Origin of the sequence: Pseudomonas sivasensis (genome assembly GCF_013778505.1) — a bacterium.
GTDB lineage: Bacteria > Pseudomonadota > Gammaproteobacteria > Pseudomonadales > Pseudomonadaceae > Aquipseudomonas > Aquipseudomonas sivasensis.
In genome coordinates this window covers 1-57671 of sequence record NZ_JAAOWU010000004.1, presented here as the reverse complement: position 1 = coordinate 57671, position 57671 = coordinate 1, and the positions used below count along the sequence as shown (strand labels likewise).

The window sequence follows — 57671 nt, the reverse complement described above, 5'->3', positions numbered from 1 at the left end:
CGGATGGCCTGGGCGTTGAAGCAGAAGAATCCGCAATTGCTCTACGACGAAATGACTACCATGGCCGACAAGATGCGCGCCAAAGCACAGGCTGTTAAAGGCTAATCAGGTGTTGGTCTGTCAGGCAAATTACCTACTGGTGTAGGTGTTGCCTGATTTAGCTGCGTGCCATTGCTGCATCAACCTTCAGCGCGCATGGTCGAGGTCCTGTCACTCCAAAAGGACAAACGCCATGCTGGTCTTAAGCCGCGCTGTAGGCGAAATCATCTCCATCGGTGATGAGATCACCGTGCGCATCCTGGAACTGAACGGCGACCAAGTGAAATTCGGCATCGCCGCACCAGCGGGGATCAATGTGCACCGCGCCGAAGTGCATCAGAAAATGCTCGAACGCCAAGCCACTCAACCCCAACCCGCCACCAACCCCTAGAACACCCTCAGTCGAACAGATGCTTGGGCACATCGTGCTTGAGCATCAACTGGCATTGCTCGCTTTCCGGGTCGAACACGATCAGGGCCTGGCCCTTGGTCAGCGCTTGGCGCACGCGCAGCACGCGGGTCTCCAGGGGTGTGTCGTCGCCATTGTCGGTGCCGTCGCGGGTCACGAAGTCTTCGATCAGGCGGGTCAGGGTGTCGACTTCAAGAGCGTCGTAGGGAATCAGCATACAAGCCTCAGATAGAGAATCCCGGCGATGCTACTGTGCCGGGACCCGGGTTGCCAGCAGTGGCTGTTACTCGCCTGAGGACTTGTTGCCCACCAGACTGTCCACCGACGGCACGCGCGTGTCGCTCTCCATCTGCGTTTCATGCTCGATTTGATGACTGAAGCGGTCCAGTGAACCCTGGGCCGGCTGGGCGTCGCTGGCAAAGACCGGCGGGCTGAGGATGTACGCGCCGAGCAAGCGGCTCAGCGCCGCCAGGCTGTCGATATGGGTGCGCTCGTAGCCGTGGGTCGCGTCGCAACCAAACGCCAGCAGCGCTGTACGGATATCGTGCCCGGCCGTCACCGCCGAGTGTGCATCGCTGAAGTAATAACGGAACAGATCGCGGCGCACTGGCAGGTCATTTTCCGATGCAAGGCGCAGCAGGTGACGGGACAGGTGGTAGTCGTACGGCCCGCCGGAATCCTGCATCGCCACACTCACCGCATGTTCGCTGGAGTGCTGGCCGGGGGCGACCGGGGCGATGTCGATGCCGACAAACTCACTCACATCCCACGGCAGGGCTGCCGCCGCACCGCTGCCGGTTTCTTCGGTGATGGTGAACAGCGGATGGCAGTCGATCAGCAACGGCTCGCCGCTGTCGACGATGGCCTTGAGCGCGGCGAGCAGGGCGGCGACGCCCGCCTTATCGTCCAGGTGGCGTGCGCTGATATGCCCGCTCTCGGTGAACTCGGGCAGCGGGTCAAAGGCCACGTAGTCACCGACGCTGATCCCCAGGGAGTCGCAGTCGGCGCGGGTTGCGCAGTAAGCATCCAGGCGCAGCTCTACGTGGTCCCAGCTCACCGGCATTTCATCCACGGCGGTGTTGAACGCATGCCCGGAGGCCATCAGCGGCAACACGCTGCCGCGAATCACACCGTTGTCGGTGAACAGGCTGACGCGGCTGCCTTCGGCAAAACGGCTGGACCAGCAGCCTACTGGCGCCAGGGTCAGGCGGCCGTTGTCCTTGATCGCACGCACGGCGGCGCCAATGGTGTCCAAGTGCGCCGACACAGCACGGTCGGGGCTGTTTTTCTGGCCCTTGAGGGTTGCGCGGATGGTGCCGCGGCGGGTCATTTCAAATGGGATACCCAGCTCTTCGAGGCGCTCGGCGACGTAGCGCACGATGGTGTCGGTAAAGCCGGTAGGGCTGGGAATGGCGAGCATTTCCAACAGCACTTTTTGCAGGTAGTTGAGATCCGGTTCGGGGATGGTTCGGCTCATAAAGACTCCTGATGAAATAAGGGCAACCCGTGGGGCTGTAGTGGCGAGCGGGCTTTTTGTGGTGAGCGGGCTTGACCCGCGCTGGGCTGCGAAGCAGCCCCTAGTCCAGGCAACGCGCGCTTCGAGTCAACACTCATTGGCAGGTTTTGGGGCTGGTTCGCAGCCCCGCGCGGCAAGCCCGCTCACCACAGGGTTATTGAGCCGTCGGCTGGCTATGGGGAAATAACAGGTCCACAAACTTCTCTGCCGTCGGTTGCGGTTCATGGTTGGCCAAGCCGGCCCGCTCGTTGGCTTCGATAAACACGTACTCAGGTTGATCGGCAGCGGGCACCATCAGGTCCAGACCGACCATGGGAATGTCGAGGGCACGGGCGGCGCGCACGGCGGCGTCGACCAGGGTCGGGTGCAGGATTGCGGTGACGTCTTCCAGGCAACCGCCGGTGTGCAGGTTGGCGGTGCGACGCACGGCGAGGGTCTGGCCACGGGGCAGGACACTGCTGTAGTCATAACCGGCGGCGTGCAGGGTGCGTTCGGTTTCCGCGTCCAGCGGGATTTTGCTCTCGCCGTCGGTCGCCGCTTGACGTCGTCGGCTCTGCGCTTCAATCAGCGCGCCGATGGAGTGCTGGCCGTCACCGGTGACTTCAGCAGGGCGGCGGATAGCGGCGGCGACCACCTCGAAACCGATCACCAGGATGCGCAAATCCAGCCCTTCATGAAAACTTTCCAGCAGCACGCGGCTGTCAAATTGGCGCGCAGCCTCGATGGCCTGCTGCACTTCTTCGATACTGTGCAGATCCACCGCCACGCCCTGGCCTTGCTCGCCATCCAGGGGCTTGACGACGATGCGCTGGTGTTCATCCAGGAATTCCAGATTGTCATCAGCACTGCCCGCTAATTGTTGCGACGGCAGCTTCAAACCGGCGGCTTTAAGCGCCTTGTGGGTCAGGCTCTTGTCCTGGCACAACGTCATGCTGATCGCGCTGGTCAGGTCGCTCAAAGACTCACGACAACGCACGCGCCGCCCGCCGTGGCTGAGGGTGAACAAACCGGCGTCGGCGTCATCCACCTGCACATCAATACCGCGCCGGTGTGCTTCTTCAACAATGATCCGCGCATAGGGATTGAACCCCGCCTGCGGGCCAGGGCCGAGGAACAGCGGCTGGTTGATGCCGTTCTTGCGTTTGATCGCAAAGGTGGTCAGCGCGCGGAACCCGAGCTTGGCATAGAGGCTCTTGGCCTGGCGGTTGTTGTGCAGCACCGACAGGTCGAGGTAGCTCAGGCCCCGGCTCATAAAGTGTTCCACCAAGTGGCGTACCAACACCTCGCCCACACCGGGGCGCGTGCACTGCGGGTCGACCGCCAGGCACCACAGGCTGCAGCCGTTTTCCGGGTCGTGAAAAGCCTTTTGATGGTTAAGGCCCATCACGCTGCCGATCACTGCGCCGCTGTCTTCGTCCTCGGCCAGCCAGTACACCGGGCCGCCTTGATGGCGCGGCGTCAGGCGCTCGGCGTCAACCGGCAACATGCCACGGCACTGGTACAACTGGTTGACCGCCAACCAGTCGGCCTCGGTCTGCACGCGGCGAATACGAAAGCCGCGAAACACCCGGGCGGCGGGGCGGTAGTCAGTGAACCACAGGCGCAAAGTGTCCGAGGGATCGAGGAACAACTGCTGCGGATCAATCCCGAGGATCTGCTGCGGCGCGGCCACATACAGCGCGATGTCGCGTTCGCCGGGTTGTTCGTTGAGCAGTTCCCCCGCCAGGCTCGCCGGGTCCGGAAACGTATGGCCGATCAATAGCCGGCCCCAGCCGCAATGCACGGCAATGGGCTCGGCGGCCAGCGGGCTGCCATCTTCGGCGAGTCGGGCTTGCAGGCGCTCGTAGGTTGGCGCCTGGCCCTTCAGCAAGCGTTGGCTGTAAGCCGCTGCGTGGGGTTTCATCAATCAGATTCCTTGTTCGCTGAGCCACAGGTTCAGCGCTGCCAATTGCCACAGCTTGGAGCCGCGCAACGGGGTCAATTGGCCTTGGGGGTCGGTCAGCAAGCGGTCAAGCATGGCCGGGTTGAACAGGCCGCGATCCTGGCTCGGGTCCAGCAGCAATTCACGCACCCAGTTGAGGGTGTCGCCTTGCAAATGCTTGAGGCCGGGCACCGGGAAGTAACCTTTCTTGCGGTCGATGACTTCGCTCGGAATCACCCGGCGTGCCGCCTCTTTGAGCACTTGCTTGCCGCCGTCGGGCAACTTGAACTTGCCCGGCACGCGTGCCGACAGTTCCACCAGTCGGTAATCCAGGAACGGCGTGCGAGCTTCGAGGCCCCAGGCCATGGTCATGTTGTCGACGCGTTTGACCGGGTCGTCCACCAGCATCACCGTGCTGTCCAGGCGCAAAGCCTTGTCCACTGCCGCATCGGCGCCGGGCATGGCGAAATGTTCGCGTACGAAGTCGCCGGCGGCGTCGTTGGCGGTCAGCCATTTGGGCGCGACGGTGGCTGCATAGTCGTCGTAGCTGCGGTCGAAGAACGCCTCGCGGTAGGCGGCATACGGGTCGCTGGCGCCGTCGACGTGCGGGTACCAGTGGTAACCGGCGAACAGTTCGTCGGCGCCCTGGCCGCTCTGCACCACTTTGCAATGCTTGGCCACTTCCCGCGATAGCAGGTAGAAGGCGATACAGTCGTGGCTGACCATCGGTTCACTCATGGCGCGGAAGGCGGCTGGGAGTTGATCGATGATCTCGCTTTCGGCGATGCGCAATTGGTGATGACGGGTGCCGTAGTGCTTGGCGATCAGGTCGGAGTATTGGAACTCGTTGCCTGCCTCGCCACCGGCGTCTTCAAAACCGATGGAGAAGGTGGACAGATCCTGCACGCCGACTTCGCGCAGCAGGCCAACGAGCATGCTTGAATCCACACCGCCGGAGAGCAATACGCCGACATCCACGGCAGCACGTTGACGGATCGCCACGGCTTCGCGGGTGCTGTCGAGTACGCGGTTGGTCCAGTCTTCCAGCGTGAGGTTTTTCTCGTCCTCATGGGGACCGTATGGCAGCGTCCACCAGGTTTTCTGTTCGGTGTTGCCATTGGCGTCGATGCGCATCCAGCTCGCTGGCGGCAGTTTTTCGATGCCTGCCAGCAAGGTGCGCGGCGCCGGCACCACGGCGTGGAAGTTCAGGTAGTGATTGAGCGCTACCGGATCGAGGATCGGGTTGATATCGCCGCCCTTGAGCAGCGCCGGCAATGCCGAGGCAAAGCGCAGGCGCTGACCGGTGCGCGACAGGTACAGGGGTTTTACGCCGAGACGGTCACGGGCGATGAACAGGCGCTGGGCGTCGCGTTCCCAGATGGCGAAGGCGAACATGCCATTGAGCTTGGGCAACAGCGCTTCGCCCCAGGCGTGGTAACCCTTGAGCAGCACTTCGGTGTCACCACCGGAATAGAAGGCGTAGCCAAGGGCTTCCAGCTCTTCACGCAATTCCGGAAAGTTATAAATCGCGCCGTTGAACGCCAGGGACAGGCCCAATTGGGCGTCGACCATCGGTTGGGCGGAGCCGTCCGACAGGTCCATGATTTTCAGGCGTCGATGGCCCAGGGCAATCGGCCCTTGGGCATGGAAGCCCCACGCGTCAGGGCCGCGTGGCGCCAAGTGATGGGTGATTCGCTCCACCGCTGCCAGGTCGGCAGGTTGGTGATCGAAACGTAACTCGCCAGCTAATCCGCACATAAATTCCTTACCGGTTTTTCCGTTGGGGAGAGAAAAGGTCACCGCGCACAAATGGCGGGTACCCAGAAACTGACCGGGGTGCATCGGCGGAGTTTTAGATCAATCTGTTATAAGGCAAAAGGCCGTAGGTCGCGCATCAGCCAGGCGCCTACGCAAAACCGCAGCGCAGCAAGCGGGGTTTTTATACCGCTTTTGTCCGACATCGCCGGTTTAGTGTCGGCAGTCCTCATTCGCTAACTCAAGGACGCTTGCCGATGACACACCCCCAAACCCTGGCTCAAGCCACCGAGCCTTTGACCCAGGATCAATTGCTGGGCGCACTCCTGGATCTGAGCGGCGACCTGGACAAGGCCCAGGTGCTGCACGACACCCTGCCGACCTGGATGCTCAAGACCTCGCCGGAATTGCTCAGCGCCATCGACGAAAGCTACAGCCAAGGCCGCCGTGCCCGTGAACGCGCGGCCCGGCTACTGAAGAAACTGACGCCGCTCGATGCCTTTTGCAGGGAGCGGCTCAAGACCTTTCTGGCCGGCGAGGGCTTCAGCTATCTGGACGTCGAGTACGACCTGCTGGAAATCCCCCGGCGCACGATCAGCGGCGTCAGCCCTGATCTGGGCGGTTTGGTGATCAGCACCGCGCACGTTGAGCAACACAGTCTGTTGCAGGCGGCGATGCAGAATTTCCCGCAGGAACGCGCCGAACCCGATGGGCTGCCACGCACTGCGCAGATTCGGTTCGGGCCCCGGCGCCAGGTGCTGAAGGGCCTCAAGGCCCATGAGTTTGCCGGTTACTGCCGCGAACTCGACCTGGGCGGGGCCTATCAGGCTTACCTGCGCAATGTGTTCAATCTGCCGCAGCCGGGTGAGGGCGTGGTGGCGCTTGGACGCGGCTACAACCCGGCGGTCGAGGACATCGGCCAATCCCGTTGCAGTGACATGAACGTCGACCTGCACATCGCCTGTGCCAAAGGTGACATCAGCGAGTCGACCTACCGCCTGCTGTTGCAGGTGATCAGCAGCGCCAGGCCGGCCAGCGAGCTCAGCCATTTATTGTTCGATGGGCGCCCGCTGGTATGGCACGGCCTGAACATTCGCAATGCGTGCATCTGGAACGCGCTGGTGTTTCGCGGCGATTCGCCCGGCAACGCACTCGTGGGTCCGGTGGTGGTGTATATGCCCAACGAACCGGTGCGGCCCGTGTTCGAATACCCGACGTGGCAGGACTTCACCACCTACCTGACCCTGAAACTGCAAGTGACGAGCTATCGCAACAGCTTTACGCGCTACTTGGACGAGTCGGAGCGCTTCAGTTTTTTCGAGCAGTTTGATCGCAATAAATCCCTGGAGCCGATGGCGCTCTTGCCAGCCACCGGCAACCTGACCGAGTTCTTTTTCAACAGCTGCGTCGGCAAGCTGCAACTGGATGCAGTCGTACTGGCGGTGCCGGTCGCGCAGGTCGACGAGGACGCGCGCCAACAGCGTCTACAGAATTATCTGGATGCCGGTTTGACCTTGCTTAACCTCGCCGGGCTGGTGGTGCCGGTGCTGGGGCAACTGATGATGGGGGTGGCGGTGGGGCAGTTGCTGGGCGAGGTGTTCGAGGGCGTCGAGGACTGGTCGCACCATGACAACGCCCAGGCCCTTGAGCACCTGATCAACGTCGCGCAGAACATTGCCTCCATGGCGCTGTTTGCCGCGGGAGCCAAGGTGGTGGGCGCGGCTCGGCGCGCACTGAAAAACTCCCCGGAGTTTTTTGACCAGATGGAAGCCGTCAAGCTCGCGGACGACCGCGTGCGCCTGTGGCGCAACAACAAGACGCCATACCGTCAGTCGCTGGAGCTCAAAGGCGTTCCGGCGAATGCCAAAGGTGTGTATCAGGCCTATGGCCAATCCTTTGTGAAGGTCGACGGCGGGTTCTATTCCGTTGCCTACGATGACCAGTTTGGTGCCTGGCGCGCCCGGCATCCGAAGCGTGCCGATGCCTATCGACCCTTGCTGCGGCATAACCACCAAGGCGGTTGGCAGTTCACGTTTGAGCACGCGCAGCCGTGGGACGATCCCGACTATATTTTGCAGCGCCTCGACCCAAGTCTTGAGGCGCTGCCGACTGGGCACTTGCAAGACATCACGGCCATCACTGACACCCGGCTTGCGCACTTGCAGCAACTGGTTCGGCAAAACCGCACACTGTCGGAGCGTTTTCGTGACTGCGTGGTGCGCTTCCGGCAGAACCAGAAAGTCCGCGATCTGCGCTGGCAGATGGAGCACGATGCGCCGCTCGACCGCGCTACCGCCCAAGCGCAGTTACTGGCTCTACCGCTCATGAAGGGCTGGCCCCAGGGGCGGTTTTTCGAGGTGCTGGACAAGGACGGCAACCTGATCGAGCGCTACCCCGACACGGCGCCGTTCGACTACGAAGACATGAGTATTCACATTACCGAGCAACAGATGAGGGCCGGCGAAATAATGTCGACGGCGCTGGCCGCGTTCGACAAGGACGACAAGGCGTTTCTGTTGGGTGGCGCGGTAGAGGCTGGCGCAGAGCAGGACGTGATGAAGCAGCGCTTGTTGGCGGCCCTCGCTTACAGCCACCGCCACATTTACGAAGCGCTGTACCAGTATGGCGAGGTCATCGATCAGACCGATCATGGTTTGCTCAAGGGCCATTTCCCCCAGCTGCCACGGCGCTTGGCGTGGGAAATCATGGACCAGGCCTCGGCGGCCGATCGCTTGCATCTGCGCCAGACCGGGCGGGTGCCGCTGCGAGTGGCCCAGCAGGCGCGCCAGACACTGGACACGCTGACCGAAGATCAGGCGTTGTTGGGCTTGTATCTGCCCGAGCTCGCCAACGAAGCGACGCTGCGCGTGGTCTTCGGCCTGGTCCCGAGCCTGGAACGCTGGCCGGCGACGCTGCGCCTGCAACTGCGCGACGCCAGCCTGGTGGGGCGGCCGCTGGCCGAGGCGGGAAGTGATGCCGCCGAGACTCGGCGCACGCTGGTCAAGGTCGGTGAAAACTACCGCGCATTTGATGCTCAGGGTGCGCCGCTGGGTCCCATGAGTCAGGGCCGCGAAGGTCTTTACCACGCCATTTGCGATGCCGTGCCTGCCCGCGACTTGTTGGATATGGATGTGCAGACCCCCAGCCAGTTGCGTTTTCGCGTGATTGCCCAAGCGCAGAAGGCGCGCAAGCCGGTCACGCGGCTTGTCTGGCCCGAGCGGGCAGTGCCCAGCGAGCTGCCGGCGTCCTGCGTCCAGGCCCTAGGGACGGAGCCGCCTGAATTTCCCTCCGCTCTAGTGCGCCGGGTCCGCAGGCTCTACCCGTTGTTCGACGATTCGCGCATCGCGACATTCCTGCAAGGGCTGGGCACTGATCACCTGTCCCGCGCCCAGGCGGTCAAAGCCTTGGAAGTGCAATTTGAACACCTGCATCGCACCTTGAAAGTCTGGGCCAGTGAGCGGGTCGAATCGACTTCGGCGTACACCTCGGCGGACTATCGTCTCAGTCGTCTGCAAGCCTTGCAGGCGATTGAGCGCAGCTGGCAGTACGCTTCAATGTTGCCCGAAGGCGTCATTGGCGTGCGGGTGCCCGGCCTGATGCTCGATGGCATGGCATTGGGCACGTTGCCTACCTTGCCGCCCGGGGCCAACTTTGATCATGTCCAGTGGGTGTCGTTGAACCACATGGAGCTGGGCGACGAGGTGGCGTATTTCCTCAAGCACTTCAAGCAGGCTCGAACTGTGGAACTCACCGGCAACCAAATCACGCGCTTGCCCGAAGTGCTGTCGCACATGCCCCAACTCCAGGTGTTGTACCTGGATAACAACCGCCTGCAATTGACCGAACATACCCACGCCAAACTCGGCAACCTCAAGAACCTCAGGCTGCTCAATCTGAACAACAACCCTCTGGTGGACCCGCCGCCGATTAACCGGATGTTAGAGCTGCGCACCCTCGCGCTGCGCAATTGCCGGTTGAAGGAGATGCCGGGCGGGCTGCTGGGGATTCCCTACCTGGAACATGTCGATCTGCGTGAGAACGATATCGTGGCGTTGCCCGACTGGCTGTTCACTGCCCCTCGGAGGGTGGGCGAAGTCATTAACCTGCGACACAACCCCCTGGGCCAGCGCAGCCGTGAACTGCTGCTCAAGTATCGCAACAGTGTCGGCGTGGGCATGGGCTACCTGGAAGACGACATCACCCGCCTCAACGAGCAGAAAGCCCGCGAATTGTGGCTGAACGAGCGCTTGCCGCGCGATTCGCGCAGCATCTCCACCTGGCAGGGCCTCAGGGATGAACCGCGTTCGGATGGCCTGTTCAAGCTGCTCTCGGAGCTGGGTGGCACGGCGGACTCCATGAATGTGCGTGAAGACATGACGCGCAGGGTCTGGCGCGTGCTGCAGGCCGCCGGTGACGACACGCGCTTGCGCGCGGAGATCTTCGAGCGCGCCGCCACCCCATTGAATTGCGACGACGCCGCCGCGGTGAGTTTCAGCGACCTGGAAGTGATCGTGGAAATCCACGAGGCCTCGCAACAGGTGGAAAACGGCATCCTCGATTCCAAATGGCTGTTGCGCCTGGGCCGTGGCCTGTTTCGGTTGGACCGCCTTGAACGCATGGCCCGCGTGCACAGTGCGCAGCACCCCGGCACGGACCCGCTGGAAGTCAGCCTCGCGTACCGGACCGGGCTGGTTGATCGGTTTTATTTGCCGGGGCAACCGCGCCATATGCGGTTTTCGCGCCTGGCCGGGGTCACGCCACAGGCATTGAACTCGGCGGAGGTGCAGGTCAAGGCCGACGAACTGTCGCCTGAACTGCTGAGCTTTCTGATGGATCTGCCGTTCTGGGTGCGTTACCTCAAACGCTCTTTCGAGCACGCGTTCGAAAGCATGAACGAGCCGTTCGACCAGCGCATGCTCGACGTGTTTGAGCGCAGCACCAGCCTGGCCGACGGCGAGTACCGCGACCGCATGGACGAAATCCTGCGCGAGCAGCAACAAGCCGAAAGGACCGAACTGGAGCGCCTGACCCGCGAGGCGCTGCAATCGGAGGACGCGAGCCCGGTGTGCACGCTGGCGCCGCTGTAGCGGCGGCGATCAGCGCGCGGGCGTGTTCACGTTGCTGCGCACCAGCGCGCGCACCGCGAAGCGATTGGGGTGACACGCCTCGGCCACGCTGCGCGGCAGTGGCAGCGGTTCGTCGTGCAGCCAGGCGGCGAGCAGCTCGCCGCATAGCGGTGCGGTAATCAACCCGCGCGAACCGTGGCCGCTGTTGACGTACAGGCCGTCGAGCCACGGGCACGGCGCCTGCGGCACGTGGCGGGCGTCCTTGCGCAGCGCGGCGTAGGTGTCGGCGAACGTCGCGCTGTCTGCCAGCGGGCCGACAATCGGCAGGTAGTCGGGGCTGGTGCAGCGGAAGGCGGCGCGACCCTCAAGGTCCTCGGCCGGGAGGGCGTCGGCGTGCAGGCGCTGAACCAGGTCTGGGGAGATCTCGTGCAGCAGCGCCAGGTTGCCCGCGTGCTCGGCGGCGGTGGGCGTGAGGTCCTGGCTTTTGAAATCAAAGCTGGCGCCCAGGGTATGTTCGCCCAGGCGAGCCGGTGCCACGTAGCCTTCGGCGCACACCACGCTGCTCAGCGCTGCGCTGGCGGCGGTTTGCGGCAGGCGTGTGATCTGCCCGCGGATGCGTTTGAGTGGCAGCTCCGCACAGGCGGCAAACCGCGTGACGTCGGCGGCGCCCGCCAGCACCACCACCGGCGCGCTGGCCAGCAGGGTTTCACCGTCCCAGGCCTGCCAGTGGTCGTCGACTTTGCGCAGTTGCAGTACGTCACGATGGGCCAGCAACTCAACACCCGGTTGTGTGGCTTGCCACTGGCACAGTGCGGGCGGATGCACCCAGCCACCTTCAGGGAAAAACAGCCCGCCGGTTTGCAACGCGATGCCGGCCCGGACCTGGGCCTGATCCTTGTCCAGCAGATGCAGCAGGTCCGGAGCAAACGCCTGCGCCAATTGCGCCTGGCGTTCGGCTTCCTTGGCATTGAAGGCCAGTTGCAGCACGCCGCAGCCGTCCCAATCCACCCCGCGTTGCAACTGCTCCAACAGGCGCCGGGTGTGGCCGAAGCCACTGACGATCATCTGCGACAACGCTGTGCCGTGGGCCGATAGCTTGAGGTACAGCACGCCTTGCGGGTTGCCCGATGCCTCTTCGGCCAAGCCGGCGTGGCGTTCCAGCAGGCTGACCTGCCAGCCGCGCGCCGCCAGGCTGGCCGCGCTGGCGCAACCGGCGAGGCCGCCGCCGATCACCAGGGCGCGGCGCTCGCCGTTAAATGCAGGTGGTCGCGCGAACCAGGGTTTGATGGCAGCCGGCGCGGGTGTCTCCGCCGGCCAGCCAAGGAACTCGCCGCGCAGGATTTCCCACTTGTGGCCAATCCCCGGCGTGCGCTTCATCTTGAACCCGGCGGCGTTGATCAGGCGCCGCACCCAGCCGGTGCTGGTGAAGGTGCTGATGGTCGAACCCGGCGCGGCCAGGCGTGCCAGCTCGGCAAACAGCTCGGCGGTCCACATGTCGGGGTTTTTCGCCGGGGCGAAACCGTCGAGAAACCACGCGTCGATCTGCGCATCCAGTTGCGGTAGCTGCTCCAGAGCATCACCGATCAACAGGGTCAGGGTGACGCGGCCATTGTCCAGCACCAGACGCTGGAAGCCCTGGTGGATGGCGACATACTGCGCCAGCAACTGCTCGGCCCAGGGCTTGAGTTCTGGCCACAGGGCCAGAGCACGTTGCAGGTCGGCGTGGCTCAGGGGGTACTTCTCCACGCTGACAAAGTGCAGGCGGGCGCCGGACACGGCGTGCTGATCAAACAACTGCCAGGCACACAGGAAATTCAACCCGGTACCAAAGCCGGTCTCGCCAATCACCAATCGTCCGCCCACGGGAAGCGCGGCAAAGCGCTGTTGCAGGTGGTTCTGTTCAAGGAACACATAACGGGTTTCGTCCAGGCCCGACTGATCGGAGAAGTACACGTCGTCGAAGACCCGCGAACGCGGGCGTCCCTGGTCGTCCCAGTCAAGTTGGGCATGTGGCGATACGGGGTTCATGGGCAACTCGGCAAAGGCAAGGCGGCCATTCTAGCCGATCGTGGCGGTGGCGACCGATCCGCGCTGGGCGGGGGTGGTAGCCCGCTGATACTTGCATGCAAAAAATGCCCGAATTGGTCCGGGTAACGATCAACTATCTGCGTAAATTCAAAGGCTTGCGTCGGGGTATGGTGAATGACTGATTAATGGGCAATAAGGGATATTGCAGATGCCGGACCAGGATGATTTGACCAAGACATGCACCCAATTGACGCAGCGCCAGTTGCAAGCCGCGCTACTGGAAATCACCAGCGACCTGCCCAAGGCCGAGGTCCTGCAAAAGCGCCTGCCGGGCTGGATGATAAACGCCCCCAAAGGTGTACTGGAGGCACTGGAACGGGACGCGGCGCAGATTGATGAGGCCAGGGCCGCAGTCGCCGGACGCTTGCTCCCATTACGCTCCCTGGATGAGTTTTGCAGTGCGCAATTGAAGGCTTACTGCCAGAAGCACTGGCAGGTCACGATTGAACCGCAGAAGGACCTGTTCGTGCGGGCCTTCTATGAATACCAGAAAGAAGTCCTGCCGCTGGATTATGTCAGGACCATCAAGCTGGAACAGCAGACCCTGCTGCACATGGCCCTGCAGAACTTTACCGAGGACGAGACGCAAGAGGCGCATTTTCCACAGCAGTCGCGGCTGCAATTCGGCTCAGCCTCACGTGGGGTGATCCCCGTCTCCGTGCAGGCATTTGCCAAGGGCTGTCGCGACCTTGATGTAGGCGGCTTGTATCAGCAGCACATCAGTGACGTGTTCAACCTTGACGCTGGCGCGCCGGGCGATGACGCCTACCTCAATGGTGTAGCGCTCGACATCGGTTGGATGAAAACCCTGGATGTGAAAATCGACGCGCACATTGCCTGCATGCGTGGCGATATCACCCGCGAGACCTATGACCTGTTATGCACACTGCTGGATCGGAAGATGGATCCTGAGCAGGCCAGGGGCCTGTTGTTTCAAGGGCGCCAGGTTATCTGGCAGGGCTTGAATGCGCTGGATTGCTGCCTGTGGAGCGTGCTGGTGTTTTCCGGCTGGCCAATTGCCGATTACCCGCAGGAGCCCTGTGTGGTGTACATGCCCAATGAGCCGGGGCGACCGTTTTTTGAGTACCCATCGCTCAACGATTTCAAGGTCTACCTGGACTTGAAGCTGGAAGTCAGCACCTACCGCACGTTCTTCGCGCGTTACCTGGGCGAAATAGACCGAGTCGGTTTTTTCAGCCGTTTTGACCAGCACCGTACCTTGGGCGTGTTGGAGGCCAGGGCCATCACCACTAGCCTGGCGCAGCACTTTTTTGCGACCTATGCGGGCAAACTGCAAATCGACGCCCGCACCCTGGCGGTCCCGGTGGTGGATGTCGACGAGCAGGTGCGCAAACAGCGTCTGCAAGAGTATCTGGACGCCGGGCTGACGTTGCTCAACCTTGCTGGTTTTATAGTCCCGGCATTGGGCCTGTTGATGACCAGCGTGGCGGTGGGACAGATGCTCGGCGAGGTGTACGACGGTATCGAGGACTGGCGCCGTGGCGACAAGGAGGAGGCGCTCGGACAGTTGGTGGCCGTGGCGCAGGACATCACGTCAATGGTGTTGTTCGCCGCGGGGGCCAAGGTGGTGGGCAAGGTCTTCAAGCGCACCCGACAAAGCTATGCCGGTTACTTTAAAACGTTGGAAGCGGTGCGTTCGAGGGATGGGCAGCCACGGTTGTGGCGGCCTGACATCGGACAGTATTCCCACGATCATCACCTGATCGACGACGTGGCTGCCGACGCGCAAGGCCTCTACCAGGTGGGCGCTCGCTCATACGTCAAAGTCGGCGACAACCTGCATCAGGTGACCTATGAGCCGCAGCAGGGACTGTGGCGGGCCAGCCACCGTACGCGGCAAACGGCCTATCGTCCGGTGATGTTGCACAACGGTGAGGGGGCCTGGCGTTTTTCATTCGAAGATCCAGAAGAGTGGGAAGACCAGGACTATTTGTTTTCCCGCCTGGAGCCGAGCAGTCGTCACCCCGCATTGGACTCGCGCAAGCTGAGGCTGGTTAACGACATCATCGACAAGCCCCACCGCTGGGGGTATCACCTGGCGCAGGAATGCCTGCCCTTTGCGGCGCGCTTTCGTGATCTGTATGAGCGTTTCCGGTTGGAGCAGTCGATTCGCGACCTGGTCTGGCTGTTGGAACGCGGGGGGTACCGCAATGGGCAAAGTGCGACCGCGCAAATGCACGCGTTGCCGCTGCTGCCGGGTTGGCCCCAAGGTCGTTATTTCGAGGTGCTGGATGCTCAAGGTGGCGTCACGGCGCGTTATCCCGCCGCCGGCCCGTTTGAGGCCGCTCAGGCATTGCGCCTCAGCGAGCAGGCCGTGGGTGAAGGGCGGGTGTTTGACGTGTTGCTGTCAGGCCTGGATACGCAACAAAAGGTCGGACTGTTGGGTGAAGGCGTGTCTGCCAATGAGGAGCACGCAGCGTTGGCGCGTCAATTGCTCGCACAGCTCAAGGCTGATCGAAGACCGTTTTTTGAACAGTTGTATCAGGCCTACGACGGGCCAGTGCCCGAGGAGTGGGCGCCGCTGCGTCAGGCCTGCCCGCGACTGCCCACCCGCGTGATGCGCGAGCTGATGGCCCAAGCATCCTCCGTTGAGCGTCAAGCCCTGCGCGACAATGAGCGGGTGCCAATGGCCCTGGCAGAAGCGGTGCGCTTGAGCGCGGAGACTCAGCGCCTGGATCGTGCTTTGGCCGGTTTCGAGCAGCCGGAGTTGGCCGGTCTCGACACCCAGTGTGTGGCGGTGCGCATGCTGCCGCGCGTCGAAGGTTGGGATAGCGCGTTGCAACTGGAATTGCGCCAGGATTCGCCCACCGGGTCACTGTTGGCCCTGGGCGCGAGGGAGGGCGCGAGCGTACGTCGAGTGGTGGTCAGTTCTGCGGCGGGCTTTGCGCCGTTCGACGCCAACGGCGTCAGTATGGGGCCGACCAAGGCCGGTTCCGACGGCCTGTTCGAGGCGATTATACAAACGCTCTCGGACACCCAGCGCAGCGCCCTGGAACTCCCGCTGAACCCGAGCGAAGGTGGATGGAGGCTGCGCCGCAGGGTGGCGGCCCGCGCGCAGAGCGAGCGTGTGGTGGCGGGCGAAGCGTTTTCCGACAAGGCTGGCGAGCCACTGGAACAGGAGGTCTCCTGCCGCATGGCGGACTCTCCGACCAGCCCGCTGCCGCTCGCTTCGCCTCTGGTGCGCAAGGTGCGCAAAATCTATCCGCTGTTCAGTGACGTACAGGCAGCAGAGTTGCTGCGCAGCCTGGGGACCGATGCCCTGGCCCAAGCCAAGGCCGTTGCCCGTCTGCAGGCTGACCTGGAACGCCTGCGCACGGTCCTCAAACACTGGAAGAGCAACGTCGGCGACCTGGCGGCGCAGCCGGGCATGGGGGATGTCCGCGAGAGCCGCCAGCAAGTGGCCGAGCGGATTGAAGCCTGCTGGCGCCGCCAGAGCTTTGTCCTCGACGATCAACAAGTGCCCGTGCAGGGGCTGACATTGGATGGCATGCGCGTGGGCGCATTGCCGAACCTGCCCCCCGAAATCCGCTTTGACCATGTTCGGCAACTGTCCCTGAAAAACATGCGTCTGGGCGATGATGTGGCGTATTTCCTCAAGTGCTTCAAGGGGCTGCGGCGCCTCAACCTGGACCGCAACCGCCTGAGCCGGCTCCCGGAATACCTCTCGCGGATGCCCGAACTGAACAGTTTGTCCTTGCCCCACAATCAACTGGCGCTGACGACGTATACCCAGCGAAAACTGGCTGATATGCACACGCTGCGTTTGTTGGACCTGAGCCACAACCCCATCGAGGCGCATCTGGACGTGAGTAACATGCGCGATTTGCAAACCCTGTTACTGCAGGACGCCAGGCTGGTGGACCTGCCCGTCGGGATCGCACGCCTGGCCCATCTGGAACAGGTCGACCTGCGCAGCAACTGGATCACGGTATTGCCCGACTGGTTGTTTGCGTCGACACGCAGGTACAGCCAGGCGATCAATCTGGGTGGCAACCCGTTGTCCTCGACGACAATGACGGCGCTGATTCGCTACCGCGATGCAGTGGGCATTGGCATGGGCTATGTGGAGGACGATCAGTCACGTTTCACCGAGTTGAAGGCCAGGCGGACCTGGCTGCCGGACGAGGTAGCGGCCGCCGATGCCGGCAAGCGGGCGATCTGGGCCAACCTGCGCGACGATCCGGAATCGGTGCCGCTGATGACGTTGTTGGCGCAACTCTCCGGCGCCGCCGACAGCCGTTACGTGCGTGAGGACATGACCCGGCGTGTCTGGGAGGTCCTGCAGGCGACCCATGACAGCGTCGAGTTACGCGAGCAGGTGTTTCAACTGGTGGCCCATCCGGCGAACTGTGTCGATGGCGCGACAGAGATTTTCAGCCAGGTCGAAGTGCTCAAGGCCGTGGCGAACGCCACGCGCCAGGCTGGCCGTGGGCAAGGCAACTCCGGGGTGCTGCTGACCCTGGGGCGCGGCTTGTTTCGCCTCAGTGAGCTGGAAAAGATTGCGGCCACTTACGCCGCCGAACATGCCAGCGAAGACCCGCTGGAGGTCAGCCTGGCGTATCGGGTCGGTTTGGCGAAGATCCTGCAGTTGCCGGGGCAACCCAAACACATGCGCTACGGGTCATTGGCTGACTTGACCAGCGAGAACCTGGAGCGAGCGCATGAGCAAGTCCTCATTGCCGAGCTGTCGCCGGTATTTTTGCGGTTTATTGCCCAACTCTCGTTCTGGAAGGCCCATCTCAAACAGCAGTTTCCCGAGACGTTCAGGCGCGCTGCCGAGCCGTTTGACAGTCAACAGCAGGCGCTCTTCGAGAACAGTCAGAACCTCACCGATGGCGAATACCTTGCACAAATGGAAGGCCTGCGCGCGCCGCGCAGGCAGGCGATCAACGAGGTGATGGAGCGGCTGACCCAGCAGATGATGAAGTATCAGGACCTGGATATCTGCCATCTACCTGAAGACTAGCCGGCAGGGTTGCTGATTGATCCATGGCAAGCGCTATTCAATTGCTTGCCCGTGGTGCAGCCCAATCCGCTAGTCTTGATTGATCTTGGAAGGGAGTTGCCCATGTTCGAATCCGCAGAAATTGGTCACGCCGTCGACAAAGACACCTACGACGCCGAAGTGCCGGCCCTGCGTGAAGCGTTGTTGGAAGTGCAGTACGAGCTGCAACAGCAAAAGCGCTTCCCGGTGATCATCCTGATTAATGGCGTCGAAGGTGCTGGCAAAGGCGAGACCGTCAAGCTGCTCAATGAGTGGATGGATCCGCGCCTGATCGAAGTCCGTACCTTCGATCAGCAAACCGATGAGGAACTGGCCCGCCCGCCGGCCTGGCGGTACTGGCGGCAGTTGCCCGCCAAGGGCCGCATGGGTGTCTTTTTCGGCAACTGGTACAGCCAGATGCTGCAAGGCCGCGTACATGGGCAGATAAAGGACGCGCGTCTCGATCAGGCCATCGCCGGTGCCGAGCGCCTGGAAAAAATGCTCTGTGATGAAGGTGCGCTGATCTTCAAATTCTGGTTTCACCTTTCCAAGAAACAGATGAAGGCGCGGCTAAAGGCCTTGGCCGACGACCCACTGCACAGTTGGCGCATCAGCCCGCTGGATTGGCAGCAATCACAGACCTACGACAAGTTCGTGCACTTTGGCGAGCGGGTGCTGCGTCGCACCAGCCGCGACTACGCGCCGTGGCATGTGATCGAAGGTGTCGACAGCAATTACCGCAGCCTCACCGTGGGCAAGCTACTGCTCGAAGGCATGCAAACCGCGTTGAAACTGCCCAAAGGCAAGGCCAGCGGCATGAACCCCGCGCCGCTGATACCGTCGGTGGACAAGAAGGGGCTGCTCGACAGCCTCGACTTGAGCCAACATCTGGACAAGGACGATTACGAAGAACAACTGATCACCGAGCAAGCGCGATTCTCTGGCCTGATGCGTGACAAACGCATGCGCAAGCACGCCTTGATCACGGTGTTCGAAGGCAATGATGCGGCGGGCAAGGGCGGCGCGATTCGCCGGGTTGCAGCGGCGCTGGACCCACGCCAATACCATATCGTGCCGATTGCCGCGCCCAGTGAGGACGAACGCGCCCAACCGTACCTATGGCGGTTCTGGCAGAAGATCCCGGCGCGCGGCATGTTCACCGTGTTCGACCGCTCGTGGTACGGCCGCGTGCTGGTGGAGCGAGTCGAAGGTTTCTGCTCTGCGGCGGACTGGATGCGCGCCTATGGCGAGATCAATGACTTTGAAGAACAACTGCGTGATGCGGGCGTGATCGTGGTCAAGTTCTGGCTGGCGATTGACAAGGACACGCAGCTGGAACGCTTTCAGGCCCGTGAGGAAATCCCTTTCAAACGCTTCAAAATCACCGAAGACGACTGGCGCAACCGCGACAAGTGGGACGACTACCGCGCGGCGGTGGGCGATATGGTTGACCGTACCAGCACCGAAATCTCGCCCTGGACCCTGGTGGAGGCCAATGACAAGCGCTGGGCGCGGGTCAAGGTGCTTCGCACGATTAACCTTGCTTTAGAAGAAGCGTTCGCCAAGTCCGACAAGCACGATAAAAAGAAGAAGAAATAACTACGTGGTTTGCGCGCCGTGTTGGTTGGGGAGCGCAGACTTTTTTTGGTGAGCTGGCTGTGTGTGGTGGATTCGCTTTTTGTAGTGAGCAGGCTTGCCCTGCGCTGGGGCGCGAAGCGGCCCCAATCCAGTCGCCGCGGTTTCTCCAGGCAGAACCCAATGGCCGGTTTTAGGGCCGCTTCGCAGCCCAGCGCAGGGCAAGCCTGCTCACCACAAAGGTTGTGTTCGTCATCAGGTATAGGCTCACCGCAAAGAGTCTGTTCACCTCAACAAACGACCCCACCCGTGATGGTTGAGGAGAGCAGGCGTTTTTGTGGTGACTGTGCTTTTTGGGGGGAGCCGGCTGTGTGTGGTGACTGTGCTTTTTGTGGTGAACCGGCTGTGTGTGGTGAGTTTTCTTTTTGTGGTGAGAAGGCTTTGTATGGTGGGTTCGTTTTTTGTAGTGAGCAGGCTTGCCCTGCGCTGGGGCGCGAAGCGGCCCCAATCCAGTCGCTGCGTTTTCTCCAGGCAGAACCCAATGGCCGGTTTTAGGGCCGCTTCGCAGCCCAGCGCAGGGCAAGCCTGCTCACCACAGAAAGGTTGTGTTTGCCATCAGGTATAGGCTCACCGCAAAGAGTCTGTTCACCTCAACAAACGACCCCACTCGTGCTGGTTGAGGAGAGCAGGCGTGTTTGTGGTGACTGTGCTTTTTGGGGTGAACCGGCTGTGTGTGGTGACTTTGCTTTTTGCAATGAGCAGGCTTGCCCAGCGCCGGGGCGTGAAGCGGTCCCACCCCAAAGTCCCACTGCTTCAGTCAGCCATGGTTTTGTATATGCCGGGTGAATGATCATCGCGGTTGCCTGGGCCTGGATCTATCCTCGATCCATCGCCCAACAACCATAAGATCGAGGTAGCCCATGCGTGAAGTAGTCATCGTCGACAGCGTACGAACCGGCCTGGCCAAGTCCTTTCGCGGCAAGTTCAACCAGACCCGTCCGGATGACATGGCGGCTCATTGCGTCAACGCGCTGCTCACCCGCAACGGCATCGACCCGGCGACGGTTGAAGATTGCATCGTCGGCGCGGGCTCCAATGAGGGGGCCCAGGGCTACAACATCGGGCGTAACGTGGCGGTGCTGTCGCAACTGGGCACTGGCACGGCGGGCATGACCCTCAACCGTTTCTGCTCATCGGGCTTACAGGCGATTGCCATCGCTGCCAACCAGATCGCCTCGGGCTGCAGCGACATCATCGTCGCCGGTGGCGTCGAGTCCATCAGTCTGACCATGAAAAGCGTCAACACCGACAACCTGATCAACCCGCTGCTCAAAGAGCAAGTACCGGGCATTTACTTCCCCATGGGCCAGACCGCCGAAATCGTCGCGCGCCGCTACAACGTCAGCCGCGAAGAACAGGATCTCTACGCCCTGCAAAGCCAGCAACGTACCGCCCAAGCCCAGGCCGATGGTTTGTTCAATGACGAAATCGTGCCGATGGCGGTCAAGTACAAGGTCGAGGACAAAAACACCGGCGCGGTGCAGATTCTCGACGGCGTGGTCGATCGCGACGACTGCAACCGCCCCGACACCACCCTGGCGAGCCTGCAAGGCTTGAAACCAGTGTTCGCCGAGGACGGCTCGGTGACAGCGGGTAACTCGTCGCAACTGTCCGACGGCGCCTCGATGACCCTGGTGATGAGCCTGGAAAAAGCCCTGGAACTGGGGCTCAAGCCCAAGGCGTTTTTCCGTGGCTTCACTGTGGCTGGCTGCGAGCCGGACGAAATGGGCATCGGTCCGGTGTTCTCAGTGCCCAAGCTGCTCAAGGCGCGTGGCTTGCAAGTGGCGGATATCGACCTGTGGGAACTCAACGAAGCGTTTGCCTCGCAGTGCCTGTACGCGCGCAATCGTCTGGAAATCGACAACGCCAAATACAACGTCAACGGCGGATCGATTTCCATCGGCCACCCGTTCGGCATGACCGGTTCGCGGCAAGTGGGGCATCTGGTGCGTGAGTTGCAACGGCGTAACCTGCGTTATGGCGTCGTCACCATGTGCGTGGGTGGCGGCATGGGCGCCACCGGACTGTTCGAAGCCGTTCGCTAAGCAAAATGTGGGAGGGGGCAAGCCCCCTCCCACAGGTGAGCAGCGCCATATCCAAATTCGTCCACTTGCCTCTAGAATGCGGTCTCCACTTCCTCTGGCTTCTGGGGCACTCATGCACATCTCTTCCGGCCGCTGGGTCTATGGCTTTGGCTTGACCCTGCTGACCGCGTTCCTCTGGGGCATTCTGCCGATCAAACTCAAGCAAGTGCTGCAGGTGATGGACCCGATCACCGTCACCTGGTTTCGCCTGACCGTGGCTGGCGGTTGTCTGTTCGTCTACCTTGCGGCCACCAAGCGTCTGCCCAGCCGCAAAGTGCTCGGCCCCAAGGGCGGTTGGCTGGTGGCGATGGCGGTATGCGGCCTGGTGGGCAACTACGTGTTGTACCTGGTGGGCCTGAAATCGCTCAGCCCCGGCACCGCACAGTTGGTCGTGCAGATGGGGCCGATCTTTTTGATGATCGCCAGCGTGTTTGTGTTCAAGGAGCGTTTCAGCCGCGGGCAAGTGGTGGGATTGGTCGTCTTGATCGCAGGCTTCGGCCTGTTCTTCAACCAGCGCCTGGAAGAATTACTGACGTCCCTCGGCACTTACACCGCCGGGGTGCTGACGATCCTGCTCGCCACCTCGATCTGGGTGTTCTATGCCTTGGGTCAGAAGCAATTGTTGACCGTGTGGAATTCGCTGCAAGTCATGATGGTGATCTACCTCACCTGCGCTTTGTTGCTCACGCCCTGGGCCCATCCGTTGGAAGCGCTGCAACTGAGCCCGCTGCAAGGCTGGCTGCTGTTGGCGTGCTGCATGAATACGCTGGTGGCCTACGGCGCGTTTGCCGAAGCCCTGGCCCATTGGGAAGCCTCGCGGGTGAGTGCGACCCTGGCGCTCACGCCGCTGGTGACCTTTGTAGCGGTCGCCTTGGCGGCCTGGCTATGGCCGGACTACGTGCAGGCCGAAGAGATCAACGCCCTGGGCTATGCCGGGGCGCTGGTGGTGGTGCTGGGGTCGGCGACTGTCGCGCTGGCGCCGTCGTTGCTCGCCGGGCTCAAGGCCCGGCGGCTGCGTTTGGCGTCTTAATGCCCGGCTTCGAGCATATTTTCCGGGCGTACCCACTGGTCGAACTCTTCGTCAGTGAGGTAGCCCAACTCCAGCGCGGCTTCCCGTAGCGTCAGCCCCTCGGCGTAGGCTTTCTTGGCGATCTCTGCTGATTTGTCGTAGCCGATATGCGGGTTGAGCGCCGTCACCAGCATCAGTCCGCGCTCCAGGTGTTCGGCCATTTTCTCGGCGTCGGGCTCCAGGCCGGCAATGCAATGCTCCTGAAAGTTATTGCAGCCATCGGCGAGCAGGCGGATCGACTCCAGCAGGTTGTGGATGATCACCGGCTTGTACACGTTCAACTGCAAGTGTCCCTGGCTCGCGGCGATACCGATGGTCACGTCGTTGCCCAGTACTTGGCAGGCGAGCATCGACAGCGCTTCGCACTGCGTCGGGTTGACCTTGCCCGGCATGATCGAACTGCCCGGCTCGTTGGCCGGCAGCTTCACTTCCGCAAGCCCCGCGCGCGGTCCGGAACCGAGCAGGCGCAGGTCGTTGGCGATTTTCATCAGGGCCACGGCCAGGGTTTTCAGGGCGCCGTGCAACGTCACTAGCGGCTCATGGCCGGAGAGGGCGGCGAATTTGTTCGGTGCGGTGACGAACGGTAGCCCCGAGAGCGCTGCCAACTCGGCTGCAATGGCCTCGCCAAAACCATGGGGCGAATTGAGCCCGGTGCCCACGGCCGTGCCGCCCTGGGCCAGTTCACACACTTGGGGCAGGGCGCTGCGGATGGCGCGTTCGGCGTAGTCGAGTTGGGCGATAAACGCCGAGAGTTCCTGGCCGAACGTGATCGGCGTGGCGTCCATCATGTGCGTGCGGCCGGTCTTGACCAGCTTCATATGCCGCGCGGCTTGCTCGGCCAGACCGCCGGAAAGCGTAGCGATCGCCGGTAACAAACGTTGATGGACGGCCTGCACCGCTGCAATGCTCATGGCCGTCGGGAAGCAATCATTGGAGCTCTGGGAACGGTTCACATGGTCGTTCGGGTGTACCGGGCTCTTGCCGCCGCGTTGATTACCGGCCAGTTCGTTGGCACGGCCGGCGATCACTTCATTGGCGTTCATGTTGCTCTGGGTGCCGCTGCCGGTCTGCCACACCACTAATGGGAATTGGTCGTCATGGTTGCCGGCGAGGACTTCATCGGCGGCCTGTTCGATCAGGCGGGCGATGTCGGCGGGCAGGTCGCCGTTGCGGTCGTTGACCCGTGCGGCTGCCTTTTTGATCAGGGTCAGGGCGTGCAATACCGGCAAGGGCATGCGCTGGTCGCCGATGGCGAAATTCACCAGCGAGCGTTGGGTCTGGGCGCCCCAGTAAGCGTCATCCGGGACATGCACTTCTCCCAGGCTGTCGGTTTCGATACGGCTCATCGGGCACACTCCTTAGGTTCGTTTGCGCAGTTTAGGCCGTGATTGACCTGGTGGGTTCCCTAAAAGACTTTTCATCGGGCAATCCGCGCCCGGCAAGGCCTGGGGTTGAGCCGCGAGGTTTTTTAGGCGCAGAATGGGCGCCCTTGGGGTCTTACCTCGCCAGCTAGAAAGGAAACTCGATGACTCGTCTTCGTGCCATCTGTACCGCGGTTGCTCTGGTTTGCGCCAGCGGCCAGGTTTTTGCCGATACCGCCAGCCACAACGCCAGTGCCGAAGCCTTCCTTACCCTGGCCCATGCCGACAAGCTGGGTACCCCGGTGTACATGCAAGTGCAGCAAATGTTCGCCCAGCGTTTCGAGCAGACTAAGGCGCCTGCCGCCAAGCAGTCCGTACTGGACAGCTACCAGGCCAAGGCCAACGCCGCCCTGGACCAAGCTATCGGCTGGCCGAAGCTGAAGCCGGACATGGTCAAGCTCTACACCACCAATTTCAGCGAATCCGAGCTCAAGGACCTGGTAGCGTTCTACCAGTCGCCACTGGGCAAGAAAGTCCTGGAAAAAATGCCGCAACTGACCCAGCAATCGGCCCAGATGACTCAGGCCAAGCTGGAAAGCGCCGTTCCGGTGGTCAACAAGCTGTTGGAAGATATGACCAACGAGCTGACGCCTAAAGCCGCTCCGGCCAAGAAGAAGTAAGCAGGAATGATCATGCAACAGCGTATCGAAACGGCGCTCGCCGCCCTGGACCCGCAACATTTGAGCGTGCTGGATGAAAGCCATATGCACAGCCGTGGGTTGCAGACCCACTTCAAGGCCGTGCTGGTCAGTCAGCAGTTCGAAGGGCTCAATCGCGTCAAGCGCCACCAGAAGGTCTACGCCACCCTGGGTGACCTGATGAGCGAGTTTCATGCGCTGGCGCTGCATACCTACACGCCTGAAGAATGGGCGACAATCGACGCAGCCCCGGCCTCGCCGACCTGCGCCGGCGGACATTGACGGGTTATCCCTGATAGAATCCGCAACGCGCCGCTTAGCCGGCGCGTTTTTTTTGCATCCGGTTCACCCTTTACGAGGGTAGCCACCTGGAGAGAACACCCATGACTCAACCCATTGTCGTGGCGGCACTGTATAAGTTCGTCACCCTCGAAGATTACGTCGCTCTGCGCGAGCCCTTGCTGCAGGCGATGGTCGACAACGGCATCAAAGGCACCTTGCTGATCGCCGAAGAAGGCATCAACGGCACCGTTTCCGGTAGCCGCGAAGGCATTGATGGCCTGATGGCTTGGCTGAAGAACGACCCACGCATGGACGACATCGATCACAAAGAGTCGTACTGCGAGGACCAACCGTTCTACCGCACCAAGGTCAAGCTCAAGAAAGAGATCGTGACGCTTGGCGTAGAAGGCGTCGACCCGAACAAGAAGGTCGGCACCTACGTCGACCCGAAAGACTGGAACGCCCTGATCAGCGACCCGGAAGTGCTGCTGATCGACACCCGTAACGACTACGAAGTGTCCATTGGCACCTTTGAAGGCGCAATCGACCCGAAAACCACCAGCTTTCGCGAATTTCCCGACTATATCAAAGCCAACTTCGACCCGGCCAAGCACAAGAAAGTCGCCATGTTCTGCACCGGCGGTATTCGGTGCGAGAAAGCGTCGAGCTACATGCTCAGCGAAGGTTATGGCGAGGTTTACCACCTCAAGGGCGGCATCCTGAAGTACCTCGAAGAGGTGCCTCAGGCAGAAACCAAGTGGCAGGGCGACTGCTTTGTTTTCGATAATCGCGTGACCGTGCGCCACGACTTGAGCGAAGGCGACTACGATCAATGTCATGCCTGCCGCACACCTGTGAGCGTCGAAGACCGCGCCTCCGAGCACTACGTGGCCGGCATTAGCTGCCCTCATTGCTGGGATAAGCTGCCGGAGAAAACCCGCCGCAGCGCGATCGACCGGCAAAAGCAGATTGAACTGGCCAAGGCCCGCAATATGCCGCACCCGATTGGCTTCAACTACAAGCAAACCCCTTCCGAGGCCTGACCTATGTCCGCGCGCCTGCTCTATGTAATGGATCCGATGTGTTCCTGGTGCTGGGGCTTTGCCCCGGTGGCGCAGGCGCTGGTTGAGCAGGCCCAAGCGGCCGGTGTGGACGTGCACCTGGTGGTGGGCGGCTTGCGCACCGGCAGTGGCGCGGCGCTGGAGCCGACGACCCGACGCTACATCCTCGAACACTGGCAGGCCGTCACTGACGCCACGGGCCAGCCGTTCAAGCGCGAAGGCGCGCTGCCCGATGGTTTTGTGTATGACACCGAGCCGGCCTGCCGCGCCATCGTCACCGCCCGTAGCCTGGCGCCGGATTGTGCCTGGAAACTGCTGGGCCTGATCCAACGTGCGTTTTATGTGGAGGGCCGCGACGTGACCCTCGCCAGCGTGCTGGTGGAACTGGCCGAGCAGGCGGGCATCCCGCGTATCGAGTTTGCCGGTGCGTTTGACCGCGCCGAGCAGCACGCGGCCACGGCGGCGGACTTTACGTGGGTGCAGGACCTGGGTATCGCCGGTTTCCCGACGTTGTTGGCCGAGCGCAATGGTCAACTGGCATTGCTCACCAACGGCTATCAGCCGCTGACGGAACTGTCGCCATTGCTCGCCCGATGGCTGGAGCGAGCAACCTGTGCAGGATGAGCCTAAACGCATTGACCGTCTGACCTGGGCGGAAATTCGCCGCCTGGCCTTGCGTCACAAGAAATCCCTGTGGATCGCCAATGGCGTTGCCGTGCTGGCGACCTTGTGCAGTGTGCCCATCCCCTTGCTGTTGCCGTTGCTGGTGGACGAAGTGCTGCTGGGCCATGGTGATGCCGCGCTCAAGGTGATGAATCACGCATTGCCCCTGGGTTGGCAGAAGGCCGCCGGTTATATCGGCCTGATGCTGGTGGTCACCCTGGCCCTGCGTTGCGGCGCACTGGTGTTCAACGTGGTACAGGCGCGGCTGTTTGCGCGGTTGGCCAAGGACATTGTGTACCGCATTCGCGTGCGTCTGATCGAGCGGCTCAAGCGCATCTCCCTGGGCGAATACGAAAGCCTGGGCAGCGGCACGGTCACCACTCACCTGGTCACCGACCTGGATACCCTGGATAAATTCGTCGGCGAAACCCTCAGCCGCTTTCTGGTGGCGATGCTGACGCTGATCGGCACGTCGGCGATCCTGGTATGGATGCACTGGCAACTGGCATTGCTGATCCTGCTGTTCAACCCGTTGGTGATCTACGCCACGGTACAGTTGGGCAAGCGCGTCAAACACCTCAAGAAGTTGGAAAACGACAGCACCTCACGCTTCACCCAAGCCCTGACTGAAACCCTCGACGCCATCCAGGAAGTCCGCGCCGGCAACCGCCAGGGCTTTTTCCTCGGGCGCCTGGGCCAGCGCGCCCAGGAAGTGCGTGACTACGCGATCCATTCCCAGTGGAAAACCGACGCGTCCAGCCGCGCCAGCGGGTTGCTGTTCCAGTTCGGCATCGACATCTTCCGCGCAGCGGCAATGCTCACCGTGCTGTTTTCCGACCTGTCCATCGGCCAGATGCTCGCGGTGTTCAGCTACCTGTGGTTCATGATCGGCCCGGTTGAACAATTATTGAATCTGCAATACGCCTACTACGCGGCGGGCGGGGCGCTGACGCGCATCAATGAACTGCTGGCGCGTGCCGACGAGCCGCAATACGCCGGGGGTGAAGACCCGTTTACCGGGCGTGAAACCGTCGGCATCGAAGTGCGCGGCCTGGATTTCGGTTATGGCGATGATCTGGTGCTCGATCAACTGAACCTGCAAATTGCTCCCGGCGAAAAAGTCGCGATTGTCGGCGCCAGCGGTGGCGGTAAAAGCACCCTGGTGCAACTGCTGCTCGGGCTGTACACGCCGCAGGCGGGCACTATCCGATTTGGCGGTGCAACCCAGCAGGAGATCGGCCTCGAGACTATCCGCGAGCACGTCGCGGTGGTGCTGCAACACCCGGCGCTGTTCAACGATACCGTGCGTGCCAACCTGACCATGGGCCGCGAGCGCACTGACCAGGCCTGCTGGCAGGCCCTTGAAATTGCCCAGTTGGAGGCTACGGTTAAAGCGTTGCCTCAGGGTCTGGACAGCGTAGTGGGGCGTTCCGGGGTGCGTTTTTCCGGTGGTCAGCGTCAGCGCCTGGCGATTGCGCGCATGGTGTTGGCCGAACCCAAAGTGGTGATACTCGACGAAGCGACCTCCGCCCTGGATGCCGCCACTGAATACAACCTGCATCAGGCGCTGGCGCGGTTCCTCAGCGGGCGTACTACACTGATCATCGCGCACCGTCTGTCGGCGGTAAAACAAGCCGATCGAGTCTTAGTGTTTGACGGTGGTCATATCGCTGAGGATGGCGACCATCAGCAGTTGATTGCCGATGGTGGTTTGTACGCAAAACTGTATGGGCATTTGCAACAAGTACGTTGATTTAGCCTAGGCTGTGCTATCCGAATGAGTGTTTTGCGTGCGTATCCAGCAGTGCATATGCAAGGGAATTCATGAAGCAAAAGCGGACTCTAGGAACGCCTAGGCTGTTGGGCATTGTCTGGCCCTTTATCGCCGTCGTGCTGTTCCAGGCATTATTGGGCTGCGTCAGTCTCTACATGCTCTCAGCGGTACGAGGCTATGTGGGCGGCGAGAGCTTATGGTCCAAGGGCCAGAAGGACGCCATCTATTATCTGACGCTCTATGCCGACAACCGCGACCAAGCCACCTACCTCAAATACCAGCAAGCCATCGCCGTGCCTCAGGGCGGGCACGAACTGCGCATTGCCCTGGACCGCCCCACGCCAGACTTGGAGGCCGCACGTCTGGGCATTCTCAAGGGCGGCAACCACCCGGATGACGTCAACAGCCTGATCTGGCTGTACCTCAACTTCCGACATTTCAGCTACCTGGAAAAAGCCATCGAACTGTGGACGGTAGGGGATGGCTACCTGGTTCAACTGGATGAACTGGCCCGCGAGATGCACAGCGCAATCAGGGCTGATCAAGTCAACCCTAACGATGTGCGGCAGTGGAAGGCCCATATCACGGCCATCAACGAAGGCGTGACGCCGGCTGCCAAGGCCTTCAGCGATGCTCTGGGCGAAGGCTCGCGCATGATTCTGCGGTTGCTGCTGATCACTAACCTGGCGACCGCCCTGGGCCTGATCGTGCTGGCGCTGTTGCGTACCCATAAGCTGCTGACGCAGCGTCATGCCTTCGCCGATGCCTTGCAGGCCGAGAAGGAGCGGGCGCAGATCACCCTGGAGTCAATTGGCGACGGGGTGATTACCACCGATGTAGACGGTGCAATCACCTATATGAACCCCGCCGCCGAGGCCATGACCCACTGGAACTCTGGCCAGGCTCAGGGCCTGCCCCTGGCGGCGCTGTTCAACCTGCTGGATGACGACGCTCAATCCGATGGATTTACCCTGATCGAGCACATCGTCAAGGGGCAGTTTAAGGGGGGCAGCGAGCATTCAAAAACCATCCAGCGCCTGGACGGCAGTACGGTATCCGTCACCCTGGTGGGCGCACCGATCAGAAGCGCCGGCAAAATCAGCGGTGCGGTGCTGGTGCTGCACGATATGACCCAGGAGCGCCAATACATTGCCAACCTGTCGTGGCAGGCCACGCATGACGCCTTGACCGGCCTGGCCAACCGCCGCGAATTTGAATACCGGCTGGAACAGGTCCTGCACATGGCGCAGCAACCTGAGGGCGGGCGGCATGCGTTGATGTTCCTCGACCTCGACCAGTTCAAGCTGGTCAACGACACCTGCGGCCATGCGGCGGGAGATGAGTTGCTGCGGCATATCTGCGCGCTGCTGCAATCGGACCTGCGTGAGGGCGACACCCTGGCGCGCCTGGGCGGCGACGAATTCGGCATCCTGCTGGAGAATTGCCCGGCGGCTGCGGCGGAAAAAATCGCCGAGAGCCTGCGCCACACGGTGCAGAGCCTGCATTTTGTGTGGAAGGGCCGGCCGTTCATGACCTCCGTGAGCATTGGCCTGGTGCATATCTCGCAAACCCCGACCACCTTGGAGACTTCGCTGCGCGCCGCCGATATGGCCTGTTACATGGCTAAGGAAAAAGGCCGCAACCGCGTGCAGGTTTATCACGCTGACGACTCGGAGCTGTCCCTGCGTTTTGGCGAGATGGCCTGGGTGCAGCGCCTGCACATGGCACTGGAGGAGAACCGGTTTTGCCTGTACGCACAGGAAATCTCACCGCTGGGAAATACCGATGCTGGCAACGGGCATATCGAAATCCTGCTTCGCCTGCATGATGAGGCGGGTCGAACCATCCTCCCCGACAGCTTTATCCCTGCCGCCGAGCGTTACGGTTTGATGACGTCCCTCGACCGTTGGGTGGTCGAGAACGTGTTCAAGATCATCGCCCGTTGCATGCACGAGCGTCCGGGCCGGCCTATGGCCATGTGTGCGATAAATCTGTCAGGAATCACCATTGGCGATGATGATTTTCTCGGGTTTTTACATGAGAAATTCGGCACTTACGGCATCCCGCCAGAAATGATTTGTTTTGAAATAACTGAAACCAGCGCAATAGCAAATTTAGGCAGTGCCATTCGCTTTATTAATGAACTCAAGGCCTTAGGTTGCCATTTCTCCCTGGATGACTTTTGCGCCGGGATGTCCTCGTTCGCGTATCTGAAACATTTACCTGTAGACTTCCTGAAGATCGATGGAAGTTTCGTAAAGGATATGCTGGACGACCCGATTAACCGCGCAATGGTCGAAGTGATCAATCACATCGGCCACGTCATGGGTAAGCGCACAATTGCCGAGTTTGTTGAAACACCGCACATCGAACAGGCGTTACTCGATATTGGTGTGGATTACGCTCAGGGCTACCTGATTGAACGACCGCAATTGTTTACCTTTGATAGTTTGCAGTGTCGACCTGTGCGGCCGCAGCCTCTGTTATTGAAGGCGCCCGGCACATTCCGCTGAAACATTTGCTGGTCTGTAAATCACACTTAAAAAGGAGCCTTAACAGTGATCGACACCTTCAACAGAACCGGCCCGCTTATGGAAGCCTCAAGCTACCCCGTCTGGGCTCAGCAATTGATCCAGGACTGTAGCGAGAGCAAGCGCCGAGTTGTCGAGCACGAACTGTACCAACGCATGCGTGACAACACGCTCAGCGCCAAGACCATGCGTCACTACCTCATTGGTGGCTGGCCTGTGGTGGAACAGTTTGCCTTGTACATGGCACAGAACCTCACCAAGACCAAATTTGCGCGCCATCCAGGAGAGGACATGGCGCGACGTTGGCTGATGCGCAATATCCGCGTGGAGCTGAACCACGCCGACTATTGGGTGCATTGGGCCCGCGCCCACGGAGTCAGCCTCGAAGAGCTGCAGGCCCAGAATGTACCGCCGGAGCTGCATGCGCTGAGTCATTGGTGCTGGCACACCAGCTCATCCGATTCGTTGATCGTGGCCGTGGCTGCGACTAACTATGCCATCGAGGGGGCGACTGGGGAGTGGTCGGCCGTGGTCTGTTCCACCGGCGTGTACGCGGCGGCTTTCCCCGAGGAAGACCGCAAGCGTGCGATGAAGTGGCTGAAGATGCACGCCCAGTACGACGACGCTCACCCTTGGGAAGCCCTGGAAATCATCTGCACCCTGGCCGGCATGAACCCGACCAAGGCGTTGCAGGCAGAGCTGCGCCAGGCCGTGTGCAAGAGCTATGACTACATGTACCTGTTCCTGGAAAGCTGCATGCGCTTGGAAAAAGACAAGCCAGCCACCGCCGTGCGTGAACGCCCGCTGCGCGTCGCCAGCGAAGCTTGATGTAACGCGATGGCGGGGTTCTACCCCGCCATTGCCAAGCGGTTACGGCCTTCGCGCTTGGCCACGTACAACGCGTTGTCGGCCCGGCGCAACAGGCTTTCGACCGACTCGGCGGCCAGCAAGGTCGAACAACCGAGGCTTACCGTCAATTCGATCCGCTTTCCATCCGCCCAGTAATCCTGAGCCTGTGCTGCCTGCCGCAGCCGCTCGCCCACCATCGCCGCCGCATCCCGGCCGGTGTTGGAGAGCAGGATCAGAAACTCCTCCCCGCCAAACCGAAACACCATGTCTACGTTACGCAACTGGGCCTTGATGGCCGCTGCGACGGTGCGCAGTACGGTATCGCCGGCCGCGTGACCGTGGGTGTCGTTGATTACCTTGAAGTGGTCGATGTCCAGCATCAGCAAGGACAATGGGTGCAGGTGCCGGCGCGCCATGTCTATTTCCCGTTGCAGAGTCTGGTCCATGGCAATGCGATTGCCCGTCTCGGTCAGGGGGTCACGCAGCGCGCTACGGGTCGCGGCGCGATATAGCAGGGCATTGCGCATCGGGTAGAGCAGGGTGGCCAGCAGTGACTCAAGCTGACCGAGTTCGTCTTCGGCGAGGCGTTGGTTGCGACGGAAGATCAGCTCACCCAAGTGTTCGCCTTCATGGCTGAGGCTGTAATTCACCGAGTGGTGGCCGCGCTGGCCGAACTCCAGCCGCAGATCACTGGCCTGATGGCGATAGTGCAGGGCATCAAGGGGCACCAAGCGCTGGATCTCACGGAAGAACAACCCGAGGATGCGATCCGGCTCCAGGCTGGTCTGCAATTGCATTCCCAGTTGCTGGCGAAGTTGCGCGACGGTCGTCGGGCGGCGAGGCAGGAGCGATGGCTGGCCAAATCCCAGGCGTTGCAATTTGGCACTGTCGAAGTCAATTGCGTTGGTCTGGGTAGGTGTTTTCATAAGCGATCGGCCTCTAAGCTCTTAGCTGTCTTACAGGCTCGATGAGAGTGGCGAGTGCCAAGCGTCTAACTGTTCCTTCAGTTCCGTAAAACATTGGGAACAGTTTAGACCGCTTTGCAAAGCGTTATAACCCTTGGGTGCCCCCGCACGTCATGTCATCGCTTAGCCTGCTTGAACGTGGTTAGAGCGAGATTCATGCCATTTCGTTTACTTTAAAAATAATCCTTATGAATCAACGGCCTTTTTTCACGCAGCAAAAGGCCATCGGCGCATGACGTCAGTTATTTGGCTGATTGAACCAAAGTGGTGTGGTCAATCTGGTCAATTGACGTGACGCCAGTGAGTGTCATCGCCACGCGCATTTCCTTGGCAAAGATGTCCAGCAGGTTCTCCACGCCATGCTGCCCGTCGGCGGCCAACGCGTAGGCGGTGGCACGCCCCAGCAGACAGGCCTTGGCACCTAGGGCCAGCATGCGCACCACGTCGAGCCCGGAGCGGATGCCGGAGTCCACCAGCACCGTCAGCTCATCGCCCACGGCTTCGGCAATCGGTGGCAACGCTTTGGCGGTGGACAACACGCCGTCCAACTGGCGGCCGCCATGGTTGGAGACCACGATGGCATCGGCGCCAAAACTCACGGCGTCCTTAGCGTCCTGGGGGTCGAGGATGCCCTTGATGATCATCGGGCCTTTCCAGAACTCGCGGATCCACTCCAGGTCTTTCCAACTGATGGACGGGTCGAAATTGTTCGCCAGCCAGCCGATGTAGTCTTCCAGGTGGGTAGGCTTGCCGAGGTATTTGGAGATATTGCCCAGGTCGTGTGGACGGCCCATCAAACCCACGTCGAAGGCCCATTGCGGCTTTGTGACCGCCTGCAGCATGCGCCGTTGCGCCGCAAACGGCCCGGACATGCCCGAGTGGGCATCACGGTAGCGTGCGCCCGGCGTGGGCATGTCGACGGTGAACACCAGCGTGGTGACGCCGGCCGCCTGGGCGCGCTCCAGCGCATTACGCATAAATCCGCGGTCCTTGAGCACGTAGAGCTGGAACCAGATCGACTGCGAGCTCTGGGAGGCCACTTCTTCGATCGGGCACACCGACACCGTCGACAAACAGAACGGAATACCCTTGTTGGCCGCCGCCTTCGCCGCCTGCACTTCGCCGCGCCGCGCGTACATGCCGGTCAGGCCCACGGGGCTGAGGATCACCGGCATGTCCAGTTCCTGGCCGAATAGCGTGGTCTTGAGGCTCAGGTTGTCGACATTGCGCAGGATGCGCTGGCGCAGGCTGATCTCGGCCAGGTCCGAACTGTTCGCGCGCATCGTGTGCTCGGCGTAGGCGCCGCCGTCGATGTAGTCGAACAGGAAGCGCGGGAGCTTGCGCTTGGCGGCAGCGCGGTAGTCAGAGGCGGACGAAATGATCATGCACGGAATCTCGGCAAGGCAAGGTGCCTCCAAGATAGGCAAACTTCTGTCATGATAAAAACAACTTTTATCGCTAGTAGTCAGTCGAAAAAGGAATACTGATGAACCTGAGAACACTGCGTGCCTTTGTCGAAGTGGTTCGCCAAGGCGGTTTCTCTCAAGCCGCTGAAGTGGTGTCCCTGACCCAGTCGAGTGTGAGCAAGGCGATCAAAACCCTGGAGGACGAACTGGGCATGCCACTGCTCAACCGCCTTGGCCATCGCAATGAACTCACCGCCGCTGGCGAAATCGCCTACAGCCGCGCCCTGGTTTTGCTGGCCGAACACAACGATCTGGTCGCTGAGATCAATGACTTGCGTGGTCTCAAACGCGGTGTATTGCGCATCGGCCTGCCGCCGGTGGGCTGTGGCGTGTTGTTTGCGACGATGTTTGCCACCTATCGCACACGCTACCCCGACATCGACATCGAACTGACCGAGTACGGCAGTAAACGACTGCGTGAATGCCTGGAAGCAGGTGAGGTCGACCTGGCGGCCCTCTTGCTGCCCATAGACGAAGGTTTCGACTACCAACCCGTGCGTAACGAACCGCTGATGGCCGTCCTGCCGATCAGCCACCCCCTGGCCCAGCGCAAACGAATCGACTTCACCGACCTGGCAGATTCGCCATTTATCCTGTTCGAAGCCGGCTTCGCCCTCAACGCCAAAATCCTCGCCGCGTGCGAGCGCAAAGGCGTGCAACCGCGTGTGGCAGCGCGCAGCGGCCAGATCGACTTTATCGTCGACTTGGTATCCGCCGGCCTCGGCGCGGCCTTCCTGCCGCGCATGCTCGCGCACAAGCACCAACACCCCGGCATCGCCCTGATCCCCCTGGACGAACCTCATACCGACTGGCACATCGCCCTAGCTTGGCGCGCCAGCGCCCACTTGCCACCCGCCGCTCGGGCCTGGTTGGAATTGGCCAAGGAGTCACAGCTTTCAACCGGCCATCCAGATTAATCGCCCGGAATGTTATTGAAAGCTTGACTTCTCCTTTTCAATCAGTAACATACGGCGCATTCCGCGATAGCTCAGTTGGTAGAGCAAATGACTGTTAATCATTGGGTCCCTGGTTCGAGTCCAGGTCGTGGAGCCAGATAGAGAAAGCCTGCAGAGATGCAGGCTTTTTTTTGCCTTGGATTTCTCCGGGGCGATAGAAGAGCACAGCATGAGTGCATCTCGCGATGGCCCTGACGCGCCGGTGCGTCAGCCGGTCTTCACGCAATTCTCGGTGCGAGTAAAATTTTTTTGTGGGCGCCGCTTGAAATTTTTTCCCCTGATCCTACTTAGGTTTTACGCGATGCCGAATGCGGGTCGCGTATCAAATCACTTGGAGAAAGCTCAGGAGATTTTGCAATGGCTACTACTCTCTCGTTGGCCCCACTGTTCCGTCATTCCGTTGGTTTTGACCGGTTCAACGACCTTTTTGAATCGGCGCTTCGCAGCGAGGCCGGTACCACCTATCCACCTCACAACGTCGAAAAGCACGGGGATGATCATTACCGGATCGTCATCGCGGCCGCAGGACTTGTGGAGGATGACCTGGAGATCCAGGTGGAAAAAGGCGTGTTGACCGTCGCCGGTGGCAAGCGTGAACACGATGAGGGCATCACTTACCTGCACCAAGGCATTGCCCAGCGCGCGTTCCGTCTGTCGTTCCGCCTGGTCGACCACATTGAAGTGCAGGGCGCGCAACTCGCCAATGGGTTGCTGAGCATTGATCTGCTCAGGGTGGTCCCGGAGGAAGCGAAGCCTAAGCGCATTGCGATTGGCGGTGCGGCCAAGGCTGACGTGAAATCCATCAGCGAGCAGTAAGGCTGGAATGAATAAAGGCGCTCTTCGGAGCGCCTTTATTCGATGTGGCGAGGTCAAAATTAGCCGCTTTTGTGGTGAGCGGGCTCGTCACAAAAGCACAGCCGCCGCTTCATTGCATCTGCACATTTTGCGCGTTCTGCTGCTGCCCAGCCCGCCCCTCCCACTTGGCAATCACCAACGGCGCCAACGCATTGCCCAGCACATTCAGCGCTGTGGTCGGCATCTCCATCAAGCGGTACACCCCGGCGATAAACGCGATGCCTTCCAACGGCAAACCGGCACTGGCCAGGGTGGCCGAAAGAATCACGAACATGAACCCCGGCACCCCAGCCGCGCCCTTGGAGGTGAGCACCATGGTCACCACCAGCAAGGCCTGATCGCCCAGGCTCAAATCAATGCCGTACAACTGCGCGACGAACAGGGTACCGATGCCGAGGAACAGTGAGGCGCCGTCGAGGTTGAACGAGTAACCCACCGGCACCACAAAGCTCACCAGTGAAGGTGGTACGCCGTAGGTCTCGAGTTTCTTCATCAGTTGCGGCATCACCGCCGCAGAGCTGGCGGTGGAGAAGGCCAGTACCAGTTCATCCTTGATATGACGCATCAGCGCGAACAGGTTGATCCCGCACAGGCGCGCCACCAGGTTGAGCACCACCAGCACAAAGAAGGCGATGGCCGCATAGCTGACCATGATCAGCTTGGCCAGTGGCAGCAACGAGCTGAAGCCGAAGTTGGCCACGGTCACGGCAATCATGCCGAACACGCCGATGGGCGAGTAGGCCATGATCATCGAAGTGACCTTGAACATCGCATCGCTGACGCCGCGCAACAGTGCGATGACCGGGTCTTTGCGCTCGGCGGGCAGGCGCGCCACGCCCAGGCCGAACATCACCGCAAAAAACAGCACCGACAGCAGGCTGCCCTGGGCCATGGCGTTGACCACGTTGTCGGGGATGATGCCGACGATGATCTGCCCCAGGCTATGACCGGCGCCGTTGCTGGTGGGCAGGGTGATATTCGCCGCGTGCAGGCTGGACAGTTCAGTGCCGGCGCCGGGCTTGAGCAGGTTGCCCATGACCAGGCCGATGATAATCGCCAGGGTGGTGATGCAGAAAAAATAGCTCAGGGATTTGACCCCGATACGGCCCAGGGATTTGCCGTCACCGTGCCCGGCAATGCCCACCACCATGCAGGAAAACACGATGGGCACCACGATCATTTTCATCAGCTTGATAAAGATGTCGCCCGCCGGTTGCAGGACATTGTCCACCAGCCATGGTCGGGATTCGGGAAAGCGGTGCAGCAGGGCACCAATGGCGATACCGGCGAGCAAGCCGATCATGATTTGCCAGACCAGCGCGATACGGGGCGTGTGCATGGGAATGCCTCATTTGAGATCAATGATTTTTAAATTGTTGTTCTAGGCAGTCAAAAGGCGTCCGTCCGCTGGTCGCCGGGTGTTACGGGTGGCCGTCAGCGCAGGTCGTGGCATGCGTCTTTGAGGCGACGGCACCCTTCTTCGATCACGTCCAGGGAGCTTGCGAACGACAGGCGCACATACGGCGACATGCCGTAGGCCGCGCCGCTGACCGTGGCCAGGCCGTAGTCGCGCAGCAGGTAGTCCACCAGTTGGGTGTCGCTGTCGAGGCGATCACCTTGGGGGGTGAGCTTTCCCATCAGGCCGCTGACGTTGGCGAATACATAAAACGCGCCATCCGGTGGTGTAACGCCCAATTCGGGGATGCCCTCAAGCAGCGCCAGAATCCGCGCGCGGCGTTGCTGGTATTCCCCGCGCATGCCGGCGATAGGTGCTTGATCACCCGCAAACGCGGCCACCGCTGCCGCCTGGCTCAATGAGCTGGGGCAGGTGGTGGTCTGTGACAGCAACTTGGCGATGGCCGCGATCAACCACGCCGGCCCCGCGCCAAAGCCCAGGCGCCAACCGGTCATCGCATAGCCCTTGGACGCGCCGTTGACGATCAGCGTGCGTGGCTTGAGGTCGGGCGCCAGGCGTGTCAACGGCACATGCCGGGCGTCTCCGTAGACGAAGTGTTCGTAGATCTCATCGGCCATGACCAGCACATGGGGATGGCGGCGCAACACCTGCGCCAGGGCCAGCAGCTCGGCTTCGCTGTACACCGCGCCGCTGGGGTTGTTCGGGCTGTTGAGGATCACCCATTTGGTGCGTGGGGTGATCGCCTCTTCGAGCGCGGCGGGCGACAGCTTGAAACCCAGGCGTTCATCGCCAGGAATGATCACCGGCGTGGCATCGTTGAGCCGTGCGATGTCCGGGTACGAGACCCAATACGGTGTGTGCACGATGACTTCATCGCCGCGATTCAACGTGGCGGCCAACGCGTGATAAATGATGTGCTTGCCACCGCAACCGGCGACGACTTCGTCCAGCCCATACACCACATCATTATCGCGCTGCAGTTTCAGGCAGATGGCCTGGCGCAGCGCGAGGGTGCCTGGGGTGGCCGTGTAATGGGTATCACCGTTGTGCATCGCCAGGCTGGCGGCCTCAAGAATATGCGCTGGGGTGTCGAAGTCCGGCTCGCCCACGGTGAAGTTAACGATGTCGCGGCCCTGGGCGCGCAACTCGGTGACCAGGGCGTTGGCAGCAATGCTGGGGGAGGGCGCGATGCCCAGGACACGGTCCGACAAAAATGCAGTGCTCATCTCGGACTCCTTCACACCAGGCCGGCATTGTTGAGGGCCTTGTCGATCCAGCTCTGGCGCACCGCACCGCTGGCAATTTCGGCCTTGACCGCTTCTTCGTGCTCGGCATGTTGCGCGGCGCGGCGCAGCACTTCGGCGGCGTCGGCCTGGGAGAACGCGACCAAGCCGTCTTCATCACCCACCAACAGGTCGCCGGGGTTGATCACCATGCCGCCGATGGACACCGGCACGTTCACTTCGCCGGGGCCGGTTTTGTAAGGGCCGGTGTGCACCACGGCGCGGGCGTAGCAAGGGGTGTCCTCAAAGCTGGCGACATCGCGAATCGCGCCGTCGATCACAAACCCCACGCAACCACGCTGTTGGGCGTAGAGCTTGACCAGCTCACCGATCACCGCGTTGTTGGTGTCGCCTTGGCCGTCCACCACCAGCACATGGCCGGGTTGCAGCATGCTCATGGCCTTGTAGATCAGCAGGTTGTCGCCGGGACGGGTCTTGACCGTGATCGCCGTGCCCACCAGCTTGCCGCTGCGGTTGTAGCGCGTGAGTCCACGGGCGCCGATATGCCGGCCGAGGTTGTCGCTGATATGCGGCGTGACCACCTGGGCAAACGCCTCGACCAGTTCGGCCGGGGCCATGGGCGCGTTGGGAAGGATGCGTGAACCGGGCAAGGACATGGCAAATCTCCAGAATTGTTAGATAGCGATGGGCTATGGCCGGATCTTAGGAGTGATGACCGAAGAGTTTTAGCGATATTTTATGATGTGATAGCATCGCTTTTTCTCATGAATTGGTCGCCATGATCACCTTCAAGCAAATCGATGCGCTGTATTGGATTGCCGAACTCGGCAGCTTTGAAGCGGCGGCGAACAAGCTGAACATGTCTCAGTCGGCCATCTCCAAGCGCATCCAGGAGTTGGAAGACACCTTCGACGTCGAGATTTTCGACCGCAGCAAGCGCAACGCCCGGCTGACGGAGAAGGGTGGTGAGCTGCTCGACTACGCCCGCGACCTGCTCAACAGTCGCGACCAACTGCTCGAACGGGTCAGCGCCCGCGAAGTGCTGGTGCGCCGTTTTCGTCTCGGCGTCACCGAACTCACCGCATTGACCTGGCTGCCGGCGTTGGTGGAAGCGCTGCGCCAGGCCTACCCCAAAGTGCAGATCGAACCGTCGGTGGAACTGAGCAGCGAACTGTTTCGCAAGCTGGAAAGCGACCAACTCGACCTGGTGATTGTGCCGGACGTTTACAGCGACCCGCGCTTCCATAGCACCGCGCTGCAAAGCGTCGAAAACGCCTGGATCTGCGCGCCGGGCCTGATCCCCCATCCAGACCCCGTAAGCCTGGAAGTGCTGGCCGATTACACCGTCCTGACCCAGGGTTCGCAGTCGGGCACCGGCTTGATCTACGAGCGTTGGCTGGCCGCGCACAACGTGCAGATGCCGCGCACGCTCACCAGCCATAACCTGCTGGTGCAGGTGGGGTTGGCGCTGTCGGGGATCGGCGTGAGTTATTTGCCCAAGGCGTGTTTGTCGCACCTGATCGAGCACGGCGCATTACGCGCGCTGGTCACGCAGCCGGAGTTGCCGAGTATCCAGTACGTGGCATTGCACCGGGTGGACCGTCAATTCGGCTTGAACCAGGACGTGGCGCGGCTGGCGCAGGCCTGCTGTGATTTTTCGCGGTTACTGTTTTAGAACCAGTGTGGCGCGGTGCTAGTGTGTCGGTGCGGTTGAACACCCTTTAAAGAGGCTCACAGGTATGGCATTCACCACCCTGATACTGGATGCTCCCGGCCCGCCGTTGCTGTTCGAGGAAGTCGACCGATTCCTTGAGTTGGGCCTGATCGTCACCCTGAATCTCTACTATTTCACGGATAAACACAGTATCCGTGAGCACTATGGCGAGCGCATCCGGTACACCGAGATCAATGGCCACGACCGGCAAGCTTTTATCGACGCCGTGACTCAGGCCGGGGGGTATAGCGTGTTGAAGACGCGCCTGAATATTCCCATTGAGAGCGAACTGATCCGCGCCGCGGCATCATCGGCCCTGCCAACGCCGCTGCGCGCCATCGCCCAAGCGGGTACAGGCGTTAACCATATCGACCGGCAAGAGGCTGAGCGGTGTGGCGTGACCGTACTCAACACGCCGGGCTCCAACGCGTCGGCGGTCGCCGAATACGTCGTCGCCCAGGCGTTGTTTTTATCCAGGGACCTGGACCACTACAACGCCGAAACGCACAACGGCCGCTGGTCCAAGGGCACCTTGGCGCCCGGCCTCGAATTCGGCGAACTCACGCTGGGGGTGGTGGGCACCGGCAGCATTGCCCAAGCCGTCGCACGCAAAGCGGGATCGCTCGGTATCAATGTCATCGCCAGCGGTTCAGAGCGTTTTACGCAGCAGGTCGCGCGTAGCCTTGGGCTTGAGCGACGGCAAACCCTCGAACAATTGCTGGGCGAGGCCGACGTGGTTTCTATCCACGTACCGCTGACACCGCTCACCCAATGCCTGTTCGGCCTTGCCCAGTTCAGGCTGATGCGCCAAGGCTCGATACTGATCAATACCGCTCGCGGCGGCATCGTCGACGAAGCCCAGTTGGCAAGCTTCATGACCGCGTTTCCCAGGCATATCAAAGCGGTTGCCATCGATACCTTTGTCCACGAAAAAGACCGTTTTGATTCGCCACTGGCAGGCATCAGCAATGCCCAACTGACACCGCATATCGCAGGCAACACGACGACGGCGATCCGTAAGGCTTCACGGCAGATTGTCGACAAGATCCACGCACTCAGCCTGGCTGCGGGCGCAGGTTAACCACGGACCTGTTCATGGCCATCGGCTCGTTCGCCAGCTTGCTGGTGCTGCTGACCATTGCCGAGCCGGTGCCGGTGAGCATTACCAGCGATACGTCAACGAACTGACCAACTGTCGCTCATCGCCATACCGGCAAATCGCGAATTCGCAATAGGTGTAGCGCTTGTTGGTGACGTTATTGGCGTTCAGCGCGACTTCCCAATGCGGGTCGATCTCGTAGCTGGCGCGGGCGTCGTACAGGGTATAGGCAGGCATCGATGACGGCACGCCGGAAGCCTGGGTGGTGCCTTTGTAGCGGGCGCCGCCGCCGATGCGCAGTTGCGGGATGCCGAGCGCCGCCAGGCGGTAATCGGCCCAGAGGGCGGCCTGGTGGTAGGGCGTATCTTCGCTGCGTTGGCCGATTTCACTGGCGATATCGCTTTTGGTGATGCGTGCGTCGATGTAGGCGTAGGACGAGATCAGGCTGAGGTTGGGGGTGACTTCGGTCTTGGCTTCAAGCTCGAAACCACGGGAACGCACTTCGCCGACCTGTACCGAGAAATTGAGGTCGGTGCGGTCCTGGCTCAGCACGTTTCGCTGTTCCAACTGGTACACCGCTGCACTCAGCAGCGTGGCGCTGCCTTCGGGTTGATAGCGGATACCGATTTCATACTGCTTGCCTTCGGTGGGCACAAAGCTTTGTCCCGCCTTGTCGGTGCCGGCCACCGGGAAGAACGATTCGCTGTAGCTGATGTAAGGCGCCAGGCCGTTGTCGGCCTTGTACACCAGCCCCGCGCGCCAGGTGGTAGCTTCATCGCGCTTGCTGCTCTTGGCCGAATTGCGGAACAGTTCGGTGTCCTGGTTGGCCCAGTCATGGCGGCCGCCCAACAGCAGAATCCAACGTTCGTCGAATTTGATCTGGTCCTGGAAGTAGATGCCTTTTTGCAGGGTGTCGATCTGCGAGCCACGGTCCGCGGCCGGGTTGCGATTCACTACCACCGGCTGGCCATATTGGTAGGTCGCCAGGTTCAACGGCTGTGCGGTACCACGGAAGTTGTGCGAGTCATAGCTGGTGTCGTAACCATCGAAGCCCAGCAGGAAGGTGTGCTGCCAGTCGCCGAACTGCCATTTGCTCTCGATATTGGTGTCGCTGGCCAGGCCCCGCGAGCGTTCCTGGCGGTCGCTGTATTGGCGCCGCAGCAGGCCGGTGGTTTGCGCGGTGCCGATGTTGGCGCCGGCGATGTTGACTTGCAGGTAACGCCACGTCACATCCGACTGGTAGTAACGCAGCTTGTTGCTGATACGCGTGTGTTCATCGAAGCGGTGTTCGAACTCATAGCCGAGCGCCGACATCTCGCCGTTCATTTCGTCGTAGTCCGGCTCGCCGATAAAGTCGTGGCGGCCGATCTGGAACCGGCCTTCGCCGACGCCTTTGGTTAACTGATAGGGCAGCGGCGCGGAGAAGCCCGTTTCGGTCTTCTGGTAGAACGACAGCAGGGTCAGCGAGGTGTCGTCGTCTGGTTGCCAGGTCAGGGCCGGGGCCACATAGATCTTGTCGTTGTTGATGTGGTCGGCGGCGGTGTCGCTCTTGCGATCGAGCAGGGTCAGACGGTAGCTCAAGGTGTCGCTGTCGCCCAACGGGCCTGTGAAGTCGGCGGACAGTTGCTTGCGGTCGTTCTGCCCGGCTTGTAGGTTGATCTCGTGGTAGGGCGTCTGGCTGGCGCGCTTGCTCACGGTATTGATCAGGCCGCCCGGCGACAGTTGGCCATACAGCACCGACGCCGCGCCGCGAATCACTTCCGCCCGTTCCAGGCCATAGGGTTCCTGCACGCCGTCGTAGGAGTTGTTCTGCAAGCGCAGGCCGTCGCGCAGGGAGCCGCCGGTGGCCGATTCCACATCGAAGCCGCGAATGCGGAAGCGGTCCGAGGTGCGGTTGAAACTGGTGGGCTGGCTGGTGAAGCCCGGGGTCAGGTCGAGGGTCTGCGACAGAGTTTCCGATTGGCGGTCGCGGATCTCGTCGCTGGTGACCACCGACAGCGATTGCGGGGTTTCGATGATCGGCGTGTCGGTCTTGGTGGCGCTGAGGTTGCGCGTAGCCACATAGCCCTGGACGTGATCGGTGCTGCTTTCTTCGATCCGCCCGGTGATCGACGTGGGCCCCAGTTCCAAGGAACCTGCAGTGTTGATCGGCACCAGCACGTAGCCATTGGCGCCTTGCATCGCCTGCAAGCCGCTGCCGCGCAGCAACTGGGCAAAACCCTGGGCCACCGGGAAGTCGCCTTGCAGGCCGGGGGTGTTCAGGCCGGCGACGGTTGTGCTGTCGAACAGCAGCGCCACATGGGCCTGCTGGGCGAACAGGTTCAGCGCAGGTCCCAGCGGCCCGGCGGCGATGGCATAACGCGCCGCCTCCTGCGCCGCCACCGGGCTGCACACGCCTAAGCTCAGCGCAGCCAGGCTGACCAGGTTGATCGCCAGGGCGAGGGGTAAGGGAGAACGCTTGAGGTGGCGTGGCATGGAAGAAATTCCTGTTATTAAGGTGCTTTCTTCCTTGACGGGGCAGGTGTGAAAAGCGGAACCCGGCAGGCGAAACTATTTTTCCAGGCGATCGACCTGCAACCACAACGGGCTGAACGCGCGGATACGCACCGGCAGGCCGTCGGCAATCAATTGCAAGGCGCGCCGCGGGTTATCCAGCGGCAACACAGCGGACACGCGCAGGTCGGCCAACTGCTGGCGATCGAACTGCACATGGCCGCCGTACTGGCGCGCGAGTTCATCGAGCACCTCCGGCAACGGCCGGTCCTGCACCACCAATTGATGGTGTTTCCAGGCGTCCTCCGTGGCGCGCGGGTCGATCCTGCCCAGCAGCGTGACCGCGTCCGGGGTGATGCGTGCCTGTTCGCCGGCGCTCACCTGCACAACGTCATGCTGGCTGGCGTCGGTGGCGGCGACGGTCGATTCGAGCATGCTCAGCAGCGTACCCGGTGCTTCGCGCTTGACCGTGAAGCGCGTGCCGAGGGCGCGCATCTGGCCGTCGTCGGTCACCACCGTAAACGGCCGCGTCGCATCGTGGGCCACTTGCACGAGGATTTCGCCGCGCAGTAAGCGCACCTGGCGCTGGTGGCCGTTGAAGGTCAGGTCGACGGCGCTGTTGCCGCCGAGGGTCAATTGCGAGCCGTCTTCCAGATTGACCTGCTGCCATTGCGCCCGGGCGGTGCGCTGGTCGGCCAGCCAGTAACTGGGCGGGTAAGTTCGCAGCGCCAGGGCCACCGGCAACGCCAGCAGCACGCCTAGCAGCACGCGGCCGGCCGGGTTGCGCCGACGTACCCGGGCGGCCTCCAGCGCGGCCTGCACCGGCGCCTGTTGCGGGCGCAACGCCTGCAAACGCCCGACAAAACCCTGCAAGCGTTCAAACGCGGCCACGTGCCGTGGGTCGGCGGCCTTCCAGCGTTCGAATTGCTGTTGCTCGCGCTCGCTGAGGTTGCCTTCATTCAGACGGATCACCCAGTTGGCGGCCTGCTGGTCGAGGTCGGCGCTCATACGTCCAGCGCGTGGTTGCAGTGCATCAGCGCGTTCATCAAGTGCTTGCGCACCATGCGCTCGGAAATTCCCAGACGGCTGGCGATCTCGCTTTGGCGCAAACCTTCGAGGAAGTACAGCAGGAACGCCTGCCGCGCATTCAGGGTCAGGCCGTCGAGCACGAAGGCAATCTGTTCCAGTGCCTCCAAGGTGACGAGGATCTGTTCCGGCGACTGCTGGCACTGCTCCATCATCTCGACGGTCAGCGCCAATTCCCGCAGGTAGGTGTCTTCCAGATGACGCCGGCGTGCGCGGTCGATGATCAGGTGGCGCGCCGTTGTGGTGAGAAACGCCCGGGGCTCGCGCATGCCACCGAGGGCGTCGCGGGAGGTGAGGATTCGCACAAACGTATCGTGGGAAAGATCCGCGGCGTTATGGGGGCAGCCCAGCTTTTTGCGCAGCCAGCCGAACAACCAGCCATGGTGCTCGGTGTAGAGCGCATGGACGGCGTGGTTCAAGGGAAGGTGGCGTGCCGACATGGGAGCATACGTCTGCGGATAAGAATTATTCGCAAGATTAGCGGTGTGCCATCAGCGAAAGCAAGCATGGCCTGCTGAATTTATATCGCCTGGGCTGACTAACCGATGGGGAATCCAGCCCAAGCAAGCCGGTTATTTCGACGGATTGCTACGGCGCGGCACCGTCGAGGCGGCGATATCCCAGGTCATCAGAAGTTGGCTGATCGCGGCGGGCGAGGGGGCGGATGTGGCGTTGTCGCTGAACGTGGTGGCGTGGAACAGCGCAATCGCCGGCAGTGGTGTGGTGGGCGGTGTGCTGCTGGATACCTGGGGCGTGGCCTCGTTTGCGTGGGCGATGCTCGTGTTGATCGGCGTGGCGCTGGCAATTGTCTGGGCGGCGCGTGCCCATGGTTTCAGGCCGGGGCGAAGGGCTGGTGTTGAGACAGCGACTCAATAAACCTTCGGTCGAGCGCCTTAGGGTGTACGCTGGGTCTCAATTCATCGGATATAAGCCCGTCATGTCCACGCTAAGCGAAGAGAGCCGCCAGATCGTAGCTTCTCTGGCGCACCGTGTTGGTCCCAGCGCTGATACCGCGCGTATCGCCGAAGTGATCGTGTCGATACTGCAAGGCATGGATGCCGCACTGACGCCGATCATCGGCCAGCAGGGCGTTGTTGCGTTGACACGCCGCAGCATCCACCTGAGCGCCTCCATTCATCCCCACCTGGCCAGCACGTTTGAACGTGCGCAGGCGGCGCCGGATCTGCTCGGCCTCAAATCCGTGCTGGTTGAGCAAAGTGAAGCGGATGCCCTGCTTTTCGGTGAAGGGCTGCTGATCACCTTTTACACGCTGCTGACCACGCTGATTGGGCCTTCGCTGACTGCCCGTTTGCTGCGCGACGTATGGAAACCTTCTTTGAGCGACACCCCTTCGCAGGAAAATTCGCCATGAGCACCAAAGTAACTATCAACCGCCTGGCTACCGGCGTGCCAGGGCTGGACGAGGTGCTGGGCGGAGGATTGCCGGAGTTTTCGTTCAACCTGATCGCCGGCCCTCCCGGCTGCGGCAAGACCACGCTGGCGCATCAGATGATGTTCGCCCTAGCGACACCTGAGCGGCCCGCGCTGTTTTTCACTGTCTTGGGTGAGCCGCCGTTGAAGATGTTGCGTTATCAGCAGCAGTTCGACTTTTTCGACAACGATGCGATCAACCACTCGATTCGCTACATCAACCTGGCTGACGACACGCTGGCAGGTGACCTGGATGAAGTGCTCCGGCGCATCGTCAGCGAAGTGGAGGCGCATTCACCGTCGCTGGTGTTTGTCGATTCCTTTCGTTCGGTGGTGCTGGCCAGCCAGACTCAGCACAACCCCAACAACAACCTGCCGCAGTTCGTTCAACAACTGGGCATGTTGATGACCACTTGGCAGGCGACCACCTTCCTGATTGGTGAGTACTTCACCGAAACCGACACCAACCCGATATTCACCGTAGCTGACGGGTTGATCTGGCTGCGCCAGAGTGTTGAGCGCAATTCCATGGTGCGCAAGATGGAAGTCATGAAGATGCGCGGCCAACCGACTTTGCCGGGTTTGCATACCTTCCGCATCGCCAGTTCCGGCATCAATGTGTTCGCACCTGCGCCGCTCAACCCGGTCGAGATACCGATGACGCTGCCGATGCAGCGCTTGAAAATGGGCGTGCCACGCCTCGACGAAATGCTTGGTGGCGGTTTGCCTCGCGGCTATTCGCTGCTGGTGGCGGGGCCTTCTGGGTCGGGTAAGAGCATCCTGGCGGCGACCTTTCTGGCCGAGGGTGCGCGCAATGGCGAAACCGGCGTTATCGCGGTGTTCGAGCAACGGCCCAACCGCTCGCAAAACGCTACCCTGGCAGACCTGATCCAAAGCGGAAGGGTCAGCCTGGTGGACAGCCGGGCGCCGGATTTGTCCATCGACGAAATCGTCCAACTGTTGCTGAGCGAGATCAGCCGCTTGAACGCCACGCGGGTGGTCATCGATTCGCTGTCGGGCTTTGAGCTGGCCCTGGCGCCGACCTTTCGTGCGGACTTCCGCGAGTCGCTGTCACGCATGGTCACCGCGTTGACCCGCGCCGGGGTCAGTGTATTGATGACCTCGGAGCTGGAAGACCGCTACACCGATCTGCGCTTCAGCCCTTACGGCACGGCGTTCCTGACCGATGCGATCATCGTGCAGCGCTACATCGAAGTGCGCAGCCGCCTGTTGCGCATCATGGCCGTGGTCAAGGTGCGTGCCAGTGCCCACAGCGATGAGCTGCGCCAATATCACATCAATGACGATGGCCTGCAGATCGGCGAGATGCTCGCTGACCAGGAAGGGCTGCTCGGTGGTCGTCCGACTAGCCAGCCAATTAAGGAACGATAATGTCTGAGTTGACCCATGAGTAAACGCGCTGGAGAGGACGAGCGTGAAGCAGCCAATGCTGCCCACGAACTCTTCCTGCTCGGCCAGAAAACCGTTGAAGCCCGAGCGGTACTGGCCGCATTGCAGCAGCAACTGAGTGACGCCAACAGTTGCCTGGAGGATTCCCAGCACGTCGAGCAGTTGATCGAGGCCAACCAGCAGTTGGTGCTCGCCATACTCCTGGCCCAATCCGTACCGGTCGCCATGCCGGGCATGGAAGAGCAACTGTTTCAGGAACTGCGTGAGGCCAACGCGCAACTGGTCATCGCAGCGCTCGGCGCCCAGGACCTGCAGGCGACAGCGGAGCGAGCGTTGGACCAGCAGAAAGGCATCCTTGCGATGGTCGCCCATGAACTGCGTAATCCGCTGACCCCCATCAAGCTGATTGCCGAGCGAATGGTACGGCTGCCCAGTGATCAACTGCCGCGCATGCGCGAGTTGATCGAGGGCCAAGTCCAGCATATTTCCCAACTGGTCGACGACTTACTGGATGTCTCGCGCGCCAGCACCGGCAAGCTTCGTATCAACTGCAGTGAAGTGGACATGCTGCGTATTCTGAATGCCGCCGTTGATGCCTGTAGCCCGGTGATGATTGCGCGAAAGCAACAGTTTGATGTCGAGCTGCCTGACGCTGCTCTGATCGTCAACGGCGACCCGGGCCGACTCGCGCAGATTTTGCACAACCTGCTGGCCAACGCGGCCAAGTACACGCCCGTAGGCGGCACCATCAGCATGACGGCCACCGTGACCGCCAAAGTGTTGCGGATCAGTATTGCCGACAATGGCATCGGTGTTACCGCCAAGGCACTGCCGTTCATTTTTGACCCGTACGTGCAAGACACACACGCCATCGGCTTCAACGTGACGGGCCTGGGCATTGGCTTGACGGTAGTGCGTGAATTGGTCGAAGCCCACGGCGGTAAGGTGACGGGGATGAGTGATGGGCATGGCAAGGGCAGCGAATTTGTGGTGACGCTGCCCCTGGTGCGTTAAGGGATCAACCGTGCTTCGCGCAACTTATCGAACACCTCGAAAAATGCCTGGTCGCTCGCCTGGTAGGCGGTGAACCCCATCTTCCTGCTCTTGGACATGTCCGTGACCACCTCGATCGGGCGCCCCAAGTCGGCATCGGTGTGCCAGGGCGAGGCGAGGCGGCTGATGTCCGTTTCCTTCAGCCCATGCTCCGCAGCGAGCTGGCTCCAGGCGGCCTGATCGTCGGCCATCTGACTCTCAAGCGGCGAGGGCTGGGCCGGGAAGTCTGCGGGTACAAGGCCAAAATAATCGGCAATCTGCCCCCACATCCATTTCCATCGGAACACGTCGCCGTTAGTGATGTTGAACGCCTGGTTGGCCGCCGCCGGCGTGGTGGCGGCCCACAGCTGTTGTTGTGCCAATTGCCGCGCATCGGTCATGTCGGTGAGGCTGTCCCATTGCACGCGGGAACCTGGGAATACAAATGGGCGCCCAGTGTGTTTGCAGACACTGGCGTAGACGGCGAGGGTGGTCGCCATGTTCATCGCATTGCCCACGGCTACGCCGGTGACTGTGTGCGGGCGATGCACGCTCCAGGTGAAGCCGTCCTTTTTTGCGGCGGCGAACACTTCGTCTTCCTGGGCGTAATAGAAGTTCTCCACATCCAGGCGGCCTTGCTCCTCGCGGAACGGGGTTTGCGGCAGGCTGCCCTTGCCATAGTTTTCGAACGGGCCGAGGTAGTGCTTCAAGCCGGTGACCAAGGCCACATGCTGCACGCTGCCGGCGGGGCGCACGGCATCCAGCACGTTGCGCACCATGGCGGCGTTGACGCGGATGTTCTCGGCTTCGGTGGCCTGGCGCGACCAAGTGGTGATGAATACGTGGGTGGGTTTCAGATCGGCCAAGGCCTGTTGCAGCGATGCCGGGTCCTGCAAGTCGGCGGCGACTGGAATCACGCCCGGCACCTGTGATGGCTGGCGGGACAGCGCGGCGACCTGCCATTGTTGTTCAAGCAGTAGCTGGGTGATGGCGCTGCCAACGATGCCGCTGGCGCCTACGACGAGTGCTGTCTGGGTCATAAAATTCTCCCGAGGATGTAGGCTTCTGAGCCCCTGCGCGTAGGAGAGGTTCAACCTTATCCGTGAGTCTCGCGGCACCAAACAGACGAATCAGGGTCCATAAGCCCCGCACGAACATTCGCGCTTCTCCGTTACCCTCACCATAAGATTTAAAGCATGTACCTACGCACTATCGCTGTCGGGCTGTCGGCCCTTGTTTTGTTTTCTACCGCTGTAGATGCCCGCAGTCTGGTAAACCCCTACACCCCCACCGAACAACGCGCCTCATTCGATGGCTGTGCCGATCTCTTCCCTGCCGCCGCCCCAATTAAGACGGCCACCGTTCCGGCGTCGATGAAACCCCTGGCGCTGTGTTCCGAGACGTTTGCGGTGCTCTACTCACAGACCAGCAAGACCCCGTTGGTGGTGGTCGAACGCCTGAACGCTGCGCAGTTGAAAGATGCCAAAGGCGAGGAGCGCACCAACCAGTTCTATGCCGACCCGCGCATTCCAAAAGGCGGCCGCGCGGAGCTGAGCGACTACCGCAGCCAGCACCCGGCCGTTGACCGCGGCCACCAGGCTCCGGCCGCCGATGCTCCCAACGCCCGCGCCATGGCGCAGTCGTTTGCGCTGTCGAACATGGTGCCCCAAGACCCCACCAACAACCGCAAGATCTGGAGCAAGGTCGAGGCGGACGTGCGCAAGTTTGCCAAGCGCGCCGGCGGTGATGTGTATGTGTTTACCGGGCCGCTGTTTGACCAGGGTTACAGCACCATCGGTGACAACAAGGTCTGGGTGCCGACGCGCCTGTTCAAGCTGGTGTACGACGCCTCCAGCCAGCGCGCCTGGGCCTACGTGCTGCCCAATGCTGAAACGCGCATCCAGAAGCCGATGGACTACGACACCTTCGTGAAAAGCACCGGGCTCAAATTGCTGGGTAATCTTCCGGTGTCGGGGTCGATTGGGCGCTCCTGAATACGCGGCTTACTTAGCCTTTTTCAACGCCTTCAAGCGTTGGGTTGCACGTTGCACCGCGGCCATTTTCTCGGGGCGTTTCATGCGTTTCCACTTACGGATGTCGTCCTTGCTGCGTCCACAGCTGACGCACAGGTCGCCGCTGAGCTGACAGGTGGAGACGCAGGGGTTTTCGATGTCTTTAGCCAAGAGGTCACCTGGAGATGGGGTAAAGGGGGCGCACTCACGCCAAACGAAACTCAACGGTGAGGTGGCTCACTTCATGCACCGGCTTGAGGCGCTCGCGAATGCTGTCGGCATCCGTGCTCGCCTGGCCGACCACGCTCACAATCGCCGCGTGGGCGTCGGGGCCGACGCGCCACACGTGCAGGTCGGTAATCCTGGCGTCGCCGGGTTGCTCGACCCGCTCGCGGATTTCGGCGGCGACGTGCTCATCGGTTTGATCCAGCAGCACGCCGGCGGTTACGCCCATCAGGCTCCAGGCCCAACGCGCAATCACGATGGCGCCGACGATACCCATCACCGGGTCCAGCCACACCCAGCCCAGGTAGCGCCCGGCCAATAGCGCCGCAATGGCGAGGACGGAGGTCAGCGCATCGGCGAGCACATGCACATAGGCGGATTTCAGGTTGTTGTCGTTGCTGTGGTGATGATGCTCGTGGTCATGCTCGTGGTTGTGGTCATGCCCGTGGCTGTGGCCGTGCCCCAGCAACAGCGCACTGACGATGTTCACCACCAGGCCCACGATGGCAATCAGGGTCGCGGTACCGAACTGCACCACGGTGGGTTCAAGCAAGCGGATCACCGACTCGACGCCAATGCCCAGGGCCACCAGCGCCAGGATCAGCGCCGAGGCGAAGCCACCCAGGTCGCCCACTTTGCCGGTGCCGAAGCTGTAGCGCGGGCTGCGCGCGTGGCGTTTGGCATAGGCATAGGCTGCGGCGGCAATGCCCAAGGCACCGGCATGGGTCGCCATATGAAAACCATCAGCCAGCAAGGCCATGGAGCCGGTGACGTAGCCTGCGGCAATTTCCGCCACCATCATCACCACCGTCAGCATCACCACCCACAGGGTGCGCCTGGCGTTCTCTTCGTGGGCAGCGCCGAGGAACACATGCTCGTGGGCGTGGTTTGTCATGAGCGTCATTTGGCGTAACGCCGGATGGCTTCGAGCAGTTCTTCGACACCTTTGTTGCGTTCTTCCTCGCTGAGGGAAGGATCCGCCACGTGCGCCCTGGCGTGCTCTTCGATGATCTCTTCCATCAAGCCGTTGATGGCGCCGCGCGTAGCGGCCACCAAGTGCAGGGTCTTGGCGCAGTCAGCGTCCGACTCCAGGGCTTTCTCCACCGCCTGAATCTGCCCGGCGATGCGTTTAACCCGTTTTATCAGGCTGTCTTTGTTGGCTGTGATATGGCTCACGATATACCCCCCCTACCTATAGTGGGGCGGATGGTGTCATACCCCACCCCCCTATACAAGGACGCCGAAGCGAGGGTTACTTGGGCCGATCCAACCGATGACGCAGGGTGTAGACCGCCACACCCACTGCCAGGATGCCCGACAACGCGCCGACACCCAGTGCCCAGCGCGGGCCCAGGTGGTCCGCGACCCAGCCGACGATAGGCGCACCGATCGGTGTGCCGCCCAAGGCCACGCCGACGCGCAGGGCAATCACTCGGCCGCGCATGGCGGGTTCGGTGGTGAGTTGCATCAGGCTGTTGGTGGTGTTGCTGAAGGTCATGGCACCGACGCCGATGATCACCAGCGCCACGGCGAACAACCAATAGTTCGGCGCCAGGGCCGCCAGCGTGCAGCCAATGCCGAAGATCGCCGCACCGTTGAGCAACGACTTGAACTGTGGCCGCTCGCGTCCGGCGGCCAGCAGGGCGCCGGCAATGGTGCCGATGGCCAGCGTCGAGGAAAGCAGGCCAAAGGCGCGCGCATCGGTATGGAACGCAGTTACCGCCATGGTCGAGATAAAAATCGGGAAGTTCATGCCGAAGGTGCCGATCAGAAACAACATCAGCAGGATCGCCTTCAAGTCCGGCCGTGCCCACACATAGCGCAGGCCCTCGGTCAGGCTGCCCTTGGTACGCAGCGCCCGCACCTTGGCGTGCTGCCCCGACACCCGCAGGAAAAACAGCGAAACCAGCACCGCAAAGAAACTGCTGCCATTGAGCAGGAATGCCCAGCCAGTACCGACCGAGGCGATGGTCAGGCCCGCCACGGCCGGGCCGATCATGCGCGCCATATTGAACGACGTGGAGTTGAGTGCGATGGCGTTGGACAAATCCTTCTCGGCCACCAGTTCCGCGACGAAAACCTGCCGCACCGGCGCATCGAACGCCGACGCGCAGCCGGACAGAAACGCGAACACATACACGTGCCACAGTTCGACAAACCCAGTGACGGTGAACACCCCCAGCGTCAGTGCCAGCAGACCCATGAGCGCCTGAGTGACCATCAGTAATTTGCGCTGGTCGTAGTGGTCGGCGGCAAAGCCGGTCCATGGCAGCAACAGCAACTGCGGCCCGAACTGCAACGACATCACGATGCCAACCGCCGCAGCGTTGTGCGGGGTCAACTGGGTCAGCACCAGCCAGTCCTGCGCGGTGCGCTGCATCCAGGTGCCGACATTAGAGACCAACGCCCCGGCGGCCCAGATGCGGTAGTTGGGGCTGCGCAGGGAGCGGAAGGTACCGAGGAAACTCATAGCGGTATTCGTGACTCCTCAAACAGGACGAGGTGATTTGAACAGGCGCTGCCGGCGCAGTACTCAGCCACAGTGACGGTCAATGTGGGAGTTGTCGAGCCCTGGCGAGGCTGCGATGGCGGCGGCATTGCCAACCTCTACGTTGCCTGACACTCCGCTATCGCAGCCTAGCTAAAGCTCCACAACTCCCACAGGCTATACTCGTCCGTTCGAAATCCCCCCTTCAAACAAACCGAGATACCCCATGAGCACCTCTCTCCCTATCACCCCCGCGCGCAGGCCTGTCGCGCCGTTGGTGGCCTTTGTCATCCTGGTGCTGGGCGCCTTGTTCCTGCAAAACAGCGTCGGTTCGCGCCAGGTGCTTTTGCTAGTGGTCGGCGCGGCACTGGGCTTGACCCTTTACCACGCTGCCTTCGGCTTCACCTCCGCTTGGCGCGTGTTCATCAATGAGCGCCGTGGCGCTGGCTTGCGGGCGCAGATGGTGATGCTCGCGCTGGCAGTGCTGCTGTTTTTCCCGGCGCTGGGGGCGGGCACGTTGTTCGGGCAGCCAGTGGTCGGGCTGGTGGCGCCGGCCGGGGTGTCGGTGGTGTTTGGCGCGTTTATTTTCGGCATCGGCATGCAGTTGGGTGGCGGGTGTGCCTCGGGCACGCTATTCACCGTGGGCGGCGGTAATGCGCGCATGCTGGTGACGTTGTTGTTTTTTATCTGCGGCTCGCTGATCGCCACACACCATGTGGACTGGTGGTTTGCGTTGCCGGCGTTCCCGGCGGTGTCCATCGTCAAGAGCTTCGGCGTAGTGCCCGCGTTGCTCGCCAGCCTAGCGATGTTTGCGCTCATCGCGGCCGTCACCGTGCATCTGGAGAAGCGCCGCCACGGCCAGCTTGAAGAAGGCGTGACCAGCGAACATCAGGGCTTGCGCCGCTTCCTGCGTGGGCCATGGCCATTGGTGTGGGGCGCGATTGGTTTGGCGTTGCTCAACTACGCCACCCTCGCACTGGCCGGGCGGCCGTGGGGCATCACTTCGGCGTTCGCCCTGTGGGGCGCCAAGGTGGCGAGCGGTTTGGGTGTGGACGTAAGCGCTTGGGCGTTCTGGCAGATGCCGGGCAATGCCAAGGCCCTGGCGGCGCCGGTGTGGGAGGACATCACCAGCGTCATGGACATCGGCATCGTCCTTGGTGCGCTGTTGGCCGCCGGCCTGGCTGGGCGTTTCGCCCCCAGCCTGAAGATCCCGGCCCGCTCGTTGATCGCTGCGGTGATCGGCGGCCTGCTGCTCGGTTACGGTTCGCGCCTGGCGTACGGCTGCAACATCGGCGCGTACTTCAGCGGCATCGCCTCGGGCAGCCTGCATGGCTGGGTGTGGCTGGTGGCGGCGTTTATCGGTAACAGCGTAGGCGTGCGCCTGCGGCCATTTTTCTTTGTGGGCGAGCGCCGTCAGGTGGCGCTGAGCGGCTGCTGAGTCAGTCTTGCGGGGAAACGCTTGGCGCCTGATCCGCTTCAGCCGCCAGCTTTTCCCGCTCTGCTTTGCTGATGTACCTGTCCTTGGATTTGGGCGCCAATTTGGCGCTGGCCTTTTTGGCCTTGGCCTTGAACAGCTGCTGCAGTTTTTTCTGGCGATTCATGGGTGTCTACCTGGGTTAAACGTGCCCGGATGATACCAGCTTAAAAATCGCAGCCAATGGCTAGCAAGGCTGCGCCGCCAAGCTGTTGCTGACCCTGCGTCCCAACACCAGCACCGTCACAAAACCGCAACCTACCAGCGCCGTGGCCAGGCTCAACAGCACCGCGCTGCCCATCTGGTCGACGATCTGCCCGCCAAAGAACGAGCCCAGGGCAATGATCACTTGGAACAACGCCACGAACAGCGGCATGCCGCGCTCGACATCCTTGGGCGCCACCACAAACATCCAGATACTCGCGCACGCCGGGAAGGCGCCAAAGGCAAAGCCCCACAGCGCGATCAGCATCGCCGCGCCGGTCATGCCGGTGGCGAAGTACGGGAACAGCGCGGTGCTGGTGCCGATCATCAACGCCACCAGCAGCAAGGTATTGCGCACGCTGCGGTTAGCCGCGAACCCGGCAAAAATATTGCCCATCACGCCTGCGACGCCGTACAGCAGCAACAGCGAACCAATGGTCGGCCCGTCGAAGCCAGAGCTGTGTTTGAAGAACGGCGCGACATAGGTGTAGGCCGCAAAGTGCGCCAGCCCGATCAGCAACACTGCGATCAAGCCGACCCGCGCTTGTGGGTTGATAAATAAAGCCGGCAGATCACTGATGCGAATGGCCTTCTCCGGCGTGAGTCTTGGCAGCAGGAACATCTGCGCCAACAGCACTGGAATGCCCACCAGCGCGGTCACCAGGAACGTCATGCGCCAGCCCATCAGGCCACTGAGCCAGGTGCCGACGGGCACGCCGAGTACGGTGGCCAGGGTCACGCCCATCATGATGATCGAAGTCGCCTTCGCTACGCCCACACCCTTGGGCGCCAGGCGACCGCTCAGGGCAATGGCCGTGGCCCAGAAACCGCCGATGCTGATGCCCAGCAACACACGGCCGAACAGCAGCAGGTTGAAGTCGCTGGCAAAGGCCACGACCGAGTTGGCGATGATCATGATCAGCGTCAGGCCGATCAGCAGATAACGACGGTCCATCGCGCCAATGCTCACCGACAGAAACGGTGCAGCGAGGGCGGCCATGATGCCGGGCAGCGTCACCATCAAACCCGCGTGGCCGGCACTGATACCGAGGTCGGTGGCGACATCGTTGAGCACGCCCACCGGCAGGAATTCACTGGTCACCAGGGCAAAGGCACCTACCGCGACCGAGAGAATCGCCAGCCACTGCTGTTTGACGCTTTGTTGATTATGTTCGGGACGGCCGCTGGAGGCCTGGCTCGCGCTTGGCATAGTGATGGGTTCCAAGAGGGGATGTCGCCTGAGGCCAGGCGCATGGGAAGAAGTGGGAAGCGATTATAGGAAGGGCCGTTGGTCGGCCTATAGGCGAGCGGTTCGATAGTAATCATCAGTGGTATCGATGTGAGGACCTTGGGCCGCTCCCATCCATACCACTTTGAGTTGAGTGTTCCGCCTTAATCAGTTCCGAAACGACCGACTCAAAAACCCAGTAATCAGCCCCACAACCTGCTGCTGAATCACTCCCCGCGCCCGAGCGCCTTCGCCATCCCGGCAAATCATGCCATCCCCCGGCGAGCTCTCTTCAATCAACGCAATCGCCCCCGGCTTGCAGATCGACATAAAGCTGAAGTGGGTAGCGTCGGCGATCTCCACATACTGCGTCGAAGCTTTTGCCATCCGCCGGACCATATCGGCGGACTCCAATTCAGGCGCCATATCTTCCGTTGGCACACCCCCCGCAATCACCAGCGCCGGCACCGGCAATGCGGCGAGGCTGGCGTCGGTAAAGCCGCGCGACAGGCCCAAGTCCAACGACACAATGGCGGTGACGCGTTTGTCGCTCAAGTCAGCGGCCAGCTTGGCCTTGCCCTCTGGCGTGGCAGCGGGATTCATCTCGTGGTAGCCAATGCAACCGCCCAGCTTGGGATAGGTGCTGCACTCCTTGGCGAACAGGTCGGGATCGAAGCGTGCACCGGCGATTTCCAGCACGGTCCAGCCGCCCAGGGAATGGCCTACAGCGGCTATCTGTTTGTTCGCCACCGCGCCGAATTGCGTGGGCTGATCCAACACTGCATCGATAGCACGGCTCAAGTCCGCCGGGCGCTGCCATAACTGCGCGGCTGCTTGCGGGCTGCGGTCCTTGGTGGTGGTGCCGGGGTGGTTGACCGCCGCGACGATATAGCCCTGATGGGCCAACGCACTGGCCAGCCACGTCTGTTTACCCCAATTACCGCCGTAGCCGTGGGAGAGCACGATCAGTGGATGTTCGCCGCTGGCGGGTGGCGCATCGGGTACGGCGAGGGCGCCGATGAAGACTGCGCTGTCGGCGATCAGCTTGGGTTGGGTGGTGGTGGTG

General features: G+C 61.5%; 45 protein-coding genes, 1 tRNA gene and 1 pseudogene (1 of these 47 running past the window's edge). 25 read left to right on the top strand and 22 right to left on the bottom strand.

The features are described from left to right. Both G9Q84_RS09265 and csrA read left to right on the top strand, forming a co-directional pair. Positions 1-105, top strand: the 3' end of a protein-coding gene (locus G9Q84_RS09265; protein ID WP_032888057.1) for an SDR family oxidoreductase. Its footprint begins 711 nt before the window's first position; only the last 105 of its 816 coding nucleotides appear in the window; its start codon lies off the left edge, out of view; it ends in the stop codon at positions 103-105. A gap of 127 nt (positions 106-232) precedes the next feature. Further along, a complete protein-coding gene (csrA, locus tag G9Q84_RS09260; RefSeq protein ID WP_095185473.1) occupies positions 233-430 on the top strand; it encodes a carbon storage regulator CsrA in 198 nt (65 codons plus the stop codon). A gap of 7 nt (positions 431-437) precedes the next feature. Here csrA and G9Q84_RS09255 read toward each other — a convergent pair whose 3' ends face one another. The 4 genes from G9Q84_RS09255 to G9Q84_RS09240 all read right to left on the bottom strand — a co-directional run bounded on the left by G9Q84_RS09255 (position 438) and on the right by G9Q84_RS09240 (position 5643). Beyond that, on the bottom strand, positions 438-665 hold the full coding sequence (locus G9Q84_RS09255) for a YheU family protein (RefSeq protein WP_003192759.1): 228 nt from the start codon (positions 663-665) through the stop codon (positions 438-440). 66 nt (positions 666-731) lie between these two features. Beyond that, positions 732-1925: an osmoprotectant NAGGN system M42 family peptidase gene (locus tag G9Q84_RS09250; protein WP_032888060.1), complete on the bottom strand. Its 1194-nt coding sequence runs from the start codon at positions 1923-1925 to the stop codon at positions 732-734. A gap of 193 nt (positions 1926-2118) precedes the next feature. After that, a complete protein-coding gene (ngg, locus tag G9Q84_RS09245; protein ID WP_181643222.1) occupies positions 2119-3867 on the bottom strand; it encodes an N-acetylglutaminylglutamine synthetase in 1749 nt (582 codons plus the stop codon). 3 nt (positions 3868-3870) lie between these two features. Next, complete coding sequence (locus tag G9Q84_RS09240; RefSeq protein WP_181643221.1) at positions 3871-5643, bottom strand: N-acetylglutaminylglutamine amidotransferase; 1773 nt, start codon at positions 5641-5643, stop codon at positions 3871-3873. Positions 5644-5897: 254 nt separating this feature from the next. Between G9Q84_RS09240 and G9Q84_RS09235 the strand changes: the two genes are divergently transcribed. Continuing rightward, on the top strand, positions 5898-10727 hold the full coding sequence (locus tag G9Q84_RS09235; protein ID WP_181643220.1) for an NEL-type E3 ubiquitin ligase domain-containing protein: 4830 nt from the start codon (positions 5898-5900) through the stop codon (positions 10725-10727). 9 nt (positions 10728-10736) lie between these two features. On the opposite strand, the gene mnmC is transcribed toward G9Q84_RS09235, so the two are convergent. Then, positions 10737-12734, bottom strand: coding sequence for a bifunctional tRNA (5-methylaminomethyl-2-thiouridine)(34)-methyltransferase MnmC2/FAD-dependent 5-carboxymethylaminomethyl-2-thiouridine(34) oxidoreductase MnmC1 (gene mnmC / locus G9Q84_RS09230; RefSeq protein WP_181643219.1), 1998 nt, complete (start codon positions 12732-12734; stop codon positions 10737-10739). 208 nt (positions 12735-12942) lie between these two features. Here mnmC and G9Q84_RS09225 point away from each other — a divergent pair, with 208 nt between their 5' ends. From G9Q84_RS09225 to G9Q84_RS09210, 4 genes are all read left to right on the top strand, one after another. After that, positions 12943-17781 carry an NEL-type E3 ubiquitin ligase domain-containing protein gene (locus G9Q84_RS09225; RefSeq protein WP_181643218.1) on the top strand — a complete coding sequence of 1613 codons (4839 nt, stop codon included), beginning with the start codon at positions 12943-12945 and terminating at the stop codon, positions 17779-17781. A gap of 102 nt (positions 17782-17883) precedes the next feature. Next, positions 17884-19398, top strand: a complete 1515-nt coding sequence (gene pap, locus G9Q84_RS09220; protein WP_032888070.1) for a polyphosphate:AMP phosphotransferase — start codon at positions 17884-17886, stop codon at positions 19396-19398. Between the two features lie 896 nt (positions 19399-20294). Then, on the top strand, positions 20295-21479 hold the full coding sequence (locus tag G9Q84_RS09215; protein WP_181643217.1) for a thiolase family protein: 1185 nt from the start codon (positions 20295-20297) through the stop codon (positions 21477-21479). Between the two features lie 112 nt (positions 21480-21591). Then, on the top strand, positions 21592-22548 hold the full coding sequence (locus G9Q84_RS09210) for a DMT family transporter (RefSeq protein ID WP_032885947.1): 957 nt from the start codon (positions 21592-21594) through the stop codon (positions 22546-22548). On the opposite strand, the gene G9Q84_RS09205 is transcribed toward G9Q84_RS09210, so the two are convergent. Continuing rightward, positions 22545-23933 (bottom strand): class II fumarate hydratase, encoded by a 1389-nt coding sequence (locus G9Q84_RS09205; RefSeq protein ID WP_032885945.1) that lies wholly within the window; start codon positions 23931-23933, stop codon positions 22545-22547. The genes G9Q84_RS09210 and G9Q84_RS09205 overlap by 4 nt on opposite strands. Before the next feature lie 179 nt (positions 23934-24112). Here G9Q84_RS09205 and G9Q84_RS09200 point away from each other — a divergent pair, with 179 nt between their 5' ends. The 7 genes from G9Q84_RS09200 to G9Q84_RS09170 all read left to right on the top strand — a co-directional run bounded on the left by G9Q84_RS09200 (position 24113) and on the right by G9Q84_RS09170 (position 31785). Then, positions 24113-24628: a DUF2059 domain-containing protein gene (locus G9Q84_RS09200; protein ID WP_032885944.1), complete on the top strand. Its 516-nt coding sequence runs from the start codon at positions 24113-24115 to the stop codon at positions 24626-24628. 6 nt (positions 24629-24634) lie between these two features. Continuing rightward, entirely contained in the window at positions 24635-24928 is a 294-nt protein-coding gene (locus G9Q84_RS09195; RefSeq protein WP_032885943.1) for a BolA family protein, read from the top strand. Between the two features lie 101 nt (positions 24929-25029). Continuing rightward, positions 25030-25971, top strand: coding sequence for an oxygen-dependent tRNA uridine(34) hydroxylase TrhO (gene trhO, locus G9Q84_RS09190; RefSeq protein ID WP_032885941.1), 942 nt, complete (start codon positions 25030-25032; stop codon positions 25969-25971). Between the two features lie 36 nt (positions 25972-26007). Beyond that, positions 26008-26613 carry a DsbA family protein gene (locus G9Q84_RS09185; protein WP_177434285.1) on the top strand — a complete coding sequence of 202 codons (606 nt, stop codon included), beginning with the start codon at positions 26008-26010 and terminating at the stop codon, positions 26611-26613. Next, complete coding sequence (locus G9Q84_RS09180) at positions 26603-28405, top strand: ATP-binding cassette domain-containing protein (protein ID WP_122754107.1); 1803 nt, start codon at positions 26603-26605, stop codon at positions 28403-28405. Before G9Q84_RS09185 ends, G9Q84_RS09180 begins: the two co-directional genes overlap by 11 nt. Positions 28406-28476: 71 nt before the next feature. Further along, complete coding sequence (locus G9Q84_RS09175; RefSeq protein WP_181643216.1) at positions 28477-30939, top strand: EAL domain-containing protein; 2463 nt, start codon at positions 28477-28479, stop codon at positions 30937-30939. Positions 30940-31017: 78 nt separating this feature from the next. Then, positions 31018-31785: an iron-containing redox enzyme family protein gene (locus G9Q84_RS09170; protein ID WP_185160056.1), complete on the top strand. Its 768-nt coding sequence runs from the start codon at positions 31018-31020 to the stop codon at positions 31783-31785. A 20-nt stretch (positions 31786-31805) separates the two neighbouring features. Here the strand turns inward: G9Q84_RS09170 and G9Q84_RS09165 are convergent, their stop codons facing one another. Beyond that, complete coding sequence (locus tag G9Q84_RS09165) at positions 31806-32732, bottom strand: GGDEF domain-containing protein (protein ID WP_032885934.1); 927 nt, start codon at positions 32730-32732, stop codon at positions 31806-31808. A 281-nt stretch (positions 32733-33013) separates the two neighbouring features. Then, positions 33014-34156 carry an FMN-dependent L-lactate dehydrogenase LldD gene (gene lldD / locus G9Q84_RS09160; RefSeq protein ID WP_032885933.1) on the bottom strand — a complete coding sequence of 381 codons (1143 nt, stop codon included), beginning with the start codon at positions 34154-34156 and terminating at the stop codon, positions 33014-33016. Positions 34157-34257: 101 nt separating this feature from the next. Here lldD and G9Q84_RS09155 point away from each other — a divergent pair, with 101 nt between their 5' ends. The 3 genes from G9Q84_RS09155 (at position 34258) to G9Q84_RS09145 (ending at position 36009) form a co-directional block, all read left to right on the top strand. Continuing rightward, positions 34258-35154 carry a LysR family transcriptional regulator gene (locus G9Q84_RS09155; protein ID WP_032885932.1) on the top strand — a complete coding sequence of 299 codons (897 nt, stop codon included), beginning with the start codon at positions 34258-34260 and terminating at the stop codon, positions 35152-35154. A 60-nt stretch (positions 35155-35214) separates the two neighbouring features. Beyond that, positions 35215-35290, top strand: a tRNA-Asn gene (locus G9Q84_RS09150). Between the two features lie 260 nt (positions 35291-35550). Continuing rightward, positions 35551-36009 carry an Hsp20 family protein gene (locus tag G9Q84_RS09145; RefSeq protein WP_032885931.1) on the top strand — a complete coding sequence of 153 codons (459 nt, stop codon included), beginning with the start codon at positions 35551-35553 and terminating at the stop codon, positions 36007-36009. A 109-nt stretch (positions 36010-36118) separates the two neighbouring features. Here the strand turns inward: G9Q84_RS09145 and G9Q84_RS09140 are convergent, their stop codons facing one another. From G9Q84_RS09140 to G9Q84_RS09130, 3 genes are all read right to left on the bottom strand, one after another. After that, positions 36119-37387: a cation:dicarboxylate symporter family transporter gene (locus tag G9Q84_RS09140; RefSeq protein WP_095185498.1), complete on the bottom strand. Its 1269-nt coding sequence runs from the start codon at positions 37385-37387 to the stop codon at positions 36119-36121. A gap of 95 nt (positions 37388-37482) precedes the next feature. Then, entirely contained in the window at positions 37483-38691 is a 1209-nt protein-coding gene (locus tag G9Q84_RS09135; protein ID WP_181643215.1) for a pyridoxal phosphate-dependent aminotransferase, read from the bottom strand. A gap of 11 nt (positions 38692-38702) precedes the next feature. After that, positions 38703-39365 carry an RraA family protein gene (locus tag G9Q84_RS09130; protein ID WP_095185500.1) on the bottom strand — a complete coding sequence of 221 codons (663 nt, stop codon included), beginning with the start codon at positions 39363-39365 and terminating at the stop codon, positions 38703-38705. 122 nt (positions 39366-39487) lie between these two features. Here G9Q84_RS09130 and G9Q84_RS09125 point away from each other — a divergent pair, with 122 nt between their 5' ends. Together G9Q84_RS09125 and G9Q84_RS09120 are read left to right on the top strand one after the other, a co-directional pair. After that, entirely contained in the window at positions 39488-40384 is an 897-nt protein-coding gene (locus tag G9Q84_RS09125; protein ID WP_122680471.1) for a LysR family transcriptional regulator, read from the top strand. Positions 40385-40448: 64 nt separating this feature from the next. After that, positions 40449-41504: an NAD(P)-dependent oxidoreductase gene (locus G9Q84_RS09120; protein ID WP_181643214.1), complete on the top strand. Its 1056-nt coding sequence runs from the start codon at positions 40449-40451 to the stop codon at positions 41502-41504. 81 nt (positions 41505-41585) lie between these two features. On the opposite strand, the gene G9Q84_RS09115 is transcribed toward G9Q84_RS09120, so the two are convergent. The 3 genes from G9Q84_RS09115 to G9Q84_RS09105 all read right to left on the bottom strand — a co-directional run bounded on the left by G9Q84_RS09115 (position 41586) and on the right by G9Q84_RS09105 (position 45541). After that, positions 41586-43997, bottom strand: coding sequence for a TonB-dependent siderophore receptor (locus tag G9Q84_RS09115; RefSeq protein WP_181643213.1), 2412 nt, complete (start codon positions 43995-43997; stop codon positions 41586-41588). A 75-nt stretch (positions 43998-44072) separates the two neighbouring features. After that, positions 44073-45023: a FecR family protein gene (locus tag G9Q84_RS09110; RefSeq protein WP_181643212.1), complete on the bottom strand. Its 951-nt coding sequence runs from the start codon at positions 45021-45023 to the stop codon at positions 44073-44075. Continuing rightward, entirely contained in the window at positions 45020-45541 is a 522-nt protein-coding gene (locus G9Q84_RS09105; protein WP_181643211.1) for a sigma-70 family RNA polymerase sigma factor, read from the bottom strand. The genes G9Q84_RS09110 and G9Q84_RS09105 overlap by 4 nt, the downstream gene beginning before the upstream one ends. A 205-nt stretch (positions 45542-45746) precedes the next feature. On the opposite strand from G9Q84_RS09105, the pseudogene G9Q84_RS09100 reads away from it, so the two are divergent. The 4 genes and pseudogenes from G9Q84_RS09100 to G9Q84_RS09085 form a co-directional block, all read left to right on the top strand. Then, positions 45747-45977: pseudogene (locus G9Q84_RS09100) on the top strand (MFS transporter); the annotation flags it as partial. Positions 45978-46038: 61 nt separating this feature from the next. After that, positions 46039-46473, top strand: coding sequence for a hypothetical protein (locus tag G9Q84_RS09095; RefSeq protein WP_181643210.1), 435 nt, complete (start codon positions 46039-46041; stop codon positions 46471-46473). Continuing rightward, on the top strand, positions 46470-47924 hold the full coding sequence (locus G9Q84_RS09090) for an ATPase domain-containing protein (RefSeq protein WP_032885925.1): 1455 nt from the start codon (positions 46470-46472) through the stop codon (positions 47922-47924). The genes G9Q84_RS09095 and G9Q84_RS09090 overlap by 4 nt, the downstream gene beginning before the upstream one ends. 15 nt (positions 47925-47939) lie before the next feature. After that, complete coding sequence (locus G9Q84_RS09085) at positions 47940-48956, top strand: sensor histidine kinase (RefSeq protein ID WP_181643209.1); 1017 nt, start codon at positions 47940-47942, stop codon at positions 48954-48956. On the opposite strand, the gene G9Q84_RS09080 is transcribed toward G9Q84_RS09085, so the two are convergent. Further along, entirely contained in the window at positions 48953-50014 is a 1062-nt protein-coding gene (locus G9Q84_RS09080) for an SDR family oxidoreductase (RefSeq protein WP_032885923.1), read from the bottom strand. The genes G9Q84_RS09085 and G9Q84_RS09080 overlap by 4 nt on opposite strands. A gap of 156 nt (positions 50015-50170) precedes the next feature. On the opposite strand from G9Q84_RS09080, the gene G9Q84_RS09075 reads away from it, so the two are divergent. Next, on the top strand, positions 50171-50968 hold the full coding sequence (locus G9Q84_RS09075; protein WP_032885922.1) for a DNA/RNA non-specific endonuclease: 798 nt from the start codon (positions 50171-50173) through the stop codon (positions 50966-50968). 9 nt (positions 50969-50977) lie between these two features. Here G9Q84_RS09075 and G9Q84_RS09070 read toward each other — a convergent pair whose 3' ends face one another. The 4 genes from G9Q84_RS09070 to G9Q84_RS09055 form a co-directional block, all read right to left on the bottom strand. Beyond that, positions 50978-51157, bottom strand: coding sequence for a DUF1289 domain-containing protein (locus G9Q84_RS09070; RefSeq protein WP_032885921.1), 180 nt, complete (start codon positions 51155-51157; stop codon positions 50978-50980). A 34-nt stretch (positions 51158-51191) separates the two neighbouring features. Further along, a complete protein-coding gene (dmeF, locus tag G9Q84_RS09065; protein ID WP_181639378.1) occupies positions 51192-52115 on the bottom strand; it encodes a CDF family Co(II)/Ni(II) efflux transporter DmeF in 924 nt (307 codons plus the stop codon). Further along, positions 52112-52387 carry a metal/formaldehyde-sensitive transcriptional repressor gene (locus tag G9Q84_RS09060; protein ID WP_099603080.1) on the bottom strand — a complete coding sequence of 92 codons (276 nt, stop codon included), beginning with the start codon at positions 52385-52387 and terminating at the stop codon, positions 52112-52114. Before G9Q84_RS09060 ends, dmeF begins: the two co-directional genes overlap by 4 nt. 76 nt (positions 52388-52463) lie before the next feature. Continuing rightward, positions 52464-53681 carry an MFS transporter gene (locus tag G9Q84_RS09055; RefSeq protein ID WP_032885918.1) on the bottom strand — a complete coding sequence of 406 codons (1218 nt, stop codon included), beginning with the start codon at positions 53679-53681 and terminating at the stop codon, positions 52464-52466. Between the two features lie 244 nt (positions 53682-53925). Between G9Q84_RS09055 and G9Q84_RS09050 the strand changes: the two genes are divergently transcribed. After that, positions 53926-55137: a YeeE/YedE family protein gene (locus tag G9Q84_RS09050; protein WP_181643208.1), complete on the top strand. Its 1212-nt coding sequence runs from the start codon at positions 53926-53928 to the stop codon at positions 55135-55137. Position 55138: 1 nt separating this feature from the next. Here G9Q84_RS09050 and G9Q84_RS09045 read toward each other — a convergent pair whose 3' ends face one another. The 3 genes from G9Q84_RS09045 to G9Q84_RS09035 form a co-directional block, all read right to left on the bottom strand. Beyond that, entirely contained in the window at positions 55139-55300 is a 162-nt protein-coding gene (locus G9Q84_RS09045) for a DUF2986 domain-containing protein (protein ID WP_081797666.1), read from the bottom strand. A 60-nt stretch (positions 55301-55360) separates the two neighbouring features. Continuing rightward, positions 55361-56587 (bottom strand): MFS transporter, encoded by a 1227-nt coding sequence (locus G9Q84_RS09040; protein ID WP_032885915.1) that lies wholly within the window; start codon positions 56585-56587, stop codon positions 55361-55363. Positions 56588-56773: 186 nt separating this feature from the next. After that, positions 56774-57671: alpha/beta hydrolase family protein (locus G9Q84_RS09035; RefSeq protein WP_181643207.1), on the bottom strand; the 898-nt coding region annotated here is incomplete at its 5' end.

Coding starts and splice junctions, on each gene's coding strand:
- csrA (WP_095185473.1), top strand. CDS start 233: ATGCTGGTCTTAAGCCGCGCTGTAGGCGAAATCATCTCCATCGGTGAT.
- G9Q84_RS09255 (WP_003192759.1), bottom strand. CDS start 665: ATGCTGATTCCCTACGACGCTCTTGAAGTCGACACCCTGACCCGCCTG.
- G9Q84_RS09250 (WP_032888060.1), bottom strand. CDS start 1,925: ATGAGCCGAACCATCCCCGAACCGGATCTCAACTACCTGCAAAAAGTG.
- ngg (WP_181643222.1), bottom strand. CDS start 3,867: ATGAAACCCCACGCAGCGGCTTACAGCCAACGCTTGCTGAAGGGCCAG.
- G9Q84_RS09240 (WP_181643221.1), bottom strand. CDS start 5,643: ATGTGCGGATTAGCTGGCGAGTTACGTTTCGATCACCAACCTGCCGAC.
- G9Q84_RS09235 (WP_181643220.1), top strand. CDS start 5,898: ATGACACACCCCCAAACCCTGGCTCAAGCCACCGAGCCTTTGACCCAG.
- mnmC (WP_181643219.1), bottom strand. CDS start 12,734: ATGAACCCCGTATCGCCACATGCCCAACTTGACTGGGACGACCAGGGA.
- G9Q84_RS09225 (WP_181643218.1), top strand. CDS start 12,943: ATGCCGGACCAGGATGATTTGACCAAGACATGCACCCAATTGACGCAG.
- pap (WP_032888070.1), top strand. CDS start 17,884: ATGTTCGAATCCGCAGAAATTGGTCACGCCGTCGACAAAGACACCTAC.
- G9Q84_RS09215 (WP_181643217.1), top strand. CDS start 20,295: ATGCGTGAAGTAGTCATCGTCGACAGCGTACGAACCGGCCTGGCCAAG.
- G9Q84_RS09210 (WP_032885947.1), top strand. CDS start 21,592: ATGCACATCTCTTCCGGCCGCTGGGTCTATGGCTTTGGCTTGACCCTG.
- G9Q84_RS09205 (WP_032885945.1), bottom strand. CDS start 23,933: ATGAGCCGTATCGAAACCGACAGCCTGGGAGAAGTGCATGTCCCGGAT.
- G9Q84_RS09200 (WP_032885944.1), top strand. CDS start 24,113: ATGACTCGTCTTCGTGCCATCTGTACCGCGGTTGCTCTGGTTTGCGCC.
- G9Q84_RS09195 (WP_032885943.1), top strand. CDS start 24,635: ATGATCATGCAACAGCGTATCGAAACGGCGCTCGCCGCCCTGGACCCG.
- trhO (WP_032885941.1), top strand. CDS start 25,030: ATGACTCAACCCATTGTCGTGGCGGCACTGTATAAGTTCGTCACCCTC.
- G9Q84_RS09185 (WP_177434285.1), top strand. CDS start 26,008: ATGTGTTCCTGGTGCTGGGGCTTTGCCCCGGTGGCGCAGGCGCTGGTT.
- G9Q84_RS09175 (WP_181643216.1), top strand. CDS start 28,477: ATGAAGCAAAAGCGGACTCTAGGAACGCCTAGGCTGTTGGGCATTGTC.
- G9Q84_RS09170 (WP_185160056.1), top strand. CDS start 31,018: ATGGAAGCCTCAAGCTACCCCGTCTGGGCTCAGCAATTGATCCAGGAC.
- G9Q84_RS09165 (WP_032885934.1), bottom strand. CDS start 32,732: ATGAAAACACCTACCCAGACCAACGCAATTGACTTCGACAGTGCCAAA.
- lldD (WP_032885933.1), bottom strand. CDS start 34,156: ATGATCATTTCGTCCGCCTCTGACTACCGCGCTGCCGCCAAGCGCAAG.
- G9Q84_RS09155 (WP_032885932.1), top strand. CDS start 34,258: ATGAACCTGAGAACACTGCGTGCCTTTGTCGAAGTGGTTCGCCAAGGC.
- G9Q84_RS09145 (WP_032885931.1), top strand. CDS start 35,551: ATGGCTACTACTCTCTCGTTGGCCCCACTGTTCCGTCATTCCGTTGGT.
- G9Q84_RS09140 (WP_095185498.1), bottom strand. CDS start 37,387: ATGCACACGCCCCGTATCGCGCTGGTCTGGCAAATCATGATCGGCTTG.
- G9Q84_RS09135 (WP_181643215.1), bottom strand. CDS start 38,691: ATGAGCACTGCATTTTTGTCGGACCGTGTCCTGGGCATCGCGCCCTCC.
- G9Q84_RS09130 (WP_095185500.1), bottom strand. CDS start 39,365: ATGTCCTTGCCCGGTTCACGCATCCTTCCCAACGCGCCCATGGCCCCG.
- G9Q84_RS09125 (WP_122680471.1), top strand. CDS start 39,488: ATGATCACCTTCAAGCAAATCGATGCGCTGTATTGGATTGCCGAACTC.
- G9Q84_RS09120 (WP_181643214.1), top strand. CDS start 40,449: ATGGCATTCACCACCCTGATACTGGATGCTCCCGGCCCGCCGTTGCTG.
- G9Q84_RS09115 (WP_181643213.1), bottom strand. CDS start 43,997: ATGCCACGCCACCTCAAGCGTTCTCCCTTACCCCTCGCCCTGGCGATC.
- G9Q84_RS09110 (WP_181643212.1), bottom strand. CDS start 45,023: ATGAGCGCCGACCTCGACCAGCAGGCCGCCAACTGGGTGATCCGTCTG.
- G9Q84_RS09105 (WP_181643211.1), bottom strand. CDS start 45,541: ATGTCGGCACGCCACCTTCCCTTGAACCACGCCGTCCATGCGCTCTAC.
- G9Q84_RS09095 (WP_181643210.1), top strand. CDS start 46,039: ATGTCCACGCTAAGCGAAGAGAGCCGCCAGATCGTAGCTTCTCTGGCG.
- G9Q84_RS09090 (WP_032885925.1), top strand. CDS start 46,470: ATGAGCACCAAAGTAACTATCAACCGCCTGGCTACCGGCGTGCCAGGG.
- G9Q84_RS09085 (WP_181643209.1), top strand. CDS start 47,940: ATGAGTAAACGCGCTGGAGAGGACGAGCGTGAAGCAGCCAATGCTGCC.
- G9Q84_RS09080 (WP_032885923.1), bottom strand. CDS start 50,014: ATGACCCAGACAGCACTCGTCGTAGGCGCCAGCGGCATCGTTGGCAGC.
- G9Q84_RS09075 (WP_032885922.1), top strand. CDS start 50,171: ATGTACCTACGCACTATCGCTGTCGGGCTGTCGGCCCTTGTTTTGTTT.
- dmeF (WP_181639378.1), bottom strand. CDS start 52,115: ATGACGCTCATGACAAACCACGCCCACGAGCATGTGTTCCTCGGCGCT.
- G9Q84_RS09055 (WP_032885918.1), bottom strand. CDS start 53,681: ATGAGTTTCCTCGGTACCTTCCGCTCCCTGCGCAGCCCCAACTACCGC.
- G9Q84_RS09050 (WP_181643208.1), top strand. CDS start 53,926: ATGAGCACCTCTCTCCCTATCACCCCCGCGCGCAGGCCTGTCGCGCCG.
- G9Q84_RS09045 (WP_081797666.1), bottom strand. CDS start 55,300: ATGAATCGCCAGAAAAAACTGCAGCAGCTGTTCAAGGCCAAGGCCAAA.
- G9Q84_RS09040 (WP_032885915.1), bottom strand. CDS start 56,587: ATGCCAAGCGCGAGCCAGGCCTCCAGCGGCCGTCCCGAACATAATCAA.